Genomic DNA, 55,000 nt, shown 5'->3' with positions numbered 1-55,000 from the left:
ATCCGAGGCGATACCTAAATATCTTTCGCGGAGAACCAGCTATTTCCCAGTTTGATTGGCCTTTCACCCCTAACCACAAGTCATCGGAGCCTTTTTCAACAGGCACCCGTTCGGTCCTCCAGTGAGTGTTACCTCACCTTCAACCTGCTCATGGCTAGATCACTAGGTTTCGGGTCTAATACAACGAACTTGACGCCCTATTCAGACTCGCTTTCGCTACGCCTTCGCCTATCGGCTTAAGCTTGCTCGTTAAATTAAGTCGCTGGCCCATAATACAAAAGGTACGATGTCACCCAGAACGTATCTTGGGCTCCATCTGTTTGTAGGTGTCCGGTTTCAGGTCTATTTCACTCCCCTCGTCGGGGTGCTTTTCACCTTTCCCTCACGGTACTGGTTCACTATCGGTCGCTGAGGAGTACTTAGGCTTGGAGGGTGGTCCCCCCGCGTTCAGACAGGATTTCACGTGTCCCGCCTTACTCGTGGATACATCATCGCATTACTCGTACGGGGCTATCACCCTCTGAGGCCCAGCTTTCCTGACTGGTTCCGATTGTCTTTGATGTATCACTGGCCTGGTCCGCGTTCGCTCGCCACTACTAACGGAGTCTCTGTTGATGTCCTTTCCTCCAGGTACTTAGATGTTTCAGTTCCCTGGGTTTGCTTGAAACCTCCTATGTATTCAGAAGTCTCATACCTTCTCTTGATAACCGGAAATCCAAAACCTCTTCGATCGAAATCTAAAGGCCTGGCTTCTTCCATTATCTGGTCGAACCCCACACCGATGTCTTTCGACAAAGGTCTTGGAGTTCCGGCTATCGAAGGTGGGTTTCCCCATTCGGAAATCCATGGATCAAAGCTTCTTCGCAGCTCCCCACGGCTTATCGCAGCGTAGCACGTCCTTCATCGCCTCTCAGCGCCAAGGCATCCACCGAACACCCTTAAGGCACTTGATTGCTCTCATTATCAATGTCCACACACTCGGCAGAATGTTGTCTGCACAATTGCCAAGAGACCGAAATCTCTGCGGCACGCGCCCTCGATGAACGCTATGTGCAGCCGGACATTGATTAGAAAGACCAGCTTGCTTCGTAAGATCGTTCCGATAGCGAGGCGGTCAAGCTTCGCTAAAAGGATCATTTACAACTCGCCCGTCTTTCAGACGCAGCCTTGTGAGCCACACTGAAAGGCGCGCAAGCGCCGAAATGATCCGGAGATAATGAAGTATCGCGCAACAATTGCTGCACGATCCAACTCGGATCGATCTCCTCTTTACGATGTCAGAAATCACGCAACCTCACTGTCCATCCGGACTAGTGGGCGCGAAGTGATGTTTCGCGGACGATTATCGGTGCACGACGCGCCGGCCATTCAAACCATCTGGTGGAGCCAGACGGGATCGAACCGACGACCTCATGCTTGCAAAGCACGCGCTCTCCCAGCTGAGCTATGGCCCCGTAACCAGAAGACGAATGCTCGCTCGATGAAAGTGGTGGGCCTGGGAAGACTTGAACTTCCGACCTCACGCTTATCAAGCGCGCGCTCTAACCAACTGAGCTACAAGCCCCTAACGCATATCCTTCAAGGACAGGGTCTTGCTCGCGTGCGGCACAGGGCGACTAGCGCCGAATGCAATCGCACAGCGCAGCCCTGGCGCGTGTTCGTCCGCGAAGAAAGAGAAACGTAGACGGCGAAATCCCGCCAATGGAGCTCAACGATCTGGCGATCTGTTGGCCCCTGATGTTTCTAAAACGATCCGATAGTGAGCCGAAGCTCGCTGAAGGATCATCCTTAGAAAGGAGGTGATCCAGCCGCAGGTTCCCCTACGGCTACCTTGTTACGACTTCACCCCAGTCGCTGACCCTACCGTGGCCGGCTGCCTCCCTTGCGGGTTAGCGCACCGTCTTCAGGTAAAACCAACTCCCATGGTGTGACGGGCGGTGTGTACAAGGCCCGGGAACGTATTCACCGTGGCGTGCTGATCCACGATTACTAGCGATTCCAACTTCATGGGCTCGAGTTGCAGAGCCCAATCCGAACTGAGACGGCTTTTTGAGATTTGCGAAGGGTTGCCCCTTAGCGTCCCATTGTCACCGCCATTGTAGCACGTGTGTAGCCCAGCCCGTAAGGGCCATGAGGACTTGACGTCATCCCCACCTTCCTCGCGGCTTATCACCGGCAGTCTCCTTAGAGTGCTCAACTAAATGGTAGCAACTAAGGACGGGGGTTGCGCTCGTTGCGGGACTTAACCCAACATCTCACGACACGAGCTGACGACAGCCATGCAGCACCTGTGTTCCAGGCTCCGAAGAGAAGGTCACATCTCTGCGACCGGTCCTGGACATGTCAAGGGCTGGTAAGGTTCTGCGCGTTGCGTCGAATTAAACCACATGCTCCACCGCTTGTGCGGGCCCCCGTCAATTCCTTTGAGTTTTAATCTTGCGACCGTACTCCCCAGGCGGAATGCTTAAAGCGTTAGCTGCGCCACTAGTGAGTAAACCCACTAACGGCTGGCATTCATCGTTTACGGCGTGGACTACCAGGGTATCTAATCCTGTTTGCTCCCCACGCTTTCGTGCCTCAGCGTCAGTACCGGGCCAGTGAGCCGCCTTCGCCACTGGTGTTCTTGCGAATATCTACGAATTTCACCTCTACACTCGCAGTTCCACTCACCTCTCCCGGACTCAAGATCTTCAGTATCAAAGGCAGTTCTGGAGTTGAGCTCCAGGATTTCACCCCTGACTTAAAAACCCGCCTACGCACCCTTTACGCCCAGTGATTCCGAGCAACGCTAGCCCCCTTCGTATTACCGCGGCTGCTGGCACGAAGTTAGCCGGGGCTTATTCTTGCGGTACCGTCATTATCTTCCCGCACAAAAGAGCTTTACAACCCTAGGGCCTTCATCACTCACGCGGCATGGCTGGATCAGGCTTGCGCCCATTGTCCAATATTCCCCACTGCTGCCTCCCGTAGGAGTTTGGGCCGTGTCTCAGTCCCAATGTGGCTGATCATCCTCTCAGACCAGCTACTGATCGTCGCCTTGGTAGGCCATTACCCTACCAACTAGCTAATCAGACGCGGGCCGATCTTTCGGCGATAAATCTTTCCCCGTAAGGGCTTATCCGGTATTAGCACAAGTTTCCCTGTGTTGTTCCGAACCAAAAGGTACGTTCCCACGCGTTACTCACCCGTCTGCCGCTGACGTATTGCTACGCCCGCTCGACTTGCATGTGTTAAGCCTGCCGCCAGCGTTCGCTCTGAGCCAGGATCAAACTCTCAAGTTGAACTTGAAACTTCGAACCGGCTGATCACAACGTTTGACGAGGTCCCACCATTTTTCGTCGACCGAAGTCGACGAGCTGCCCGCGATTCACATCGCTGGCAACGATGGTGTAACCTTTGAAACGTGTACCGCCGAAGTCTTTCGTTCCCTCCCAGAACTCAAAAGCCGAAGCCTTCAAGTATTCCGAGAGGCGCAAGGACTCCGCCGTCCACGTTTCTCTTTCTTCATCTTCACTTGTCAAACAGCCCGGGACCAGGAGGCCCCAACCTTCCTTGGGAGGAAGGGCTCCGACACCCTTACCGACGATGAATGAACTCCAATCGACTTACGTCGATTGTTGTGTCACTCAACAAGGTGAGGAGCATCAGTGGCGCGTTCGCTCGCCTTGGTCAGTGACCCGGCGGCGCCGCGCTCAGTGGTCGGGTTATAGGCCCCCTCGCTCGGGATTGTCAACGGCCATTGTCAACAAATCGTCGCACGGTGGATCGTTGGAAATATTCGCATGTTTCCAGACGGTTAGCGATGTCGTGAGCGGGCGGGTCGATGCGGCACCGTGAAAAAACTCAAAAAAAGTTTGCGCTCCGGGGGGCTCCGGAGCCGGCCTGCGGTGCCCCTCTGAGGAGCCCCCGGCGCCGGGCCGTTCAGGAAACTTTTTCCGTATTAGGCGCCGTACTTGAGCCACATTCCCGCGGCGTTCTGGTACAGACAAGCTTGAATCGCAGGGATGCCAGTGGGGGCTGCCGGCGGTTTTCATGAGGTCCGAGGAAGGCGACCTTAGCGATGAAGCGGCCTTCTTCAGACATTCGAGAGACATCGAGAGACCTTCACCTGCCTAGCTGTTCGTCATTTCGGCCAGGCCCCGTCGGGGCTTTCTGAGCACGGACGCCTGCGCGGCTTGCGCTTTATCCCGCGATCCCCCGTTGAGAGGGCGACCAGGGCAAAGCGCGAAACGAGGTTTTTGGTCGTTGATTTGGGGGACTTCGGTTGAACCACAGGACGTCGCGCGGCGGTTATGGGCGTGAAACCGGGATCATCGATCTCGGCCACGAGCCGCCGCTGTCCGTCGATGGTTCTGAAGCCGCCGTGATCGATCGCCGCCGCGTCTCGGTGCAATGGTTCAGCGGGACAATTCTGACCGGACTGTGCGGCGCAGCCCTGATCGGCGGCGCCGTTTTCGCATCTCTCGACGGCGAGATGACCTTCGCCAAGGTGCCAGAGCGGGTCGAAGGCGCGCTGCGCGGCGCATTCGGCGCAGCTGACCGCGCCGCGACGCTGCACAAGAGCGACCGCCTGCCGCCGCCAAGCGAATCCACCGCCTCGCGCAACATCGTGCGCGTCTCCACCGTCGCCCGCGTCGGCAATCGCGACGTGATGCGGGTGCGCCCGTTCGTCCGGATCGCCGGCAATCTGTCGATGACGACGAGCGATCTGTCGGCCAAGATTCCGCCGTTCAACGCCCAGCGCCTGCTCACCGATGTCGGCTCCGATCCCAAGGCCGCGGCCGACGATCCCAACAATCCCGAAGCCGTCGAGCCCGACGCCGAGGTCTCCTTCGTCACCAAGGACCTGTCGCCGGTGCTGCCGAAGGCCAAGATTTCCGCAGTGGTGGCGCTCGACGACATCCTGATGCGGGTGCGCGATGCCGCCAACTGGCGCGGCAATGGCGGCGTCCGCTACGCCTCGCTCGCCAGCGCCGCCGCCGACGTCTCCGGCGCGATCGGGGCCTCCGACATCAGAAGCGCCTACGCCGCTGAAGTGTCGCCGTCCGACCCCTATGCCGGCTTCGAGACGCGCGTGGTGCCGGAAAACGTCACGCTGCTGCCCAAGACCAAGGAGCAGATCACCGGCGGCAATCCCAACGGCGAGCGTGTCCATGTCGTCAAGAAAGGCGACAGCGTCGCCGCCGTGCTGCGCGATCTCGGCGCCACGCCTGAGGAAATCAAGGCGATCGCGTCGACGCTCGGCCCGCGTGGCCGCGACGGCGGCCTGAAGGAAGGCGAAAAGCTCCGCATCCTGATGGCGCCTGCAAGCCCCGGCGCCCGGCTGCAGCCCTACCGCGTCGTCGTCGCCAACGAGACCATGGTCGAGGCGATCGCGGCGCTGTCCGATCTCGGCAAATACGTCGCAGTCGACGTCTCCAGCATGAACACCGTCGCTGATGCCGCGGCCAACGCCAACAGCGACGACGATGATGATGACGACGGCACCGGCGTGCGGCTGTACCAGAGCATCTACGAGACCGCGATGCGCAACAAGGTGCCGATGCCGGTCATCGACGACATGATCAAGATCTATTCGTACGACGTCGATTTCCAGCGCAAGGTGCAGCCGGGCGATTCCTTCGACGTGTTCTACGCCGGCGAGGACGAGGGCGTGACAGCGACGGAAAAGAACGACGTGTTGTTCGCCTCGCTGACAGTCGGCGGCGAAACCAAGAAGTACTACCGCTTCCAGAGTCCCGATGACGGGGTCGTCGACTACTATGACGAGAGCGGCAAGAGCGCGAAGAAATTCCTGGTCCGCAAACCCGTCAACAGCGCCATCATGCGCTCCGGTTTCGGCGGCCGCCGCCACCCGATCCTGGGCTATGTGAAGATGCACACCGGCGTCGACTGGGCGACGGCCTACGGCACGCCGATCTTCGCCGCCGGCAACGGCGTGATCGAGAAGGCCCAGCTCGAAGGCGGCTACGGCAAGTACATCCGCATAAAGCACAACAACGGGTATGAGACCGCTTACGGCCATTTGTCGGCCTTCGCCAAAGGCATGGAGGCCGGCAAGAAGGTGCGGCAGGGACAGGTCATCGGCTTTGTCGGCTCGACCGGCCAGTCGACAGGGCCACACGTCCACTATGAGATCCTGGTCAACGGCCGCTTCGTCGACCCGATGCGCGTGAAACTACCGCGCGGCCGTTCGCTGGAAGGCCCGATGCTGGCAGGCTTCGAGAAGGAGCGCGACCGGCTCGACGGCATGATGAGCGGCCGCGGCGGCGCCATCGCCCGCATGTCGGATGCGACCGGCGGGCCGCTGCAGGTGACGAACCGGTAGCCTGCCCCGCTTGCAGACGATCGGCCGCCGCGCGCCGCGGCGGGCTGCTCCCGCCCCCATTCGCATTCAATTCATTCAATTTTCCTGGAACCCTTGGGAACCCGGCGGGCAGCAGTCCGGTTGGTTTGCCATGAGGGGCAGGGCTGAATGGAGCATGCCATGGAGAATTGGACGAACGCAAAACTGTGCGACGTCGCAAACCTGGTCCTCGGCGCATTCCTGTTCTTTTCGCCGTGGATGTTCGGCTTCGACGCCGGAGCGGCTTCCCAAAACGCGTATATCGCGGGCATCGTGATCGCAATTTTGGCCATCGCGGCGCTTGCCGCCTTCGCAGTATGGGAAGAGTGGCTGAACCTGATCGTCGGCCTGTGGACGCTCATCGCGCCTTGGGTACTTGGGTTCCAGGGTTCCAAGACGGCGATGACAATCCACGTGGTGGTCGGCATCGCGGTTGCTGCGCTGGCCGCGATCGAGCTCTGGCTCATGTCCCAGAACCCGCCGCGGCTGACCACGGGCCGTTGAGATCTCGAGCCTGAAATCTCACCACAGTAGCGACCCCTCCGCCCGTTGCGGTGGGGTGCGCTATCGAGCCATGGAGAGTGCCATGACACGCCTGACGCGCGAGGACGTCAGCAAGGCGATCAGCGGGGCCGACGACGTCACCATCGCCCAGATCATCGGAACCGGAGCAACGGTCGACGAACTCGCCGAAGCCCAGGCATGGCTCGCCAATGACGAGCCCATGATCAACGAGCTGAGACCGTTGGCCCAGGGCCGCGTGCGTGAGCTGGTGGACATCCTCTCGGAGCTCGAAGAGGAGGACGAGGAGGACGAGGCGCCCGCTTCCGGCTCCGCGTCCGCAACCGGTTAGACAAGCCAGCCGACCTGACACAACAATTCGCCCCGGAGAAGAGACCTCTCCGGGGCGGTCTGTGGCTGGCGGCGCGCGCCAGCGATCAGTTCAGCTTGCGCTTGGACACTGGCGCCTCGAACTGGGCGATTTCCGCGGTCTGCGGCGCCTGGCCGTTGAAGGTCAGCACGTTGCCTTCGGACGAGATCGCAACCGTATCGCCGTCCCTGACATCGCCGGCCAGAATCATCTCGGCGAGCGGATCCTGGAGATAGCGCTGGATCACCCGCTTCAGCGGCCTGGCGCCGTAGGCGGGATCCCAGCCCTTGGCGGCGAGCCAGTCCCGCGCAGCCGTATCGAGCTTCAGCACGATCTTGCGATCGACGAGGAGCTTCTCGAGCCGCGCGAACTGGATCTCGACGATCCGTCCCATCTCGCTCTTCTGCAAACGGTGGAACAGGATGATCTCGTCGACGCGGTTCAGGAACTCGGGGCGGAAATGCGCCCGCACCATTCCCATCACGTGCTCGCGCACGGCTGAGGTGTCTTCGCCTTCCGGTTGATTCACCAGAAACTCCGAACCGAGGTTCGAGGTCATGATGATCAGCGTGTTGCGGAAATCGACGGTACGGCCTTGGCCATCGGTCAGGCGGCCGTCGTCGAGCACCTGCAACAGCACGTTGAACACATCCGGATGCGCCTTCTCGATCTCGTCGAACAACACGACCTGGTAAGGCCGGCGCCGCACCGCTTCGGTCAGCGCGCCGCCCTCGTCATAGCCGACATAGCCTGGAGGCGCGCCGATCAGACGCGAGACCGAGTGCTTCTCCATGTATTCAGACATGTCGAGGCGGACCATCGCGGTCTCGTCGTTGAAAAGATATTCCGCCAGGGCTTTGGTCAGTTCGGTCTTGCCGACGCCGGTCGGCCCCAGGAACATGAACGAACCGGTCGGCCGGTTCGGGTCCTGCAGCCCTGCGCGCGAGCGGCGCACGGCGGTCGCGACCGCCCGCACGGCCTCGGCCTGGCCGACCACGCGCCGTCCGAGCTGATCCTCCATCTTGAGCAGCTTTTCCTTCTCGCCCTCGAGCATCTTGTCGACGGGCACGCCGGTCCAGCGCGAGACCACCTGCGCGATGTGGCTGGCGGTGACCGCCTCCTCCATCATCTCGCCGGAATTCTCCTTGGCCTCGATATCGGCGAGCTGCTTCTCGAGCTCCGGGATCCGGCCATAGGCCAGCTCGCCGGCGCGCTGGAATTCGCCGCGCCGCTGCGCGTTGGCAAGCTCGACGCGCAAGCCATCGAGCTCGGCCTTCAGCTTCTGGGCGTTGGAGAGCTTGTTCTTCTCCGCGCTCCAGCGCGAGGTGAGCGCCGCAGACTTCTCCTCGAGCTCGACCAGCTCCTTCTCGAGCGCCTCGAGGCGGGTCTTCGAGCCGAGATCGGTTTCCTTCTTCAGGGCTTCCTGCTCGATCTTGAGCCGGATGATCTCGCGGTCCAGCGAATCCAGCTCTTCCGGCTTGGAATCGACCTGCATCTTCAGCCGCGCAGCCGCCTCGTCCATCAGGTCGATCGCCTTGTCGGGCAGGAAGCGGTCGGTGATGTAGCGGTTGGAGAGCGTCGCGGACGCAACAAGCGCGGAATCAGAGATCCGCACGCCGTGGTGCTGCTCGTACTTGTCCTTCAATCCGCGCAGGATCGAGATGGTGTCCTCGACCGAAGGTTCGCTGACGAAGATCGGCTGGAAGCGCCGCGCCAGCGCCGCATCTTTCTCGACATGCTTCTGGTACTCGTCGAGCGTGGTGGCGCCGATGCAGTGCAGCTCGCCGCGGGCCAGCGCCGGCTTGAGCAGGTTGGACGCATCCATCGCGCCGTCAGCCTTGCCGGCGCCGATCAGCGTGTGCATCTCGTCGATGAACAGGACGAAGCTGCCGGAGGCCGCCGTCACTTCCTGGAGTACGGCCTTTAGCCGCTCCTCGAACTCGCCGCGGTATTTTGCGCCGGCGATCAGCGCGCCGAGATCGAGCGAGAGCAGCTTCTTGTCCTTGAGGCTTTCTGGCACGTCGCCATTGACGATGCGCAGCGCCAGGCCTTCGGCGATGGCGGTCTTGCCAACGCCGGGCTCGCCGATCAGGACGGGGTTGTTCTTGGTGCGGCGCGACAGCACCTGGATGGTGCGGCGGATCTCCTCGTCGCGGCCGATAACCGGGTCGAGCTTGCCGTCGCGGGCGGCCTGAGTCAGGTCGCGGGCATATTTCTTCAGCGCATCATAGGCATTCTCGGCCGTCGCACTGTCCGCGGTGCGGCCCTTGCGCAGCGCCTCGATTGCGGCGTTGAGATTTTGCGGGGTGACGCCGCCCTTGGCCAGGATCGCACCGGCCTCGCTGGCTTTCTCCAGCGCCAGGCCGAGCAGCAGCCGCTCCACGGTGACAAAACTGTCGCCGGCCTTCTCGCCTGCCTTTTCAGCGGCATCGAAAGTGCGGGCAAGCTCGGGCGCCAGATAGATCTGTCCGGCACCGCCACCACTGACCTTCGGCACCTTGTTCAGGGCCTCCTCGGTCGCCTTCAGAATTGCACGGGAATTGCCGCCGGCACGGTCAATCAGACCGGCAGCCAGCCCCTCATTGTCGTCCAGCAGGACCTTTAGCAGGTGCAGAGTCGAAAACTGCTGGTGCCCCTCGCGCATCGCGAGCGACTGCGCGGACTGGATGAAGCCCCTGGAGCGTTCTGTATACTTCTCGATGTTCATATCTTTTCTGTCCCTCGGCCTGCCCCTGGAGCCCTCAAAGGCACTCCAGACGGCATCTTCATTGGGTTTCCGCTGGCCGCATTGAGCTTTCTCAAGCGGCAACGGTCGTTATCAGCCAGCGCTGGCGCCGGCCTGACCCAGATGTGGGAAGCGGGCCTTGGGATCGGAAGAGGCCACTTCACAATTTCGTGCGCGACAAATGCCGGGCTGAAATCGCCCGCTTGGCGCCGCCCGGCCGAATCCCTTAAGTAGCGCCATGACATCAAGTGCCATGACAAGCAGCATGACTGCCGAGATCACCGGCCTCTATCGTTACCCTATCAAGGGCCTGACGCCGGAGCCTCTGCCCCGCGCCCCGTTGCGGGTCGGCCAGACCCTGCCCGCGGACCGTCGCTACGCCATCGAGAACGGCCCGAGCGGGTTCGATCCCGAGGCGCCGGCGTGGATGCCCAAAACCCAGTTTTTGATGCTGATGCGCAATGAGCGGCTGGCTGCCCTCGACAGCCGCTTCGAGGACGCGACCAACCTGCTGACGATCCGCAAGGACGGCAAGATCGTCGCCAGCGGCGATCTGGAGACGGCGGCCGGGCGCGCCGCCATCGAGGCCTACTTCACCGAGAATTTTCAGCCCGAGCTTCGGGGCGCTCCGAAGCTCCTGTCCGGCCGCGACCACAGCTTTTCCGACGTCGCCCGCAAGGTCGTCTCGATCATCAATCTCGGCAGCGTCCGCGCCATCGAGACCATGCTCGGCGGGGTCGCCGTCCATCCCCTGCGCTTCCGCGCCAACCTTTATGTCCAGGGCTGGCCGGCCTGGTCAGAACTCGACCTCGTCGGCCAGACGCTCGCGATCGGGGCAGCCCGCCTCAAGGTGGTCAAGCGTATCGTTCGCTGCGCGGCCACCAATGTCGATCCGAACACCGCAAAACGCGATCTCGAAATCCCGCCCACGCTCTCGCGCGGCCTCGGCCACATGGACTGCGGCATCTATGCCGAGGTGATCGCCGACGGCGACATCGGCGTCGGCGACACAATCGCGGTGGAAGAGCCGAAGGTGGTGTGACGGGACGCGGGTTCAACACACTCCGTCATTGCGAGGAGCGAAGCGACGAAGCAATCCAGACTGCCACCGCGGGAAGATTCTGGATTGCTTCGCTTCGCTCGCAATGACGGACGTTAGTTCGGCGTCACATACGCATAGATCCGGCCGCGCGAGACCGGCGCCTCGCGGACGCGGTTGCCGTTGTTGCCGGAGATCATGATCGGATTGCCCTGCGCGTCGATGCCGGTGATGATGCCGACATGGCCGCCGCCGCGCCGTCCCATCACCGCGATGGCGCCGACCTGCGGACCGGAGACACGGGTGCCGTAACGCGCGAACGAATTCGCCATGTCAGAGCCGGTGCCGCGATGGCCGGTGTGCTCCAGCACCATGTTCATGAAGCGCGCGCACCACAGGCTGCCACGGCCGGTCGGATTGCCGCCGACATAGCGGCGCGCCTCGGACACCAGGCCCGATCCGCCACCGAAGCCGCCGCCGTTCATTGCCATTTCACCGCTGCCGCTCGTAACCATTCGACCGCTGCCGCTCATGGCCATTCGCCTGCTCCCGCTCGTGGCCATGCCACCGCCGCCGTTCATGGCCATGCCGCCGCTATCGGCGTTCGGATCATAGCTGGCCTGCGTGTTGGCGAACCCGTTCGCCTGCAATTGCGCCGCGCTGCGCTCGAAGCGCGAGCTGCGTGTATGATGCCGGTAATGATGGTGCCTGCTGGCGTGATGCACGTAAGCGTGCCGCTCTGCGCTATGACGATGAGGCCGCGCTGACGCCGGAGACGTGAATGCGGCGACCGCCGCGAAGAAGAGAGCCAGCGCGAGGACACAGCGCGACAGGCGAGACGCAAACAACTCGAACATTCTTCATCCTTGGTTGACACCCCCAATCCCCATCGGCCAGTGCGGTGGCCGACATCCACGGGCCGTAAAGACTGTCGATGTGGCGAGAAAAAGACCCAATGCGACAGCGACAAATTCACCTTCGGGGAAATGCTGCGATGATTTTGTGTCACTGCTGGTCTAATGCTGCCGCATTGCGGACAACAGCGTTAACTGCGATCTTCGGCAGACGGCTTTACGAGAGGGAAACAGTTAATGCCCCACGCCACGACCAGGGACGACGTCCGCATCTATTTCGAAGAAGCGGGTCAGGGAACGCCGATCATTTTTCTGCACGAGTTCGCCGCCGACTACAGCAATTGGGAGCCGCAGATGCGTTACTTCTCGCGCGGCCATCGCTGCATCACCTATTCCGCGCGGGGCTATACGCCGTCGGATGTGCCGGCAAGCGAGGTCTACACCTACGAACACTTCTACACGGACGCGCTCGCCGTGCTGGATCATCTCAAGATCGATCGCGCGCATCTCGTCGGGCTCTCGATGGGTGCGTACTCGTCATTGCAGATCGGGCTCAACGCTCCGCAGCGCGCGCTGTCGATGACGCTGGCCGGCGTCGGCTCCGGCTCGGAGATCGAGAACCTCGAGGCCTGGCGCAAGCAGTGCCGCGCCAATGCCGAGCAATTCGAGACGCTCGGCTCCGCTGAAGTGGCAAAGGTCACGCGCGAGGCGCCGAGCCGGATTCCCTTCCTGGTCAAGGATCCGCGCGGCCACGCGGATTTCTACGCCGCGCTGGCCAGGCACGATGCCAAGGGATCAGCCAACACCATGCGCGGCTTCCAGGGTGGCCGTCCCTCGATCTACACGATGACGGATGCGATCAAGCGCGTCGCGACGCCCGCGCTGATCATCTGCGGCGACGAGGATGACCCATGCGTCGGGCCGAGCCTGTTCCTGAAGAAGCATTTGCCCGCGGCCGGACTCGCGATGTTCCCGAAGTCCGGCCACGTGCTCAATCTCGAAGAGCCCGCGCTGTTCAACCAAGCGGTTGAGCGGTTCGTCACGCTGGTGGAAGCGGGGCGGTGGCCGGTGCGAGATCCGCGGTCGGTGGCGGCTGGTTAGCGGAAGCCGTCCGCGCCGTCAGCTCCTCATCCTGAGGAGCGCGCTCTTGCGCGCGTCTCGAAGGATGAAGGCCCCGTCGGTGGCCTCGCCCTTCGAGATGCCGCTACGCGGCACCTCAGGGTGAGGGTCTACTGGATTGCTTCGCGCGCCCCGGAATGACGAGATGCTACTTCCCGCCGCCGCGCGTGAGCAGAAACACGCCCTGCTCGCCGAACAGATTCCACACCCACCACGGCATCCGCAGCCGCAGCGGGCGGCCGTAGAGGTCGAGCGCTTCGGCGCGCTCCATCTTGACGTGGATCGCGTCGCAGAGCTCGACGAAATCCTTGATCGTGCAGAAGTGGATGTTGGCGGTGTCGTACCAGCTTGCCGGCAGATTCTCAGTGCGCGGCATGTGGCCGCCGACCAGGAGCTGGAGCCGCATCTTCCAGAAGCCGAAGTTCGGGAACGACACGATGGCGCGGCGGCCGATGCGCAAGAGGTTCTCCAGCACAACCTTGGGCTGCCGCGTCGCCTGCAGCGTCTGCGACAGGATCACGTAGTCGAAGGTATCGTCGGGATAATTGACGAGGTCGGTGTCGGCATCGCCCTGCACCACGGCAAGGCCCTTGGCGACGCAACGGTTGACACCCTCGCGCGACAGCTCGATGCCGCGACCGTCAATGCCTCGGGTCTCCAGAAGCTGAAGCAGATTGCCGTCGCCGCAGCCGACGTCGAGCACTTTCGAACCGGGCTTGACCATTCCGGCGACCAGCAGATGATCGGCGCGAAACTGGCCGGACCGTTCAGCCGCAAGGCCGCCCAGCGGCAGCACCTCCTGTACAGACATCGCTAGCCGTCCCTGGTCGTGAGCCCGCGCGCCTTGCCTGCCGATTGCAGGAAGGCGCGGGAGATGTCGAAGAATTCGGGCACGTCGAGCAGAAAGGCGTCATGACCGCGATCGGTTTCGATCTCGGCAAACGACACCCGCGCACTTGACGCATTCAGCGCATGCACCAGCGCGCGCGATTCCGAAGTCGGGAACAGCCAGTCGCTGGTGAAGGAGACCACGCAGAAGCGGGTCTGGATGCCGACGAACGCTTTCGCCAGCACGCCGCCATGGTCGGCAGCGATGTCGAAATAGTCCATCGCACGCGTCAGATAGAGATAGGAGTTGGCATCGAAGCGCTCGACGAAAGACGAGCCCTGGTAGCGCAAATAGCTCTCGACCTGGAAATCGGCATCGAACGAGAAGGTCGGCAGCTCGCGGTCCTGCATGCGCCGCCCGAACTTGCGATGCAGCGCGGCGTCCGAGAGATAAGTGATGTGCGCCGCCATCCGCGCTACAGCGAGCCCACGATGTGGATGGATTCCGTGATCGGCATAGCCGCCACTGTGCCAGTCGGGATCGGCCATCACGGCCTGGCGGCCAAGCTCGTGAAACGCGATGTTCTGCGCCGAGTGCCGCGTCGAGCAGGCGATCGCCAGCGCGGAGAATACGCGGGCCGGATACGCCGCGGTCCATTGCAGCACCTGCATGCCGCCCATCGAGCCACCAATCACCGCGAATAGGGTGTCGATGCCGAGGCGGTCGATCAGCATCGCCTGCGCCCGCACCATGTCGGGAATGGTGATGACCGGGAAATCCAGACCCCACACCTTTCCCGTTGCGGGATTGATCGAAGCGGGCCCGGTCGAACCCATGCAGCCACCGATCACGTTGGTGCAGATGATGAAGTACTGGCTGGGATCAATCGGACGGCCGGGGCCCACGAGGGTCTCCCACCATCCGGGCTTGCCCGTGACGGGATGCACATTGGCGACGTGCTGGTCGCCGGTCAGCGCATGGCAGATCAAAACGGCGTTTGAGCGCGCGGCGTTGAGCTCGCCATAGGTCTGGTAGGCGATCTGGAATGGGGTGAGATCGATGCCGCAATCGAGCCGCAGCGGCTGATCGGCGCCGAAATGCGCGACCGGCGAGCTCGGATGATCCACCTCGTGCGACCGTTCGTCGGCACTAATCGCGGGACTGGGAATCGCCTTGACGCCAACCATCTTAGACCATCGTCCTGGTTTGCGGTCAGACTCTTGACCGCCACTGACTTCAGGCCATGAAAAACCCGGCCTGAACGATAGGTTCGGCCGGGATCGAAAGCGTCCCCGGCCTGTTTAGCGAGTTTTTTAACGTGGCTGCAAGCCGGCCGGCTCAAATGACCACGGAACAAGGAAATCCTACCGGCTTGGGCTGTTTTCGTCAAGCGAAGGTCCGAATCAGCCTAATTCGTCCCAGCAATGTCAGCCGAGAACAGCGCCATTTCTCTTTGCTTTCGGCCTCCATCCTGCCTAATCAGGACGTCGATCGCAGCGGATCCGGCTTTGCCAATTTGCCTGGCCGATCTGCATTGAAACGCCTCTCAGCAGCACTTCACAGATATGCCCCAACGTCCGCCCGCACCACCATCGTTGCAGGAATTGCGCAAGGAGATCGATGCGATCGACGAGGGCATGCATCGCCTCCTGATGCAGCGTGGCGACATCATCGACCGCCTGATCCAGGTGAAGCAGACCCAGGAGGTCGGCTCGGCGTTCCGCCCGGCGCGCGAGGCCGCCATGATGCGTGACCTCGTGCAGCGTCATCGCGGTATCCTGCCGCTCGACACCGTCGAGAGCATCTGGCGCGTCATCATCTCGACGTTCACTTATGTGCAGGCGCCGTTCTCGGTGCATGCCGACATCGCGGTGAGCGAGCCTGCGATGCGCGATTCCGCCCGCTTCCATTTCGGCTTCACGGTGCCCTATGTCGCGCATTTCAGCGCGCAGGCCGCGGTCGAGGCGGTGGCCAAATCCAAGGGCGATCTGGCGCTGGTCTCGGCGACTTCGAGCCGTACGCCGTGGTGGCTGTCGCTGGAGGCGGCCGGCATGCCGAAGATCATCGCGCGGCTGCCCTTCGTCGAGCGTGCCGACCATCCGGCGGCGCTGCCGGTGTTCGTGGTCTCGCGCGTGGCCGACAGCGCCATGGTGACGGAGGTCGAGACCTTCAGCGTGCGCGTATCGGGGTGGAACGCCGACGTCGCGCGGGCGCTGTCGCCGCTCGCCGAGATCGTCGCCGTGCCCGATACCGCTTTCGACGGCGCGGCCCTGCTGATCTCGGTCACGGCTACGAGCAGCCTCGACAAAATCAAGGCTGCCCTGATCGAAGCGGGGGCCTCGGTGCGCTCCACAGCCCTCGTCGGCAGCCACGCAACACGCTATACGGTGCCCCCGACCGGGTCGAAATCGTAAGTCACGAGCCGCCTGCCATTTCCGGAGTTGAAGATGTCCCGCCCCGTGCCGAATCCCGGCATTCTCGATATTGCGCCCTACACGCCCGGCAAGAGCCCGGTGCCGGAGCCCGGCCGCAAGGTGTTCAAGCTCTCCGCCAACGAGACCCCGTTCGGGCCCTCGCCCAAGGCGATCGAGGCCTTCAAGCACGTGGCTGATCATCTGGAAGACTATCCCGAAGGCACCTCGCGCGTGCTGCGCGAAGCGATCGGCCGCAGCTTCGGGCTCGATCCCAACCGCATCATCTGCGGCGCCGGATCGGACGAGATCCTCAATCTACTCGCCCACACCTATCTCAGCCAGGGTGACGAGGCGATCTCCACCACCCACGGCTTCCTGGTCTACCCGATCGCGACCATGGCGGTCGGCGCCAAGAACGTCGTCGCAGCCGAGTCGAACCTCACCGCCGACGTCGACGCGATCCTGAAAGCCGCGACGCCGCGCACCAAGCTGGTGTGGCTCGCCAACCCCAACAACCCGACCGGCACCTATCTGCCGTTCGACGAGGTCAAGCGCCTGCGCGCCGGCCTCCCCTCGTACGTCCTGCTGGTGCTGGACGCCGCCTATTCCGATTATGTTTCTCGTAACGACTATGAAATGGGGATCGAGCTGGTCGCCACCACCGACAACACTGTGGTGACCCACACCTTCTCCAAGATCCACGGCCTCGCGGCGCTGCGCGTCGGCTGGATGTTCGGGCCCGAGCACGTCATCGACGCGGTCAACCGCATCCGCGGCCCCTTCAACGTGTCGACGCCGGCGATGTATGCCGCCGTCGCCGCGATCGAGGACACCGCGCACCAGGCGATGTCGAAGCAGTTCACCGAGATTTGGCGCAACTGGCTCAGCGAGGAGATCAGCAAGCTCGGGCTCAAGGTGACACCGGGTGTCGCCAATTTCATCTTGATCCACTTCCCGACCGACAAGGGCAAGACCGCTGACGACGCCGATGCCTTCCTGACCAAGCGAGGCCTGGTGCTGCGCGGCCTGAAGAACTACGGCCTGCCGCACGCCCTGCGCATGACCATCGGCACCGAGGAGGCCAACCGCCTCGTCGCCGCAGGCTTGCGCGACTTCATGGCCGGCAAATGAGCGCCGACCCGCACTTCCAGCGCGTCGCGCTGATCGGCTTTGGCCTGATCGGCGGCTCGATCGCACGCGCTGCGAAGCTCCAGGGCCTGGCTGGCGAGATCGTCACCACCGCGCGCTCGGAGCAGACTCGCGCGCGGGTGCTGGAGCTCGGCATCGTCGACCAGGTCGTGGGGACCAATGCGGAGGCTGTGAAGGATGCCGATCTCGTCATCCTCTGCATTCCTGTCGGTGCCTGCGGGCCGGTGGCGCAGGAGATATCAGCGCATCTCAAGCCTGGCGCGATCATCTCCGACGTCGGCTCGGTCAAGGGTGCGATCGTCAGGGACATGGCGCCGCACCTGCCGCAAGGGATTCATTTCGTGCCGGCGCATCCGGTGGCAGGCACCGAGCATTCGGGACCGGATTCCGGCTTCGCCGAACTCTTCATCAACCGCTGGTGCATTCTCACCCCGCCGGCAGGCACCGATACTGCCGCCGTCGAGCGGCTGCGCGCATTCTGGGCGGCGATGGGCGCCAAGGTCGAGATCATGACGCCGGATCACCATGATCTCGTGCTCGCGATCACCAGCCATCTGCCGCATCTGATCGCCTACACCATCGTCGGCACCGCCGACGAGCTGGCGCAGGTGACGGAGTCCGAGGTGATCAAGTTTTCCGCCGGCGGCTTTCGCGATTTCACCCGCATCGCGGCGTCCGACCCGACGATGTGGCGCGACGTCTTCCTCGCCAACAAGGAGGCCGTGCTGGAGATGCTTGGCACCTTCACCGAAGATCTGGCCAAGCTGACCCGCGCGATCCGCCGCGGCGACGGCGAGGCGCTGTTCGACCACTTCACCCGCACCCGCGCCATCCGCCGCGGCATCGTCGAGATCGGCCAGGATTCGGCCGCACCGGACTTCGGCCGGCCGCACGCGGCGTTGAAGAAGCCGTAGGCCGTTCGCCGGCCACCTGCATGCCAGTTCCTCATCCTGAGGAGCGCGCCCTTGCGCGCGTCTCGAAGGATGAAGGCCCGGCTGGTGGCCTCGCCCTTCGAGACGCCGCGCGAAGAGCGCGGCTCCTCAGGGTGAGGGTTAGACACGCTCGCGCGCCGCTCCTTCAAGCCGTTGAGCGGATGCGCCAATCAATACAGCGGCGGGATCTGTCCGACCTTCACCGGTCCAAGCAGCACGGCACCATCGACGAACTTCAAGGGGAAGCTCCTCGCCTTCTTGCCTTCCAGCGTGCTCTCGGTACCGATCGAATTGATGCCGGCGGCAACGCCGGCATTGGCGTTTTGCTTGATGACCTTGCCGAGGCCGGGAACGGCGCGATCGAGCGCGCCGAACAGGCTGTTCAGATCCTGCGACTTCACACCGGGAGCGACGCGATCGAGCGTCGATTGCGGCACGCCCTCCTCCAGCATCTTCTCGATGCCAAGCGCCGGAATCACGCGCTCGAGGCCCGTCACCGTCATCTGCAATTCGCCATCGAGCCGGCCCTCCGCCGAGAGGGCGAGCGTGCCGGCCGCGACCGCGATCATCTCGCCCTGCTGGATCCGCGACTGCACGATCTCGATATGGCCGCCCGCCGCCTGGATCTCGCGGAAGCGCTGCGGCCACGGCTTTGGCGTGAGGTCGGTGAGCCCGGTGATCTTCGCGCGCGTGTCGGCCTCGAACGGCTCGGCGAGCAGCGGATGCACGCCCTGGATGCTGCCCTGCGCGGTGTGGACCACAGTCTCGATGACCGGGTGATCGGACGACGATCCATCCGCGAGGCGCCCATGCAGCTCGATCTGTTTTGCGCGCGCGAGCGGCATCTGCATGCCGCCGTCGAGACGATTGAGGCTGGGATCGTCGAACACGATGGAGGCGCGCTCCGGCACGGCCGGCAGGCCGACCACGCTGCTGCGGCCCTTGCTCCAGTTCACCACGAAGGTGTTTTGCGTAACGCCATCGGTCAGGGTTGCCGGCGCCGAGAATTCGGCGATGACGCGCTTGGGGTCGTAGACCTGGGCGACGACGAGAATGTTGTCGAGCTTGGCCGTGAACGGCGTCTTGCTCGCGTTCTGCGACACCAGGGCGACGCTGGCGCCGGAGCACTGGACTTCGAAGCGGAATGGAAAGCCTGCGATCGAGCGCTTGGCGCAATCATAGATGCGGCCGGACTTTGCCTCCTGCGCGCGCCAGGCATCGGCGGCCACCTCCGCCTGCGCGGCGGCATAGAACCAGAAGCCGCTCCACGCGACTGCAAGGATCAGGAGGAGAACGGGTGCGATGAAGAGCCCCCAACGGGAGCGGCGGCCTGCGGCTGCGGTCATATCGGACATGCGGCGACCCTTTGACCCCAGATGATGGCAAATGTAAGCGAGGATAGGCTGCGACGAAAGGCGGAGAATTCACTTCGCTTGGGGACGCGGTTCTGGTAGCCGTGCCCGAAATGTCGGAAATCCCCCTCCCCTCCGTCACATCCGCCAAAGGCGACCTCTGGGTGTTCGGCTACGGCTCCCTGATGTGGCGGCCGGGCTTCCAATTCGAGGAGCGTGTGCCGGCACGGCTGGTCGGCGAGCACCGCGCGCTCTGCGTCTATTCCTTCGTGCACCGCGGCACGGCGGAGAAGCCGGGCCTGGTGCTGGGGCTCGACCGCGGCGGCGCCTGCCGCGGCATCGCCTTCCGCGTCGCCGAGAACAACCGCGCCGACGTGGTCGCCTACTTGCGGGCGCGCGAGCAGGTGACGTCGGTCTATCGCGAGGTGATGCGCTCGGTGTGGCTGGAGAACGACGCCCGCCAGCGCGTCTCCGCGCTCGCCTATGTCGTCGACCGCGGCCACGTGCAATATGCTGGGCGGCTGTCGCTGGCCGAACAGCACCGCCACGTGCTCCAGGGCCACGGCCAATCCGGCGCCAACCGCGATTACGTGACGGCAACGGTCAAGGCGATCGAGGCCGAAGGTTTTCGCGATGCGCAGCTGCATCAACTCGCAACGATGCTGCATGGCGACGCGCATTCGCTGCACGCGCCGGCTCCGCTCGAAGATCGCGAAAATCGTTAGCCGCTCGAGGCAGCGTAGCTCGGCGCGGAGCCGATCAACTGCTCCTGCTCCTTCCGTCCCGCCTCGACGATGCGGCCGGTCGCGTCCTCGATCACATCGCGCACGCGCGCGATGAATTCATCCTTGGGCAGGCCCGGCGGCAGCGGATCGAGAAACTCCACCACCAGCGTACCGGGATAACGCATGAAGGTGCGGCGCGGCCAGAACAGGCCGGAGTTGAGCGCGACCGGCAGACATCGCACGCCGCAGGCGGAATAGATCTGGGCAAAGCCGGTCTTGTAGTCCGGCGGCGCACCGGGCGGCCGGCGCGTGCCTTCGGGGAAGATCAGGAGCTGGCGGCCGCTGCGGACCGCGGCACGAGCCCGCCGCGTCATATCGAGCAGCGCCTTGACGCCGGCGCTGCGGTTGATCGCGATCATCTCGATCTTGCGCAGGAACTGGCCGAAGACCGGGATATGCATGAGCTGGCGCTTGAGGATGAAGATCGGACGATCGAAGAAGGGCATCAACGCAAAGGTCTCCCAGAACGACTGGTGCTTTGCGACCACCAGCAGCGGACCTTCCGGGATCTTCTCGGCGCCGCGGACCTCCACCTTGATGTTGCAGATCACGCGCATCAGGAAAATGCTCGCCTTCGCCCACCATCCCGCGACCGTCAGCAGCGCCCGGGCCGGCATCAGGAAGGTCGGCAGCGCCACGATCGCCAGGCCCACCAGCACGGCATAGAACAGAACGTTGAACACGAGCGAACGCAGGAAAATCAGCAACATCGGCAATCCGATCAATTGGCCTGTGCGGTGGCAGGCCGCTTCGGCTGCGGGCCCGCAGGCTGCTCCGATACTTCGGGCGAAAGGTCAATCCCGAAATCCTCCAGGCGCACCCTGAGCTCCGCGGCGAGGTACTTGACATATTCCGACAGCAGCAGCCGCAGCGTCGAAGCCGAGGTCCACCACGGCTCCTCGCGCCATTTGTCGCCGACCACCGCGAACGGGATCAGTGCCGTCTGCGGCATTGCATGCGAGAATTCCGCCAGCGCGCGCGGCATGTGATAGTTCGAGGTGACCACGATCAGCGATTTGAAGCCGCGCCCCTCGGCCCAGCGCCGCGCCTCCGCTGCGTTGCCGCGGGTCGAAACAGCGGTGCGGTCGAGATCGACGCAGCAATGCATGAAGGACTGGTTCTCCGGCAGGGTGCGGGAGATGTCGCTCGCCGTAGAGGTCGGGTGCACGCCCGAGATCAGGAGCCGCTTGCCGTAGCCGGAAGCCAGCAATTCCATCGCGTCGGACACCCGTGACGAACCGCCGGTCAGCACCACAATGCCGTCCGCCCTGCGATCCGGCGCGAGCTCGGCGCCGCGCAATTGCGACAGGAACGCGACGAATCCGGCGGCCGCGCCGACGAAGGCGAACGCGATCGTCGACACCACGGCTGCGCGCAGCCAGCCGCGCGGCAGGTTCGGCGATTGATCGTCGGTCGGCGCGGTCATGCGATGTCGGTGATCCCTTTCCCAGATGATTTTAGGACGTTTTGAGGCGAAGTGGAGTCCGGTTTGTCGTGCTAATCGACCTCATTCAACGTCGCGAACAGCGTCTGGCGCGAGGCGACGGCCGTGACGGCGCCGATCAGCACCGCCTGCACGGCAAGCACGATGTAGCCCGACGGCCGCAGCGAGAAGGTGCCCAGCAACGCCGCGAACTGGTCGCCGACGGGGGTGCCGGAAAACCACCCCGCGATCGACTCGGAGAAACCGAACACCAGCATGGCGACGCCGCCGCCGATCACGCCGCCTTCCAGGCCCAGGCGGAGGAAATGCCGCAGGAAGCGGTTGGCGATGTAGCGGTCGCCGGCGCCGACGAAATGCAGGACTTCGACGATCGGGCGGTTCGCCGCCATTGCGCCGCGGGTTGCGAACGACACCGAGATGATGGTCGCGACGATGACGAGGGCGAGGATGCCGAAGCCGGCGAGCACGGTGGCGTTGGTCATCGAGCGCATGCGCTCGATCCAGGCCCGGTGATCGTCGACGCTCGCGCTTGGAGCCACCTGGGTCATGCGGTTGCGCAGGGCGCCGAGGTCGAGCGGGGTGCCAGGCTGGACCCGCGCGATGATCAAGCGCGGCACCGGCAGGTCATCCATCGACAGGCCGGTGCCGAGCCAGGGCTCGAGCAGCTTGCCGCTCTCATCCTTGGTGAAGGGCTTGACCTCGACGATGCCGGCTTGCGCGCGCATCGCTTCTGTGACGGCAGCCGTGTCGCGCTCGAGGTCGCGTCCGGCCTGCGGGCGGACCTGGATCGTGATCTCGCTTGCAACATCGGACTGCCATTCCGCGGCCGAGGCGCTGACCAGCAGCACCGTGCCCGTGGTCATCGAGGCAAGGAAGGTCATGATGGCGACGACGGCGACCAGCGCGCGGCCGTGAATCGAGGCGCGCGGCACGATCGGCGACATGTTGCGCGCCCTGGCCGGAAGCTGCGGACGCTCCTGTCCGAGATCGACCAGCACGCCGCGTTCGTCGGTCCTACTCATAGATGTGCAGCCGTCCCTGGTGCAGCACGAAGCGGCGCGCCTCGTACTGGTCCATCAGGGCGATGTCGTGGGTCGCGATAATGACGGCAGTACCGGACTTGTTGAGCTCGATGAAGAGCCGCAGCAATCTCCGGCCGAGCGTCGGATCGACGCTGCCGGTCGGCTCGTCCGCGAGCAGGAGCTGCGGCCGCGAGATCACCGCGCGCGCGATCGCGGCGCGCTGCTTCTCGCCGCCGGACAGGATCGGCGGCAGCGCATCCATGCGCTCGCCGAGGCCGACCCAGCGCAAGAGATCGATGACCTCCTTGCGGTAGCTCGACTCGCTGCGTCCCATGACGCGGAACGGCAGCGCGACGTTCTCATAGGTCGTCATGTGGTCGAGCAGGCGAAAATCCTGGAGCACGATGCCGATACGCTTGCGCAGATCGGCAATCTCGTCCTTGCCGAGCTGCGAGATGTCGTGGCCGAACAGATTGACCAGACCGCGGGTCGGCCGATGCGATAGAAACAACAGGCGCAGCAATGACGTCTTGCCGGCCCCCGACGGGCCGGTGAGGAACTGGAAGGAATGCGGCGGGATCTGGAAATTGAGGTCGCGCAGAATCTCGGGTCCCAGACCGTAACGCAATCCGACATTTTCGAACCGAACCAAGCTCAGCTCCGTTCGAGAGGGGGCGAACCGCCGGCCGCGGCGCTCCGCCAAACGCGGTCCACGGTTTTTGCGACCGTTATGGTTTCCGGTTCGTTAACGGTCGCCTTGTAGCATCCCTGCTAGCGTCCCTGGCGCCCGGTTTCGCACGACCGGCATCGCCAGGATTGACCCAAGACTCGTCCATGCACCAAGGCTCGTCGTCCATGCACATCGTCTGCCCCCATTGTACGACATCCTACGCCATCAAGCTTGCGAGCCTCGGCGCAAACGGGCGTACCGTCCGCTGCTCCCGTTGCAAGGAGACCTGGATGGCACATCCGGACGATGCCATCGAGGAGGCATCCGTTCCGGCCATGGCCGCGGCCAGCCGGACCGACGACCAGGCCGACCTCGCCGAGCAATGGAACTCCTACGCCAAGGACGACGGTGCAGGCGACACTCCGGTGGTCGAGAGCCCCTCGATCGCCAGCGATTGGCCAACGGAGAACGAAACCGACGACGACTGGGCGGCAGCCGCCCGCGCTGTCGAGGAGCAAGATGGCGTCGGCGCACAGCACCAATCATGGTTCCGTGGCCTGTTTCCCCGCCGCGGAGCGCAGGTCAGCCGCAAGGCCGCGACCAGTGCCCCGCGAAAATCCCATTTCAGCCTGCCGACCGCCTGCGCCGCCATGGGCGCCCTGGTGCTGGCTCTGGTGATCTGGCGCGGCGACATGGTGCGGCTGCTGCCGCAGTCGGCGGCGTTCTACAAGATGGTCGGGTTTGACGTGAACCTGCGCGGGCTGGCCTTCAAGGACGTCAAGCTCTCGAGCGAGACCGTGGACGGTAAGCAGGTGCTGGTGATCGAAGGCGTGATCGTCGGCGAAGGCAAGAAAACACTCGATATCCCGCGCTTGCGATTTGCGGTGCGCGATGCGCAAGGCGCCGAAATCTATGCCTGGAATACGGTGCTGGAACAGACCGTGCTCCGGCCCGGCGAGCGCGCCTTCTTCAGGTCGCGCCTGGCCTCGCCGCCGCCGGAGGGCCGCAATATCGATGTTCGCTTCTTCAACCGGCGCGACATTGCCGGCGGCAGCGTATAATCAGCCCGCCGGGTCCCGCGTTGGAGGTTGGTCCCAAGGTTAGTCTCATGCCCAAAGTCTTGATCGCCGACGACGAGGAGTCCATGCGCACGCTGGTCGCGCGCGCCATTGCCATGGACGGTCATGAAACGGTCACCGCGCAGGACGGCGCCGAGGCGCTGGAGATCCTGACCCGCGAGGACGGCGCGTTCGACCTGCTGCTCACCGATATCCAGATGCCGGTGATGGACGGCATCGCGCTGGCGCTCTCCGCCGCGCGCGACTTCCCAGACCTGACCATCCTGCTGATGACCGGCTATGCCGACCAGCGCGAGCGCGCCTCGAACCTGAATGCGCTGGTGCATGACGTCGTGACCAAGCCGTTCTCGGTCGCCGACATCCGCACGGCGGTAGCGGATGCGCTGGCGGCGAAGAAGGGGTAGCGGCTCGACGTATTCCGCTGTCATGCCCCGGCTTGACCGGGGCATCCAGTACGCCGCGGCCTCACGATTCAATCACTGCCGTCTCCGGAATACTGGATCGCCCGATCAAGTCGGGCGATAGCCGAGATTGGGGTGAGAGGTTGCCTCAATCCCGTCAGCGCGAGGTTCACGCGATGTCTCCGCCCCTCAAAAATCCTTCAGCAGCCGCTCGATGTAGTCGAGCTCGATCTGCGGACGCGAGGTGTCGCCGAGGCGGCGGCGGAGCTCTTCGAGGATGCGGCGGACGCGCTGGGCGTCGATCTCGCCGGGGATCTTGACCGTGTAGTCGTCGCCGAACTCGCGGCCATGGAGGGGCCGGCCGAGCGGATCGGTCTGATTGCCGCCGCTCTGCTGGCGACCCGCGCGATTGCCGGGACCGTCGCCCTGACCATCGCCATCGCCCTGCTGCATCGCCTCGGCCATCTTCTGCGCGCCCTTGCGCAGCGCGTCGAGCGCCTTTCCTTGCGAGTCCACGGCGCCCTCGGCATTGCCCTCACCGAGCTTGGAGCCGGCATCGCCCATGGCGCCGTCGGCCGCATCGAGGCCACCATCGTCGTCGCCCTGGTCACCGTCCTGATCGCCGTTCTGGCCGGGCTGTCCCTGGTCGCCTTGCTGACCCTGCTGCCCTTTCTGACCCTTCTGCCCTTTCTGGGCGAGGCCGCGCTTGGCGAGCTCGTCCTGCAGCTTCTTCAAGCGGTCGCGCAGCGACTGCTGGTCCTGCTGGAGGTCGGACATCGACTGGTCGCCCTGCTGCTTGCCGCGCGAGCGGTCACGCCGGGAGTCCTGGCCCTGCTTGTAGGTCTTGTCGCGCAATTGCTGCTGCTTGCGGATCATGTCGCTGAGCTCGTTGAGCGCCTGCTCCATGTCGCTGTCGCCGGATTGCCCGGGCTGCGCCATCTGGAGATTTTCCATGATCTGCGCCAGTTGCTCGAGCATGCGCTGGGCCGCCTCGCGATTGCCCTCGCGCGCCAGCTTCTCGATCTGCTTCACCATCTCGTCCAGATCGCGCTGGGTGATGACGGAGCGATCGCGGTTGGACGACTGGCTTCTTTCCGTCGCCCGCTTGTATTCCTCGAGCTTCTGAATGGCGTCGGACTGATTGTTCAGGCTGCGCCCGGACTCCTTCTGCCGGAGGCTGTCGCCGGCATCCTGCATCGCCTTTTCCGCGCCATCGAGCAGTGCATCAGGATCCTGATCCTGCTGGGCGGCGACGGCCGGGAGGCCTCCCAACAGGAGAGCAAGGCAGGCGATCGACATCGCCTGCAAGACTGGCACGCGCGCTAGCTTCCGCATTTCCGGTCTCGCGTAAATTGATTGGGCCCGTCCTCCGGCGCCTTCGCCCGGTTGTTCGCCGACTTCCGATAGGCCTGAAGTTGCTGGCGCAAGGCGTCCTGCTGCTGCGCGAGCTCCTCGAGCTGCGCCGGCGTGGCATTCTGGGTCTTCTGTCGCAGCTCCACCGCCTTGTCGAGAATGAGCTGGACCTCCGCGGGGAAGGGCTGCCGGGGTCCAAGCGGATTTTGCTCGGCGCGCCGGGCGACGTCCCGCACCTTTCCAGCCATCGCCTCGCGCAGTTTTCGCGTCAGCGCCTTGATCTCGTCCTCGCTGGCACCGCGTTCGAGCGCCTGCTTGAGCGCATCCTGCGCCGAGCGCAGCGCGGCGTTGACGCTGCCGGCGACACCATCGTCCTCGATGGTGACCGCGAACGCCCACATGCTCCCCACGACATCGCGCAGCGCGTCATCGGTGCGGGCCGCTTCGAGCTGAAGCGCCAGGCTGCGCAGGCCGAGATAGCAGCCGGCATCCGGCGTGAACAACTCAGGCGCAATCATCAGCGCGTCGAGTGCCGCGTAGACGTCGGAATTCTTGTTGGCGTCGAGCGCAAGGATGCGGCGCTGCTCGATCAGAGCCCGTGCGAGCGAGTTGGTGAAGAGCCGCTCGGGCAGGCGCATGTTGAAGGGATCGCTCCTCGCCTCGTTGCCGGCCTCGTCCTTGGCAGTCAGCGTCAGCGTCACGTCGGCGCCGGCATAGGGGTCCTCGCTGAGGTCCTTCACCGTCTGGCCGAGGCCGTTGCGGGTGCGCGCGTTCGGCAGCACGAGCGGGAATTGCGGCGGCTGGAACAGCGGCCGCGCGGCGGCCTTGGTCTCTGCGTTCTTGCTGCCGTCCTTGGTGCCGGCCGGCTTGGTATCAGCAGGCTTGCCGTCGGCGGGGCGCAGGGCAATTTGCGCTTCGGCGCCGGTGACGCCGTAATCGTCCTCGATCTTGTAGGAGAGCTGGAGCGCGCCGCGGGCCTGGCGCTCCGGATCCTTGGCAAGCGCGATCGTCGGCGCGCGGTCCGGGGTTGCCGTGAAGGCCCATTGCGGCTGGCCCGAGGGCGCGCGGACGTGGGCGGTGCCGTCGCCGGTGATGGCAAAATGCTTCTCGTTGGTGCCCTTGGGCGCAGCCTCGGTGGGGGCGACCTCCTTGAGGCCGCCGGAGACGGTCACATCCAGGCTGCCGCCGGAGGAGCGCACGATCAGGGTCGAGCCGGTGGGAACGGCGAGCGGGCCGCTGGCGGGAAGCGCCGCGGCCTCCTTGTTGGCGGCCGACAGGATGACCGGCGGCTTGCCGGTGTAGAGCGGCGGCGTGACCCAGGCATCGACGCGAATGTTGGCCGGCGCCAGCACGCCGTTCCAGTCAAAGGCAGCGCCCAGGCGCATCGCGCGCTCGTCGCCAGCGGCGAAGAAGGTCGCAACCAGCATCACCATCACCGCCGCGCGCAGCGCCCAGGGATCGCTCAGCGCGAGCCGCGGGTGCGGCAGACCGGCGCGGATGCGCTTGAGCGAGGCCAGCGTGCGTTCACGCTGCGCCTGCCACAGCGCCTGCGCGATCGGGTCCTGCGAGGTCAACGTGTCCGCGAGCGTGGTGGCGGGGCGGTGACGGATGCCGGAGCCCCGGTCCAGCCGGGCGAGCGCCTGCTCTCGGCGCGGCCAGCGAAAACCAAGCAGCGGAAACGCGGCGGCGGCGGCGAATCCGGCGAAAACAACGAGACCGATGGCGCGGGCGATGAACGGCAGCGCCAGCCAAAGACCGGCCCAGGACACCACCAGGAACAGGCCGGCAACGGTCAGAAGCCGCGCCAAATGTGGCCAGGCACGCTCCCACGCGATGGCATAAGTGGCCCGATCGAGGGCCTGCGCCAGCTTCAGCCGCGACAAAGCGTTGCCGTCGCGGATCGGGTCTGACGGGTCGGGGGTGACGCCGTTCAATCAGCTCTCCAGGTTGCCCGGTAGAGTGAAGCCTATCACAACGGCAGCACTGAGGCATCCGTTCCTGTACGGGAGACACCCCTTTTCCCGCATAACACGAGGACGTGACTGCCCCGGCGCAACCCCGTAATTTCCGCGCCCCCATCCAAGGGAAACGCAAGGGAATAAGGGAAACGCCATGGACAAGAAGATGCACGACAAGGGCCTGGAAGTCCGCAAAGCGGTGCTGGGCGAGGCCTATGTCAACAACAGCCTGAAGAACGTCGACGACTTCAACCGTCCGTTCCAGGAGATGCTGAACGAATATTGCTGGGGCACGGTGTGGGGCCGCGAGGAACTGCCGCGCAAGACCCGCAGCATGCTCAACATCGCGATGATTGCGATCCTCAACCGCCAGCACGAATTCCGTGCGCATCTGAAGGGCGCGCTAACCAACGGCGTCAGCCGCGACGAAATCCGCGAGATCCTGATGCAGGTCGCGATCTATGGCGGGATGCCGGCCGCGGTCGACAGCTTTCGGATCGCGCGCGAGGTGTTCGCGGAGATCGACAAAGCCTAAGCTCAACAAATAGTTTTCAACGCATTGCTCCGTCATTGCGAGCGAAGCGAAGCAATCCAGAATCCCTCCGCGGAAACATTCCTGGATTGCTTCCTCGCTTCGCTCCTCGCAATGACGACGGGGAGGAAACACCATGGACATCGGATTCATCGGCCTCGGAAACATGGGTTTCCCGATGGCGCGGCGGTTGATCGAGGCTGGAAATCGCCTCGTCGTGTTCGACACGCGCAAGGAGGCCGTCGACAAGCTGGTCGCGCGCGGCGGGCTGGCTGCGACGTCGCCGAAGGACGTTGCCGACCGGGTCGAGACGGTGATGGCGAGCCTGCCGTCGCTGCCGGCTTCGCTCGAGGTCGCGACCGGCGCGAACGGCGTGATCGAGGGCAAATCCGTCAAGCGCTTCGTCGACCTTTCGACCGTCGGCTCGCAGATGGCATCGAAGATCCATGGTCTGTTGGCCAAGCGCGGCATCGTGCAGATCGACAGCCCGGTGTCCGGCGGCGTCGGCGGCGCGGAGAAGGGCACGCTGGCGGTGATGGTGTCCGGGCCCAAGGCGGAATTCGAGCGGCTGAAGCCGGCGCTGGACGTGATCGGAAAGGTGTTCTTCATCGGCGAGAAGCCGGGCGCGGCGCAGACCATGAAGCTCGCCAACAATTTTTTGTCGGCCACCGCGATCGTGGCAACGTCGGAAGCCGTCGTGATGGGCGTCAAGGCCGGGCTCGATCCCGCCGTGATGATCGACGTCATCAATGCCGGCTCCGGCATGAACACCGCGAGCCGCGACAAGTTTCCGCGCGCCGTGCTGCCGCGCAGCTTCGACTTCGGCTTCGCTACCGGATTGATGGTGAAGGACGTGCGGCTGGCGCTGGAGGAGATGAAACAGCTCGGCCTGTCGATGGAGGTAGCCGACGCGGTCGGGCGGTTGTGGGAGACCGTGATCAGCACGGAGGGCGCCGACTCCGATTTCACCGCGGCGATCAAGCCGATCGAGAAAAAGGCGGGAGTGGTGGTGGGTGCGCAAACCGCCCGCAGCTAGCGCCAACAGGATAACGCAGCGCCGGTGACCGGCGCTGCGTTGTCTTCGTCGGGTCGATCTACGGTGGTGAACGCACAACTGCTACGAGCGGCGTCTGCCGAGTTCTACGAGGTTGATCGGCTGACCTAATTGCAGGGAGGCGGCGCCGCCGCTGCACTTGATGTACTTCTCATCGCACCTGCGCATGCAACGCCTGTCACTCGAGCATTTCGCAGCGGTGTTGTTGCAGCTGACCCAGGTGATGTCGCACCGCGTGACCCGGGCCGAGGCGGCGCCGGAAAGTCCGACCAGAAAGACCACGCTGCAAGCCACGAAAAACATGCGAAGCGGGCCGGCGCCGGCGAGTGAATCGTTCATTCCAATCTCCTGTGTCGGCCGGGCACAATCTGCGCCTGCGGCCGGGTCCGAGTTCCTGCCGAGACGCAGTTCAAGCCTTGGCGAGATAAGGGATCGTGCCGGCCAAATCGGTATCGTCGATGAGCTGGAAACGGCTGTCGCTACCGCTCCGGCGCGCCGCCGCAAAGCGGCCATAGGCGGGGTCGGCAACGAAGGATTCCGCCGCCTTCGCCGAGGGAAACGACATGATCGCAATCAGCGAAGTGTCGAGCGGCGCGCCTTCCAGCGTCTTCACATTGCCGCTGCGCGAGAGGTACTTGCCACCGTGCTTGTGCACGAGGTCGTGAACGGAGGCCGCATAGTCCGGCACCCACTTTCCGTCGGTCACTTTGATGTCTGCGATCAGATAGGCTGTCATGCCGTGTCTCCTGTCTCGATGTCTGCCCCTGCCTCATTGGCGTGGGGGATGGCACCGATGTGCCAGAACACGGCGGCGGCGGACCAGTACGAGAACTGTAGCGCGGCGATACAGATATTGAATCGAGCCGGCGTCCGTCAGCTTGCCAGCTTGCGTTCCTTGGCGAACGGGCTGAGCCCCAGCCAGCTTTGAATGGCAGCGGCAAGCTGCCGGTCACCGGTGAGCAGCATCCGTTGGCTGGCAACGGCAGCGCGTACGGTTTCGAGCCCCATCCAGATGGCCGTCATCGTGCGCAGATCGACCGATACGTAGAGATCGACCTCGAAACCCGGATCGATGGAGCAAAGATCGACACTCTCGTTGGGGTCGACGATCAGCCACCACAGGCGCTGCGTGGCGGGCAACTCGGGATAGGCGAACTGCAGGACGCTGCGGCGGCTCGGCATAGGCGTCGTATTCAGATTTCGCCGCATGTCCCACATCAGCAGCTGGACGTCGAGATGCTGAAGCGACAGATGCGATTCGATACGGCGCTGGCCCCAGACGCCGAACGCCTCGACGATCGGGCCGAGTTCGCGCCCAGCCGCCGTCAGCTGATATTCGAGCACTCCACGCTCGGAAGCCGACGATCGACGCATGACGATGCCGGCTGCTTCGAGCTCTTTCAGCCGCTGCGAGAGCAACGCAGGTGACATACGCGGAACACCGCGGCGCAGCTCGTTGAAACGAGTCGAACCGGCAATGAGTTCGCGGAGCAGCACGATGGTCCACCGCGTACACAATATCTCGGCCGCCATCGCGACCGGACAGAACTGCCTGTAGCTGCCGATGGTCATGCGGGCCTCCGAGACAAGAGAGAGCCGGGACCTTAGGGCCGGCGCGCGCGGCTTCCTAGTTCAGTTTCTGTATCAGGCTCGATTCATTCTCTGAACTGGCCGCGGACCGCGGGCGGCGTCTATCCGAACCGGCATTGTAAGCAAGGCGGCCCGCCGCGGTACCGCCTGTCAAATGTAGGAGATTTGAATGAAGAAAGACGATGCAACCCCTTCCAGATTCCTCGCCTCGCTGAGCAACGCCATGAAATGCGCCATCGTTCTCGGCGCCGGCGTCGTTCCGGCTTCCGCAGCCAACCTGACGCACAGCATCGAGGTCAGCGGCGCCGCCGCTGAGGTGTGGTCCGTCATCGGCCCGTTCTGCGCGATCAAGGACTGGCTGCCGCCGGTCGGTCAGTGCATCGAGGACGGCAAATCGCCGCCGACCCGGACGCTCGTCACCAAGGACGGCAAGGCCTCCTTCGTCGAGTCGCAGATCGCGCGTGACGACAGGGGCTACAGCTATTCCTACGCGTTCCTGTCGAGCCCGCTGCCGGTGAGCCAGTACAAGTCGACCATCAAGGTTACGGCAAGGGGGGAAGGCGTGTCGGTGGTGACCTGGACCGGCACCTACACGCCTGACCCTGGCAAGGAAAAGGAAGCAGTCGATGCCCTCAACGCCGTCTACGATTCCGGCCTCGCCGCGATCAGGGACCGGTTCAAGAGGTAGGCGCGGTCGACAGCCCGGCTGGATGAGCGCGAGCAATGCCTGCGCTCATCGTCGCAGGGTGCCGCCGGTGCGATCGAGCCTCACAGCCACGGCGCCGGCGTGTCCATCGCGATCAGCTGCTCAACTTCGACGCGCGGACGTACCACTGCGTACCGATCGCCCTTCACCAGCACTTCCGGCACCAGCGCCCTCGTATTGTAGGTGCCGGCCTGCACCGCGCCATAGGCGCCGGCGGTCATGATGGCGAGGAGATCGCCGGGCTTGGGCGTCGGCAGCGTGCGGTCGAGCGCAAGGTAGTCGCCGGTCTCGCAGACCGGGCCGACGACGTCGGCCGTGATCGTGGCTGCGCCCCTCGCCGGCTGCGTCACCGGCAAAATATCGTGATGGGCCTCGTACAGCGTCGGGCGGATCAGATCGTTCATAGCGGCGTCGATGATGACGAAATTCTTGCCGTCGCCGTGCTTCACGTAGATCACCTTCGCAACCAGGATGCCGGCATTGCCGACGATCATCCGGCCCGGCTCGAACATCAGCGTGCAGCCGAGATTGTGGCTGACACGCTTGACCATCGCAGCATAAGCATCGGGCGCCGGCGGCGCCTCGCGGTCCATGTAATAGGGAATGCCGAGGCCGCCGCCGAAATCGACATGCGAGATGTTGTGGCCGTCGGCACGCAGCGTCTGCACGAACTCGGAGAGGATGCGGAACGCGGTCTCCATCTTGGAGAGGTCCGTGATCTGGCTGCCGATATGCACGTCGGTGCCGGTCACCGCGATGCCGGGGAGCTTTGCCGCGCGCGCATAGACCTCGCGGGCATAGGCGATCGGAATGCCGAACTTGTTCTCGGACTTGCCGGTGGAGATCTTTGCGTGCGTACCGGCATCGACGTCCGGATTGACGCGCACCGAGATGCGCGCGGTCTTGCCCATCTCGCTCGCAAGCCGCGACAGCAGCTCCAGCTCAGGCTCGGATTCGACGTTGAGACAGAGGATGTCGGCGGCCAGCGCCGCGCGCAGCTCTTCTTCCGTCTTGCCGACGCCGGAGAACAGTATCTTGCCTGCAGGGATGCCGGCGGCCAGCGCGCGCTTCAATTCGCCGCCGGAGACCACGTCGGCGCCGGCGCCGAGCTTGGCCAGCGTGCGCAGCACCGACTGGTTGGAGTTCGCCTTCATGGCGTAGCAGACCAGCACCTTCTCGCCGGCGAAGGCGTCGGTGAAGACGCGGTAATGGCGCTCCAGCGTCGCGGTCGAATAGCAATAGAACGGCGTGCCGACGGCCGCGGCGAGCTCGGACAGGTTCACCGCCTCGGCGTGCAGCACGCCGTTGCGGTAGTCGAAATGGTTCATGGCGTTGGCTCAGCTACCCCAGCCTACCGGCTGGGTCTTTCGTCCAGGAGCGGGTCGAGGATAAAGGATTTCTTTTTGCCCTTGGCCGCCGCCGGCGGGGCGTCCGCGCCATAGGTGGGATTGAACACGCTCGGCGTCCTCTGGGCTTCGATCTCGGTGTCGGTCGGCCCGGCCACATTGGCCGTGGACGCGCTGGAGGCGGTCGGCGGCAGATCGAGCGGGCCCTTGCGGCCGCAGCCGGCAAGCGCCAGCGCACTCAGGCTAAGGACAATGATGGCCCACCCCGAACCGGCCGGGCGAAACTTTGACGTCACGACGAAATCCCCATTACGCGGCCGCACCATACAGAGATTGGCGCACTCTGGCGAGAGCCGGATCACCATGAAACATAAGCGAAATTTTGCCCTCAGCCCAATTTTCGCTCTTTTTCCAGCCGCCTCAGCCAGGCCTTGGCCTGCGCCGCCACGTTCTTCGGCGCGGTGCCGCCGAAGCTGGTGCGGCTCTTCACCGACGATTCGACCGAGAGCACGCCGAGCACGTCCTTGGTGATGTCAGGCTCGATCGCCTGCATCTGCTCGAGCGGCAGGTCGTGCAGCGCCACGCCGCCCTCGGCGGCCTTGGCGACGATGCGGCCGGTGACGTGATGGGCCTCGCGGAACGGCATTTTCAGCGTCCGCACCAGCCAGTCGGCAAGATCAGTCGCGGTGGCGTAACCCTCGCCGGCGGCAAGCTTCATCTTGGCCTCGTCGGGCACGAGATCGCGGACCATGCCGGTCATGGCGCGGATCGCGAGCGACAGCGCGGCAAAGCCCTCCATGGCGCCCTGCTTGTCCTCCTGCATGTCCTTTTGATAGGCGAGCGGCAGGCCCTTCATCACGATCAGGAGACCGTTGAGCGCACCAATGACGCGGCCGGTCTTGGCGCGCACCAGCTCGGCGGCATCCGGGTTGCGCTTCTGCGGCATGATCGAGGAACCGGTCGTGAACTTGTCGCTGAGGCGGATCATGCCGACCAGCGGCGAGGTCCAGATCACGATCTCTTCGGCAAAACGCGACATGTGCACCGCGCAGATCGCGGCCCCCGACAAGGTCTCCAGCACGAAGTCGCGGTCGGAGACCGCATCGAGCGAGTTCGCCATCGGCCGGTCAAAGCCGAGCGCCTTGGCGGTGGCGTGGCGGTCGATCGGGAACGAGGTGCCGGCGAGCGCGGCGGCGCCGAGCGGGGATTCGTTCAGCCGCTTGCGCGCGTCCTGGAAACGGCCGCGGTCGCGCGCGGCCATCTCGACATAGGCGAGCAGATGATGGCCGAAGGTGACGGGCTGCGCGGTCTGCAGATGCGTGAAGCCGGGCATGACTGTTGCGGCATGCTCGAGCGCGCGTTGCACCAGCGCGTGCTGGAACGCGGCGAGCGCGGCGTCGGTCTCGTCGAGCACATCGCGGACGTAGAGACGGAAATCGGTCGCGACCTGGTCGTTGCGCGAGCGCGCCGTGTGCAGACGGCCGGCGGCCGGGCCGATCAGCTCGGACAGCCGGCTCTCGACATTCATGTGAATGTCCTCAAGCGCACGCTTGAATTCGAAGCCGCCCTTGCCGATCTCTGACAAAATCGTGTCTAGACCCTTGCCGATATTTTTCGCATCAGAGGCCGTGATGATGCCCTGCGCGGCAAGCATCGCGGCGTGGGCCTTGGACGCGGCAATGTCCTGGGCAAAGAGGTGACGATCGACGTCGATGGAGACATTGATTTCCTCCATGATCTCATCGGGACGTTCCGAGAACCGGCCGCCCCACATCTTGTTGCTCATGATCCCCTGCTCACGCCTTGCCTGTCGCTGGATGCGGCCCTGCTGTCGCTAGCTTGCGTCCCGTGCCGCACGTTTGCTGGCCGCCGCCAGCCGTATTAAGAGGCCTCTGATAGCCATATCTGCGACCGGATGACAAACGATATGCTCGACCCCAACGATATGCCCGGCCAACGGAAAGCACGGTCGGCCACGCGCCGGATCCCGGTCGTGATCGCCACCGTGGTGGTCGGAGGGCTCGCCTCCTTCGCCGCGCTGTACGGGCTGGGCCTGAGCCGGGCGCCCTCCGGCGATCCCCTCTGCCGGGCGGCGGTGACAACGGCCTCGAGGATCGCCCCGCTCGCCCATGGCGAGGTCGCGGCGCTGACCATGGCGACCGCGCCCCTGAAGCTGCCGGACCTCGCCTTCGAGGATGCCGACGGCAAGCCGAAAAAGCTGTCGGACTTCCGCGGCAAGACGCTTTTGGTGAACCTCTGGGCCACCTGGTGCGTGCCGTGTCGGAAAGAAATGCCGGCGCTGGACGAGCTCCAGGGCAAGCTTTCGGGGCCGAATTTCGAGGTGGTGGCGATCAATATCGACACCCGCGACCCGGAGAAGCCCAAAAACTTCCTGAAGGACGCCAATCTAACCCGGCTCGGCTATTTCAATGACCAAAAGGCCAAGGTTTTTCAGGACCTTAAGGCGATAGGCCGAGCCCTGGGCATGCCGACCTCGGTGTTGGTCGACCCGCACGGCTGCGAGATCGCGACCATCGCCGGACCGGCGGAATGGGCAAGCGAGGACGCGCTCAAGCTGATCCGGGCCGCGGTGAGCCCGGCGGCTGCGTCTTACTAAGCTGAGATATTGTTAAGCGGCGATATTGAGATTGCCGCCGACGCCGGGGGCGACATTGGCAAGCGAAGGCTGACCGGCGCCGAGCAGCGTCAGGACAGTGGATTTCTCCGCGTCCGCGTTCTGCTTCATCAGCGTCGCCGAGATATTCGACTGCAGCGCGCCTTGCTGAGCGGCCAGCATGGTGCTGACCATCGCCATCATGTCCATACGCAAAACCTTCTTACCGGCGGTACCCTAGGGCCGATCGGTTAACGAGAGGTAGAGAGGTCGGACGGCTTCGTGTCCTGGACACAATGGGATACGAAAGGCCGCAGCGGCCGGGGCACGAGCGCGTCTTACCGCGTCGGAAGCGGCTTGGCGCCGCGGTAGTCGTAGAAGCCGCGCTGGGTCTTGCGGCCGAGCCAGCCGGCCTCGACGTATTTCACCAGCAGCGGGCACGGGCGATATTTCGAATCCGCCAGCCCCTCATGCAGCACCTGCATGATGGAAAGACAGGTATCGAGGCCGATGAAATCGGCAAGCTCCAGCGGGCCCATCGGGTGGTGCGCGCCGAGTTTCATCGCCGCGTCGATGGCCTCGACGTTGCCGACGCCTTCATACAGCGTGTAGATCGCCTCGTTGATCATCGGCAGCAGGATGCGGTTGACGATGAAGGCCGGGAAATCCTCGGACACCGCGACCTGCTTGCCGAGCTTGGCCACGAACTCCTTGGAGGCCTCGAAGGTGTGGTCGTCGGTGGCGATGCCGCGGATCAGCTCGACCAGTTCCATCAGCGGCACCGGATTCATGAAATGAATGCCGATGAAGCGCTCGGGCCGGTCGGTGGCGGCGGCGAGCCGGGTGATCGAGATCGAGGAGGTATCGGAGGCCACGATCGCCTCCGGCTTCAACACCGCGCAGAGCTCGTGAAAGATCTTGCGCTTGACCTCTTCCTTTTCGACCGCAGTCTCGATCACAAGATCGCAGTCGGCGAGGTCGTCCAGCTTTTCGGCGAGCGCGATGCGCGCAACGGCCTTGGTCTTGGCCTCCTCGGTGACGGCCTTCTTGGAGACCTGACGCGCCAGATTGCCGTTGATGGTGGCCATGCCCGACTTGAGGCGATCGGCCGAGATGTCGTTGAGCACCACGTCGAAGCCGGCAAGCGCCGCGACATGCGCGATGCCAGTGCCCATCTGCCCCGCGCCGATCACGCCGACCTTCTTGATTATTGCAGCCATATTGCCATCCACCGGAACGGCGCGCACATCGCGCCCTGCCTATCCCCTTGAGCCGGGGGGCCGATTTTACCAGAAGCCTGATTTAATCAGAACCTTGGCTCGAAACCTAGATTGGATCGCTCCCCCGGCGTGCCCCACGCCAAAGAAACGCCGGCCGGAGTGTACACCTCCGGCCGGTGTTTTTACCCCGTTTTTACTTGCCGAGCTTGCCGAGCGCCTCGGTGAGCTCAGGAACCGCCTGATAGAGGTCGGCGACGAGGCCGTAATCGGCGACCTGGAAGATCGGCGCGTCCTCGTCCTTGTTGATCGCGACGATCACCTTGGAGTCCTTCATGCCGGCCAGATGCTGGATCGCGCCGGAAATGCCGACGGCGACATAGAGCTCGGGGGCCACCACCTTGCCGGTCTGGCCGACCTGCCAATCGTTCGGCGCATAGCCGGCGTCGACCGCCGCGCGCGAGGCACCGACACCGGCGCCGAGCTTGTCGGCGAGCGGCTCGATGTATTTGGCAAAGTTCTCGCGGCTCTGCATGGCTCGGCCACCAGAGACGATGATCTTGGCCGAGGTCAGCTCGGGACGGTCGCTCTTGGCGACTTCCTCGCCGACGAAGGTCGACAGGCCCGGATCGGCCGCCGCAGCGACGCTCTCGACCGGCGCACTGCCACCTTCACCCGCGGCGGCGAAGGTCGAGGTACGGACCGTGATGACCTTCTTGGCGTCCTTCGACTTCACCGTCTGGATCGCGTTGCCGGCATAGATCGGACGCTCATAAGTGTCGGGGGCGATCACCTTGGTGATCTCCGAGACCTGCATGACGTCGAGCAGCGCTGCGATGCGCGGCATCACGTTCTTGAAGCGCGAGGTCGCGGGCGCGACGATGGCGTCGTAGCCGGGCGCCAGCGAGACGATCAGCGCGGCCAGCGGCTCGGCGAGATCGTGCGCGTAAAGCGCGCCGTCGGCGAGCAGCACCTTCTTTACGCCTGCGAGCTTGGCGGCAGCATCCGCCGCGGCCTTAGCGTTCTCGCCGGCGACCAGCACCTCGACATCGGCGCCGAGCGCGGCGGCCGCGGTCAGGGCCTTGTTGGTCGCATCCTTCAGCGACGCATTGTCGTGTTCGGCAATCAGAAGCGTCGTCATCAGAGCACCCCGGCTTCGTTCTTGAGTTTCGACACCAGCTCGGCGACGTCCTTGACCTTGACGCCGGCCGTGCGGCCCGCCGGCTCCGTGGTCTTGAGAACTTCGAGGCGCGCGGTGAGATCGACGCCGTAGTCGGCGGCGGTCTTGTCCGCAATCGGCTTCTTCTTGGCCTTCATGATGTTGGGCAGCGACGCATAGCGCGGCTCGTTGAGACGCAGATCGGTGGTGACGATCGCCGGCCCCTTCAGCTTGACGGTCTGGAGGCCGCCGTCGACTTCGCGGGTGACCGTGAAATCGGAGCCTTCGACCTCGAGCTTGGAGGCGAATGTCGCCTGCGACCATCCGAGCAGCGCGGCCAGCATCTGGCCGGTTTGATTGCTGTCGTCGTCGATGGCCTGCTTGCCGAGAATGATCAGGCCCGGCTGTTCTTCGTCGGCGACCTTCTTCAGGATCTTGGCGACCGCGAGCGGTTCGACGATGCCCTCGGCCTTCACCAGGATGCCGCGGTCGGCACCCATGGCAAGACCGGTGCGGATCGTCTCCGAAGCCTGCGCCGGTCCGATGGATACCACGACGACCTCGGTGGCCTTGCCGGCTTCCTTCAGGCGCAGCGCTTCCTCGACCGCGATTTCGTCGAACGGGTTCATCGACATTTTGACGTTGGCGAGTTCAACGCCCGATCCATCGCCCTTGACGCGGACCTTGACGTTGTAATCGACCACCCGCTTTACCGGTACCAAGACCTTCATCGATCCTCTTTCACTCAATTTGGGAGGGGGCTATCAACTGGCGCGGAACCTAAAGGCCTGATCCGGCCCGGTCAACGCGCGAAGCGGCCTAATTTTAGTTCTCAGAAATGCGCCGGCTCAATGGGTCAGCGGTTCTGGCCCGGAACCCAGAGCACGTCGCCAGCACCATTGTGGTTGGCGGCCCGACTTGCCACGAACAGGAAATCCGACAGACGATTCATGTATTGGATGCCAGCCGCGCTGACCGGTTCGCCGGGCCGAGCCGCCAGTTCCACCATCACGCGTTCCGCCCTGCGGCATATCGTACGCGCGACATGTAGGTGGGCGGCAGCTGGCGTGCCGCCCGGCAGCACGAAGGATGTGAGCGGCGCGAGCTTGTCATTGAGCGCGTCGATGTCGCGCTCGAGCCGCTCGACCTGGCTCGCCACCACCCGCAACCGTTCAGCTTTACCTTCACGCTCGGGCACGGCGAGATCGGCGCCGAGATCGAACAGATCGTTCTGGATCCGGCCGAGCATCGCATCGAGTTCGGGCGCGTCATGGGTATGCAGACGCACCACGCCGATCGCGGCGTTGGTCTCGTCGACCGTGCCATAAGCCTCGATGCGCAAATCATACTTCGGACGCCGCTCGCCCGAACCGAGCGCCGTCGAGCCGTCGTCACCGGTTTTCGTATAGATGCGGTTGAGCACGACCATGATGGACTCCTTGATCTCAGGGCATGATCTTTTCGGAAAACCGCTGCGCACTTTGCGCCAACGCGGCCCTTCGGGTCCGGATCATGCCCTACCGTCCCATCGCCCAGACTGCGAGCATGGCGATGACGATCGCCACGAACTGAAGCAGCACGCGCCAGCGCATCAGCTTCTGCGAGGTGTTGGGCGAGCCGCCGCGCATCATGTTGATGAGGCCGAGCAGCAGCACCAACGCCACGGCGCCGGCCGCCACCGGCAGAATGAAAGTACTCAGGACAGATGCCATTGGGGGTAGATAACACCGTGTTTGCGGATGCGCCATCGTCTCAATCCCGGTCATTCCGGGGCGCGCCCACTGGCCCGCGGAGCGTGGCCCGGTGGCGCGAACCCGGAATCCATTCAGCCGCATCGCACGTGGTGAAATGGATTCCGGGCTCGCGCTACGCGCCCCCCGGAATGACGAGCATGGGGAACGGCCGCCGCGTTCCCGATCTGGCTTTTAAGCCAATAATATCAGATGGTAGCGAATGACCTCCGATTTGCGCCAATTGCCTTCCTTGTTGCCCTCTCCCCGCGCACGGGGAGAGCGAGCGACAGCAGCAGTGTAGGTGGCGCGTGAAAGCAATCCGCTACATCTATGTCGTCGTGATGGACGCGTTCTACACGTTCCTGGCTGACGACGGCTGGGCGATCTCGAGTCATATCGCGCTGTCGACGTTGATGGCGCTATTCCCGTTCCTGATCGTGCTGACCTCGCTTGCGGGCTTCTTCGGTTCCAAGGAGCTCGCCGACCAGGCCGCCAGTCTCATGCTCCAGGTCTGGCCCAAGCAGGTCGCCGATTCGATCTCGGGCGAGGTTCACGACGTGCTGACCACGACCCGCACCGGTCTGTTCACCATCGGCGCGGTGCTGTCGGTCTATTTCGCCTCCAACGGCGTCGAGGCGCTGCGGGTCGCGCTCAACCGCGCCTACGCGGTGGTGGAGATGCGGCCCTGGTACTGGCTGCGGCTGGAATCGATCGCCTACACGCTGATTGCGGCCTTCACCGCGCTCGCCATGGCATTCCTGATCGTGCTCGGACCGCTGCTCATCGAGGCGGCGCGTCGCCACATACCGCTGTTCGTCGAGTCCAACGAAAGCATCCTCACCTGGCTGCGCTACGGCATCACCGTCGGCGCGTTGGTGGTGGCGTTGATCATCCTGCATGCCTGGCTGCCGGCGGGACGGCGCAGCTTCCTCCAGATCCTGCCCGGTATCGTCTTCACCATCGTGGCGTCGCTGATCTCGGGTATCGTGTTCGGACAATATCTGGCGCGCTTCGCCAATAACTACGTGACGATGTATGCGGGGCTCGCATCGGTGATCATCGCGCTGGTGTTTTTGTATTTCATCGCCGCGATCTTCGTTTACGGCGGCGAGCTCAATGCCGCGATCATCAAGTCGCGGCTTCCTCACGGCGTTTCGCTTCAAGCAGCGCAGTCGCTAAGGCCCGCGGAGACACAGGTTTGATCAGGAAGGCATCGGCGCCGGCCTCGCGCGAGGCTGCCTCGTCCTCGCCGCGGCCGGAGACCCCGATGATCGGGATTTGAGCCAGTGGCGCCGGCATGGTGCGGATTCGTCTGATCGCCTCGACGCCGTCGATGCCGGGCAAGACCATGTCCATCAGCACCGCGTCGAAGGTGCCCTGCGCAAGCCGGTCCACGGCGTCTTCGCCGCGCCCGATGAACTCTGCATGATGGCCGAGCTCGGTCAAAATGGTGTTGAGCACGACGCGGCCGAACGGATTGTCCTCGACGCTGAGCACGCGCAGCCCCGACACCGCCTCCGCCTCGTCGTCGGCCGACTTGCGGGACCTCACCGGTCCCGCCGCATCGAGCGACACCGTCAGCGTGAAGGTGGCGCCGCCGCCGCGCCGCGGCGCGACGGTGATGTCGCCGCCCATCGCGCGCGCGAGTTGCTTCACCGAGGATAACCCCAAGCCGGCGCCGCCGAAGCGCGAAGCAATGGTGACATTAGCCTGGGTGAACGGGCGGAACAGCCGCTTGATCTCCGCCATGGTCAGGCCGATGCCGCTGTCGGACACCGCGAAGGCGACGCCGACCCTGCGCTTATCCTTCGCCTTGTCCTTTGCCTTGCCCCTGCTCTTGGCCAGACGGCAGGGTACGACTGCAAGCGCCACGCCCCCCTGGTCGGTGAATTTTACAGCATTGTCGATCAGGTTCTCCAGCGCAGCACGCAAGCGGACGGGATCACCCACCACCAGACCGGGAAGCTTTTCGGAGATCTCGACCTGGGCCTGGAGGCCCTTGGCCGCGGCGCGCCCGGCAAGCGAATCGCCGGCGCTGCGGGCGAGTGTCCGCAGGTCGAACAGGTCCTGCCGCAGCGTGCTGCCGCCGTTCTCGGTCCGGGCGGCGTCCACAAACAAAGTGGCAAGGCTCGCCAGATGCTCGGCCCCGGCCTTGATGGTGTCGGCCCAGCGTCGCTCCCGCTCCCCGAGGTCCGAGGTTGCGAGCAGGTCGCTGATCGCCAGAATGCCGGTCAGGGGGGTACGGACCTCGTGGGCAAAGGCGGCGAGCGCCGCCTGAACCACGTCCGGTTCAACCACCCTTGTGCTGCGCTTGCGCACCTTGACGGCCGCCCCGGATCGCTTCCGAGGCGATCGCCTGGACGTCCGCGTGGTGCGCGCTGCGCGCGTTTTCGCCGCCATAATTCCTCTTCGAAGTATCCGCTTCGAACCCCGCGCTCATCGGCGAGCATGGCACGGAGCGATGCCTTGAGTCACGGCGACCTTTTGCTAACCCCCAGAGAAACTTAATCTAATCCCACCAACCGGCGGATGCTGGCGGGCGTAGCTCCGGCGGCGCGCAGCTCCCGCAGGCCGGTCGAACGGCTCGACTTCGAGAGCTTCCGGCCTGCCACATCGCGAATCAGCTTGTGGTGGCGATAGGTGGGTGCAGGCCGGCCGAGCAGCTCCTGGAGCAGCCGATGGACAGAGGTGGCATGAAACAGATCCTGGCCCCTGACCACCTCGCTTACGCCCTGAAGCGCGTCGTCGACGACAACCGACAAATGGTAGCTCGTGGGCGTCTCCTTCCGCGCCAGGATCACGTCGCCCCAGGCCTCCGGGTGCGCCGGGACGGTGCCGCGCTCCTCGTCGGGGCCCTCTCCCAGCTCGTTCCAGGTCAGGCCACCCACACGGCCGCACGCGGCCGCCATGTCGAGCCGCAACGCATAAGGGGTGCCAGATGCGATCAGGCGCGTCCGCTCGCCGGCAGACAACGATTTCGCATTGCCGGGATAAAGCGGCGCGCCGTCGGGATCGCGCGGCCAGGGCCCACCAGCCTCGCGCACGGCCACCAGCCTTGCGATCTCGGCGCGACTTTCGAAGGCGGGATAGACGAGGCCCAGCGCCGAGAGCTTGTCCAGCGCGGCGCGATAGTCGGCGAGATGCTCGGACTGCCGCCGCACCGGCGCCTCCCAGGCGATGCCGATCCAGGCGAGATCCTCGTAGATCGCAGTTTCGAACTCCGGCCGGCAGCGTGTCGCATCGATGTCCTCGATGCGCAGCAGCAACCGTCCGTCAGCTTCGCGCGCGCGGTCGAAGTTCAGCAGCGCGGAATAGGCGTGGCCGAGATGCAGAAGGCCGTTCGGGCTGGGGGCAAATCGGAAAACGGGTGGCGCCATGCGACAGATCTCGTCATGGCCGGGCTCCCCCCGGCCATCCACGTTCTTCGGTGCCACATGCCGACCGTGTCAAGGGCGCGGACAAACACGACGACCACCGCTCATGCTAGAAATATGTCGCGGTTAGAAAGACGTGGATGGCCGGGACGAAGCCCGGCCATGACGCTGGAAAGAGCTTGCTGAGCCACCATGACCATCCACCTCGAAACCCAGTCCGATCTCGAAGAGGCCGTCCACGCGCTGATCAAGCGCGACCCGCGTCTCCAATCTGTGTTTGAGGTTGCGGGCATGCCGGCCCTGCGGCGGCGCGAGCCGGGCTTTGTGGGGCTCGCGCACATCGTTTGCGGGCAGCAACTCTCGACCGCGAGCGCGGCGGCGATCTGGGGGCGGCTGTCCGCCGCCTTCGATCCGTTCGATCATGACGCGGTGCGCCGCGCCCGCACCGACCGGCTGGGACGGCTCGGGCTTTCCGCCGCCAAGATCAAGACTTTGAAACATCTCGCGCGCGAAATCATGGCGGAGCGGCTGAACGTCGATGTGCTCGCCGAAGAGGATGCCGACGCCGCGCATCACACGCTGATCTCGCTGCCCGGCATCGGGCCGTGGACCGCGGACATCTATCTCTTGTTCTGCCTCGGCCATGGCGATGCCTGGCCGGCCGGCGATCTCGCCGTGCAGGAAGGCATCCGTATCGGGCTCGGCCTGAAGGCACGGCCGACGGAGAAACAGATGGTGCCGCTCGCCGAACCCTGGCGCCCCCTGCGCGGGGCCGCAGCGCATCTGTGGTGGAGCTATTATCGCGCGGTGAAGAAGCGCGAAGGCGTGATCGCCGGGCAAGCTTAGCCGCGCAAGCTCGCGCGATCGGTTCGGGCGCATTCTGCGACGAAGTCGACCACGGCACGCACCGCCGGCAGTTCGACGAGGTCGGGATGGGCGAGGAGCCACAGGTCCGCCACGCTGGCGAGCTTCTGCGGCGCGACGCGCACGAGATCCGGATAGCTTTCCGCGACGAAGCACGACAGCGCAGAGATTCCGATCCCGGCACGGACCGCTGCCAACATGTCGCCCTGGGACGAGCAACGCATCACGACCCTGCCCTGACGCGTGACGACGTCGCTCCAGCGCGCAAGCTGGACATTGGACGTCTGGTCGGCAAAACCGATGACGCTGTGGCCTTTCCACTCGCCACGCCGTTCCGGCAAGGACCGTCCGCCGGCATAGTCGCGTGAAGCATAAAATCCCGTGCCGAGACGGCCGATCTTGCGGCCGACCAGGTTTTCCTCACCGCTATCGAAGGGCCGCAGCACCACGTCCGCCTCGCGGCGCCGCACGCTCGCCGGAAACGGATGGGTGATGATCTCGAGCTGGATGTGACCGTGCGCGCGCAGGAAGGAAGGCAGGCGCGGCATCAGCCAGTGCGAGGCCAGCGTCGCGCCGATCGACAGCTTGACGGTGCCGCGCGCCTTGTGCCCTCCCGCCGCGACCGCCGTTTCCGCCCGCAGCGCTGCCGCCGCCATCGCCTCGGCATGCTCGCGCAACGTCCGGCCATCCGCGGTCAGCGCCAGGCCGTCGGCGGCGCGCACCAGCAATCTGGTGCCGAGCTGAGCTTCCAACGCCGCGATCTTGCGGCTGACGGTCGGATGGCTGGTGTGCAGCCGGCGTGCCGCCGCGGTGAAGCTGCCGGTCTCAGCCACCGCGACGAAGGTCTTGCAAAGGTCCCAATCCACCTTCAGCCCTTGGTTCAAGCCTGAATGGTCGTCTGTACATTATTGAACGATCGGAACCCGTTCTCCAACCCTTATAGTGGCGTCAAATCCGCGAATGCGGGCCGGCAAGCCGCCGGCGACAATCAACGGGGAAACGCCTCGCCATCCGCATGCCGGCGGGGCACGTTTCCAGGAGGACACCATGGCGTTGCCCGCTCTCTTGAAAGACACCCTCGAACTGCCGGTGGTCGGCTCGCCGCTCTTCATCGTCTCCGGACCGGAGCTGGTGATCGCCCAGTGCAAGGCGGGCGTCGTCGGCTCGTTTCCCGCGCTCAACGCCCGCCCGGTCGAGAAGCTCGACGAATGGCTGAGCCGCATCGAGGATGAGCTCGGCGAATACAAGTCGCGCAATCCCGGCAGGAAGGTCGCCCCCTACGCGGTCAACCAGATCTGCCACGCCTCCAACGACCGGCTGATGAAGGACATGGAGACCTGCGTGAAGCACAGGGCGCCCATCATCATCACCTCGCTGCGGCCGCCGGCCGAGATCGTCGAAGCCGCGCACTCCTATGGCGGCCTGGTGTTCCACGACGTCATCAACGTCAAGCACGCACGCAAGGCCGCGGAGCAAGGCGTCGACGGGCTGATCCTGGTGTGCGCCGGTGCCGGTGGCCATGCCGGCACGCTGTCGCCGTTTGCGCTGGTGCGCGAGGTCAAGCAATGGTTCAAGGGCACGATCCTGCTGTCGGGTGCGATCAGCGACGGCTTCGGCGTCGCCTCCGCCGTGACGCTCGGCGCCGATCTCGCCTATATGGGCACCCGTTTCATCGCGACGGCGGAGGCCAATGCCGCCGATGAGTACAAGAGCGCGCTGGTGCAGCATGCCGCCCACGACATCGTCTATACGAATTTGTTCACCGGCGTGCACGGCAACTATCTCGGACCCTCGATCGCCGCCGCCGGGCTTGATCCGGACAACCTGCCGGTCGCCGACAAGACGAAGATGAACTTCGGCTCCGGCGGCAACACGAAATCGAAGGCGTGGCGCGACATCTGGGGCTCAGGCCAGGGTATCGGCCAGATCACCGACGCGCCGCCGGTCGCCGAGCTCGTCGATCGGATGAAGCGGGAGTTCGACCAGGCACGGCAGGACTTGCTGATCCGCGCCAGCGCCTGACGGCTTGGTCCGGCAAGAAAATTGGACTGACAAGAACAACGGGAGGACATCATGAAGCTGGCTGCCGCACTGATCGGCATGTCGTTGCTGACGCTCGCCGCTGGCACCGCCCACGCCGAAGGCACCGACGAGATCCGGATCGGGCAGACCTTGCCCTACAGTGGTCCGGCCTCGGGCTTCGGCGCGATCGGGCGGACGCAAGAGGCGTTCTTCGAAAAGCTCAATGCCGAAGGCGGTATCAACGGCCGCAAGGTCAGGTTCATCACGCTGGACGATGCCTATTCGCCGCCGAAGACGGTCGAGCAGACCCGCAAGCTGGTCGAGCAGGAGGAGGTGCTGATGATGTTCGGCTCGCTCGGCACCGCCACCAACAGCGCCGTGCAGCGCTATCTCAACGCCAAGAAGGTGCCGCAGCTGTTCGTGCTCTCGGGCGCCACCAAATGGGCCGATCCGCAGAAGAGCCCGTGGACCATGCCGGGCATGGCGGCCTACGAATCCGAGGGCGTGGTCTATGCCAAGTACATCCTGCAGACCAAGCCCGACGCCAAGATCGCAATCCTGTCGCAGAACGACGATTTCGGCCGCGACTATGTCGCGGGCTTCAAGCGTGCGCTCGGGGCCAAGGCGGCCGGCATGATCATCGCCGAAGCAAGCTACGAGACCAGCGCGCCGACGATCAGTTCGCAGCTCTCGACCTTGAAGGCCTCAGGCGCCAACGTGCTGTTCGGCGTCGTGCTCGGCAAGTTCACGTCGCAGATGGTGAAGGGGGTGGCCGAGATCGGCTGGAAGCCCGAGCTGTTCTTCGTGCCCACCTCGGCTTCCTCGATCTCGTTCCTGGAGCCGGCGGGGCTGGACAATGCTGTCGGCCTGATCTCGTCGAGCAACCAGAAGGACACGATGGACCCGCAATGGGCTGAGGATCCCGGCGTGAAGGATTATTTCGCGTTCATGAAGCAATACATGCCGACCGCGGATCTCTCAAATTCGAACTACGCTGCCGGCTATCACTATGCCACGCTGCTGATGACGGTGCTCAAGGCGTGCAAGGACGACATCAGCCGCGACAACATCATGCGCCAGGCGGCTTCGCTCAAGGACGTCAAGCTGCCGCTGCTGCTGCCGGGCATGTCGGTCTCGACCGGCCCCGACGACTATCTGCCGTTCCAGCAGCTGCAGCTGCGGCGCTTCAACGGCAAGAGCTGGGTGAGCTTTGGCGACGTGCTGGACGATCGCTAGTGCGAACGTGGCCGGCAACACACCCATCAGCGTGGCAAGCATCAAGGACGCGACATGATCATCAGCGGTGAACGCCGGATCGATTATCCCGACCTCCATGCGCGGATCAGACGCGCCGCGGCCGGGTTCAGCGCGCTCGGCGGGCGCCAGGGCACGCCGGTTGCCATGATGCTGCGCAATGATTTTGCGCTATTCGAGGTGGTCGCAGCTTCGGCCGCGCTCGGCAGACCGGTGGTGCCGATCAACTGGCACCTGAAGGCCGCCGAGGTCCGCTATATCCTGGCCGACAGCGGCGCCGACATCCTGATCTGCCACGCCGACCTGTTGCCGCAGATCAGCGGCGGCCTGCCGGACGGCCTGACGCTGATGGTCGTGCCGACGCCGCCGGAGATCGCCACCGCGTTCGACATCCGGGCCGCGCTCACAGGGGTTCCGGACGGATTGACCGACTGGAACAAGTGGCGGGACAGCCAGGCGGAGCTCAGTCGACCGCCGCTGCGCAGCGCGCCGATGTTCTACACGTCGGGCACCACGGGCATGCCGAAGGGCGTGCGGCGGATGCCGATGCGCCCCGATCAGGTCGCGGCCTCCGAGCGCGTCGGCGCGATCGCCTATGGCGTCAAGCCGAACGAGGATCAGGTCGTGCTGATCAACGGCCCGATGTACCATTCCGCCCCGCACTCCTATGGCATGCTGGCCTATCGCAGCGGCTGCACCATCGTGCTGGAAGCCCGGTTCGATCCCGAAGAGCTGCTGCAACTGGTCGAGCGCCATCGCGTCACAAACATGCATATGGTGCCGACGATGTTCGTGCGCCTGCTGCGCCTGCCCGACGTGGTGAAGCGGCGCCATGATCTGTCCTCACTGCGCTTCGTCGTCCATGGCGCAGCGCCCTGCCCGCCCGACGTGAAGAAGGCGATGATCGATTGGTGGGGGCCGGTCATCAACGAATATTTCGGCTCGACCGAGACCGGAATTCCGGTGTGGCATTCCGCCGAGGAGGCGCTGAAGAAGCCCGGCACCGTCGGCCGCGCCATCGAGGGCGGCACCGTCAAAATCTTTCGCGCCGACGGCAGCCCGTGCGGCGTCAACGAACCCGGTGAAATCTACATGCGGCAGGTCTCGGTGCCGGACTTCGACTATCACGGCAAGGCCGAGGCCCGGGCCGAGGCCGGCCGCGACGGACTCGTCAGCGTCGGCGACGTCGGCTATCTCGACGAAGATGGCTATCTGTTCCTGTGCGACCGCAAGCGCGACATGGTGATCTCCGGCGGAGTCAACATCTACCCCGCCGAAATCGAGAACGCGCTGATTGGAATGCCGGGCGTGCGCGACTGCGCCGTGTTCGGCATACCCGACGCCGAATTTGGCGAGCGGCTGTGCGCCTATATCGAACCCGAACCGGGGGCCGAGCTTTCGGCCGGCGCGGTCCAGTCGTTCCTGCGCGAGCGACTTGCCAATTTCAAAGTGCCGAAGGACGTCGAATTCCGCGACGCGCTGCCGCGCGAGGCGACGGGGAAGATCTTCAAGCGAAAGCTGCGGGAGCCCTATTGGGCGGGCCATGCAGGCGCCGGCGCGTGACGAACGGCTGCAAACAGCGTTTAAAACTATGTTGCTGTTGCAAAAACTTTGCCGATGAATGATGAGATGCCGGCACGGACGGGCCGGGATCAAGTCATGACATCGATCAACTTCATCGTTGCGAAAGATGACCTCGACCAGTGTAAGACGATCACGACCAGGCTTCCCGACGCGGATGCGCTGCCGCAAGATGTCCTGCTCGTAAGAGTCGACCGCTTCGCCTTCACCGCCAACAACATTACCTATGCGGTGCTCGGCGACGAGCTCAAATACTGGCAACTGTTTCTAGAGCCAAGCGGCTTCGGCAACATTCCGGTATGGGGTTTTGGCGACGTGATCGCATCGAAGCATCCGCACGTCGCCGTGGGCGAGCGCCTGTTCGGCTATTTCCCGATGGCGACTCATCTTGTCATTGAAGCTACCGACGTCAGCAAACGCGGCCTGCGCGACGGCGCCGCGCATCGCCAGGGCGTGGCGCCGGTCTACAACGCCTATGCCCGCGTCAGCGGCGATCCTGCTTACGCGGGGCGGCACGGCGATTATCAGGCGCTGCTGCGGCCGCTGTTCATGCTGTCGTTCCTGGTCGACGACTTCCTCGCCGAGCACGACGATTTCGGCGCGGGCGCAGTGCTGCTGTCGAGCGCATCGAGCAAGACCGCGTTCGGGCTCGCGCATCTCCTGCATAGGCGCGGGCGCAAGGTGATCGGACTGACGTCAGCCGGCAATACCGGCTTCGTCACCTCGCTCGGCTGCTATGACGAGGTCGTCAGCTATGACCGCGTGACCTCGCTGCCATCCGATGCGCCTGTCGCCTTCGTCGACATGGCCGGCAACAGCGCGTTGCGTGCCGAGTTGCACCGGCATTTCGGTAGCCAGATGAAATGCTCCTTGCGCGTCGGATTGACGCATCGCGCCACCGCGGCCGACGAGGGCGAACTGCCCGGTGCAAAGCCGCGCTGGTTCTTCGCTCCCGACCAGATCCGCAGGCGCGCCAAGGAATGGGGGCCGGGCGGCATCGAGCAGCGCCTTGGCGCGGCATGGTCGGGTTTTGCGCCGCTGCTGGAGAGATGCCTGACTGTGGTCGAGAGCCGTGGACCTGAGGCCGTGAGGCAGATCTATCTCGATACGCTGAAGGGCCGTATTCCGCCCGAGCAGGGCCACATGCTTTCACTGCTCGGGTAAAGCGCTTTCGAGAGCGATCGAACCGGTATAGCGTCGTGCTTTGCTATTTAGGCATGATCTATTCAGAAAGCCGCTGCACACTTTTCCGGAAACCGTTGTCATTCCGGGGCGCGACAAGTTCGCGAACCCAGAATCCATTGCGCCGCATGTTGTGTGGATCGATGGATTCCGGGTTCGCGCTAACGCGCGCCCCGGAATGACGAGTTCAAAGGAGGTTACCAATGCCAGCCATTCTCGGCACCGGCGAGCACCGCTACCGCGTCGTCGACAATTTCGTGAAACTGCCGGAGGGCTGGCAGCTGACCGACGTCGCCTCGGTCGCGGTCGACAGCAAGGACCGCATCTCTCCGACGGCTATGGCAATGCCCGCGTGCACAAGTTCACGCCCGACGGCAAGCTGATGAAGAGCTGGGGCGAACCCGGCACCGATCCCGGCCAGTTCAACATCGTGCACAACATCGCCACCGATGCCGACGGCTGGGTCTACGTCGCCGATCGCGAGAACCACCGGGTGCAGGTGTTCAACGGCGACGGCAAGTACGAGACGCAGTGGAACAATCTGCACCGGCCCTGCGCACTGTGCTGCGGCGGCGGCAAGAATCCGACCTTCATCATTGGCGAGCTCGGGCCCGGCCTCGCAATCAACCGCAAGGTGCCCAACATTGGCCCGCGGCTGTCGATCGTGGACGCGAAGGGAAAACGCATTGCGCGGCTTGGTGGCGAGGAAGGCCCGGGCGTCATGAGCGGAAAGTTTCTGGCGCCGCATGGCATCGCGCTGGATTCCAGGGGCGACATCTATGTCGGCGAGGTCGGCGTCGCCGACTGGAAGACGAGCTTCCCGGACGAGGAGATACCGGCCGTGGTGCGGGCGACGCGATGTTTGCAGAAGCTGGAGCGGGTACGGGAGTAGGTGCCACGGCAAAGCCACGACGCGCTATTGAAGGTGGTTCCAGGCCGGCCGTGCCGACCATTCTTAGGAAGGCGGCTTTTTGAGCGTTTTGCCACCCCGCCGCCGCATTGCTTGCGCCTGAATAAGTCGCTCAACGGGCTTCACAATCCCGTCACGCTGCATGTAGTATGTCAATACATGCTGCTTCGCAGCGTACGTGGAGGCCGGGAGCGTTAATTGAACGCACATGTCTCGCAAGGCAGTTGGCCGGTGTTGGTGCTGAATGCGGACTTCCGGCCGCTGAGTTACTACCCGCTGTCTCTCTGGTCGTGGCAGGACGCGATCAAGGCGGTGTTCCTCGACCGCGTCAACATCGTCGCCCATTACGATCAGGCGGTTCGAAGTCCCACGCTCGAGATGCAATTGCCGAGCGTGGTTTCGCTCAAATCCTTCGTCAAGCCGACCACCCATCCTGCCTTCACCCGATTCAACGTCTTCCTGCGCGACCGCTTCAACTGCCAATATTGCGGCTCGCCCGAAGACCTCACGTTCGATCACATCATCCCGCGCAGCAAAGGCGGCCAGACCACCTGGGAGAACGTGGTCGCGGCCTGCTCGCCCTGTAACCTGCGCAAGGGCAATCTTACGCCGGTGCAGGCCAGGATGTTTCCGCGCCAGCACGCCTTCGCCCCGACCGTGCACCAGCTCCACCGCAACGGGCGCCTGTTCCCGCCGAACTATCTGCACGACAGCTGGCTGGATTATCTCTACTGGGATACCGAGCTGGATCCGTAGCGCGCGCCGGGCCCCTTACGCCGATCGCATTCCGTACCATCACCTTGCGGTTTTTCGTTACCGTCCTTTAAGCCTGTGCGGGCAATCTCGGCCGTGATTGGCGGACTGCTGTCCGGCCCATCACCCTCCCGGTCAGAGGCCGCCGCTGATGTTCGCCGAGACGTTGGAATCGATTCAGTCCTCGCCATCGAAGCGGACACACTATGTGCGCTACCTTCTCGCGACGCTTGCGGCCGTCTTGGGCCTCAAGACCTTCTGGTTCTTCCGGTGGGGCTTCTGGCACGATCACGAGGTCCCCGATTTCGCCGCCTTTCACCTCGTCGCGCAGCGGGTCTGGCTCGGCGATCTCGACCTGACCTATCTTGCGGCGTTCATGAAGATGCAGGCGGGGCTCTCAGGTAGCTCCACCGGCTTCATGCCGTGGACATACCCGCCACAGTTCGACCTGCTGCTGGCGCCTTTCGCATTCCTGCCGACCTGGGCAGCCTACTTCCTGTTCACCGCCACCACGCTCGCCGTCTATCTGACGACGCTGCGCATGATTGCAGGACAGCACTTCGCACAGGTCCTCGTCATCCTGTTTCCCGCCATGGCGCTCACGATCGGCTGCGGACAGAACGGCTTTCTCACGGGCGCGCTGATCGGGCTCGTCTGCATCGGCGTACAAAGCCGCAAGATGTTCGCGGGCCTCGCGCTCGGCGCCATGGTCATCAAGCCGCACCTTGCCGTTGCAGCCGGGGGTATCTGCTGGCGACCCGCCGCTGGGCAACGATCGCCACCGCCGCGACGGTCGCGCTCGTGAGCTCGCTGGTCTGCACCCTCGCTTTCGGGCCGCAGATCTGGATTGCGTGGCTGGGCGCGATCAGGGAGTCCGCAGGCTTTCTCGAACAGGGCTCCTATCCCCTGTTTCGCATGATCTCAGCCTACGCGGCGCTGTACAACGCCGGCGTTCCTGCCAGCGGCGCATTCTGGGGGCAGGTCGCCATCGCGGTTCTTGCGCTCGTTGCCATCGCACTTGGCATCGCGCGCGGGATGCCTGACCGTTTCACGCTCGGCATCGCAGCGATGGTCTCGGTGATGATCAGCCCCTATGCCTATGACTACGATCTGCCGATCGTCGGAATCGGTCTGGCGCTGCTGCTTCCCGATCTTCCCAAGGTGACGAGCCCGCGCGAACGCAGCGTCATGTACGGGCTCATCATGCTGGCCGGCGCTTACGGCCTGCTGCAATCGACGAACCTTGCGGCAGATTTTGACAAGCAATTCAAGCCCGCGGCCGCCGGCGTCGCGATCATCGTGCTGCTGGCGATGCTGCTGCGAATGCTGTGGCGCAATGCGCCGCCGGCGACCGCGACGGCCGCGCCCGGCGTCGAACTCGGCCCTCCGGCGCGTGCCCTGGACTAACCAAGTATAGCCGCTAGAGGCCAGCGCCACGCCGCGAGCGTGAGCGCCATCGCAGATTGCTGGCGCATGCGGGTCATGGCGGATGACGGAACTGGAGAGGCTGGTGCCCGTTCAGATGGAGGTCACGCGGCAGCAGGTGCCGCAGCGCAACCAACCAAGGGAGGCTCACGATGCCTACAGCCGAGAAGGATCACGTCTACAAGATCCTGGAACTGGTCGGATCGTCCGAGACATCGATCGAGGATGCGATCAAGAACGCGATCAGCCGCGCCGCCAAGACCGTTCGCGAGTTGAAATGGTTCGAGGTCGTGCAGACGCGCGGCCATATCGAGAACAACGCCGTGCGCCACTACCAGGTGACGCTGCGCGTCGGGTTTACACTGGATGAGTGAGGCAGCGACGCCAGGCGAAGCGCGCGCGCGAGGTCGGCGTGGATAACCTCCGGCAAGGATAATACGTCAAGATATCGACGACCCCCCGGCCGAATACGGAGTTCGCACAAATCAGCGCGGAACGACTAAACCTGCATCGCAGGGATCGGCCCTTGCGTCCCGGGTTTGTCGGCCGCGTTCCGGCGGGATATGACTACGCGGTCGGCTACTGCGGCCGGACCAAGAGTGTTGCCGTGACTGACGAGATCAAGCTTGTCCTCTTCGACATGGACAATGTCCTCTGCAACTACGACAGGGGAAAGCGCGTCGCGTTTCTGGCGGAGCTTGCGGGGTCCACCGGCGAATTCGTCCACAAAGCGATCTGGGGGGCCGGATTCGAGTTTCTCGGCGACTCCGGAGCGCTCGATGCCGTGGACTATCTGCGCGGTTTTGGCCAACGCATCGGCTATCTCCTGTCGCTCGACGAGTGGGCGGAGGCGCGGCGCCGTTCGATGAAGGCCGATCGCGCGATGCTGGAGGTTGCAGGCCGTCTGCGCGAAACCGTCGATATTGCCGTCCTGACGAACAACACCACGCTAGTCGCCGATCATATCGAGACGCTGCTGCCGGAATTGCGACCGCTGTTCGGCACAAGAATCTACACTTCCGCCCGGTTCAAGGCGGCCAAGCCGGACCCGTGCTGTTATCGCCTCTGCCTGTCGGAGTTGCAGACGGCGCCACAAACCGTCCTGTTCGCCGACGACCTCGCGGCAAATGTCACCGGTGCACGGGAGGCCGGCCTCCATGCGCATCACTACACTTCAATAGAGACTTTCAGGCAGGCGCTTTCGGAGCGCGGCCTGCTCCAGGCCGAATGAGGGTTCCGCTCTTGCGGCCTCAGGACCGCGCCTTCTTCTTCAAGCTCGGCATCGACGAGCGCTTCGCAAAATATTCGCCGGGCGTGCAGCTCAGGCTCGAGCTCACCCGCC

51 protein-coding genes, 2 tRNA genes, 2 rRNA genes, 2 pseudogenes and 1 riboswitch (1 of these 58 cut by a window edge) are annotated in these 55,000 nt (G+C 64.3%); of the genes and pseudogenes, 27 read left to right on the top strand and 30 right to left on the bottom strand.

All coding sequences use genetic code 11. From position 1 onward, the window contains the following. The 4 genes from GWG65_RS34450 to GWG65_RS34435 form a co-directional block, all read right to left on the bottom strand. Nucleotides 1–953 (bottom strand): 23S ribosomal RNA (locus GWG65_RS34450) (it extends 1,920 nt beyond the left edge of the window). Nucleotides 954–1,378: 425 nt separating this feature from the next. Then, nucleotides 1,379–1,454 (bottom strand) — tRNA-Ala (locus GWG65_RS34445). A gap of 33 nt (nt 1,455–1,487) precedes the next feature. Beyond that, a tRNA-Ile gene (locus GWG65_RS34440) sits at nt 1,488–1,564 on the bottom strand. A gap of 228 nt (nt 1,565–1,792) precedes the next feature. Next, nucleotides 1,793–3,281, bottom strand: a 16S ribosomal RNA gene (locus GWG65_RS34435). Together the 16S and 23S rRNA genes with 2 tRNA genes alongside form the textbook arrangement of a ribosomal RNA operon. A gap of 983 nt (nt 3,282–4,264) precedes the next feature. Here GWG65_RS34435 and GWG65_RS34430 point away from each other — a divergent pair. From GWG65_RS34430 to GWG65_RS34420, 3 genes are all read left to right on the top strand, one after another. After that, entirely contained in the window at nt 4,265–6,328 is a 2,064-nt protein-coding gene (locus GWG65_RS34430; RefSeq protein WP_275199880.1) for a M23 family metallopeptidase, read from the top strand. Between the two features lie 159 nt (nt 6,329–6,487). Beyond that, a complete protein-coding gene (locus GWG65_RS34425; RefSeq protein WP_275199879.1) occupies nt 6,488–6,850 on the top strand; it encodes an SPW repeat protein in 363 nt (120 codons plus the stop codon). Between the two features lie 82 nt (nt 6,851–6,932). After that, the gene (locus GWG65_RS34420) at nt 6,933–7,199 is read left to right on the top strand and encodes a hypothetical protein (RefSeq protein WP_275199878.1); all 267 of its coding nucleotides are present in this window, start codon (nt 6,933–6,935) and stop codon (nt 7,197–7,199) included. 85 nt (nt 7,200–7,284) lie between these two features. On the opposite strand, the gene clpB is transcribed toward GWG65_RS34420, so the two are convergent. Continuing rightward, nucleotides 7,285–9,924 carry an ATP-dependent chaperone ClpB gene (gene clpB, locus GWG65_RS34415; protein WP_275199877.1) on the bottom strand — a complete coding sequence of 880 codons (2,640 nt, stop codon included), beginning with the start codon at nt 9,922–9,924 and terminating at the stop codon, nt 7,285–7,287. A gap of 271 nt (nt 9,925–10,195) precedes the next feature. Between clpB and GWG65_RS34410 the strand changes: the two genes are divergently transcribed. Then, complete coding sequence (locus tag GWG65_RS34410; RefSeq protein ID WP_275199876.1) at nt 10,196–10,984, top strand: MOSC domain-containing protein; 789 nt, start codon at nt 10,196–10,198, stop codon at nt 10,982–10,984. A gap of 113 nt (nt 10,985–11,097) precedes the next feature. Here GWG65_RS34410 and GWG65_RS34405 read toward each other — a convergent pair whose 3' ends face one another. Beyond that, nucleotides 11,098–11,838 (bottom strand): TIGR02594 family protein, encoded by a 741-nt coding sequence (locus tag GWG65_RS34405; RefSeq protein ID WP_275199875.1) that lies wholly within the window; start codon nt 11,836–11,838, stop codon nt 11,098–11,100. Between the two features lie 234 nt (nt 11,839–12,072). Here GWG65_RS34405 and GWG65_RS34400 point away from each other — a divergent pair, with 234 nt between their 5' ends. Then, the gene (locus GWG65_RS34400; protein WP_275199874.1) at nt 12,073–12,936 is read left to right on the top strand and encodes an alpha/beta hydrolase; all 864 of its coding nucleotides are present in this window, start codon (nt 12,073–12,075) and stop codon (nt 12,934–12,936) included. A 166-nt stretch (nt 12,937–13,102) separates the two neighbouring features. Here the strand turns inward: GWG65_RS34400 and metW are convergent, their stop codons facing one another. Together metW and GWG65_RS34390 are read right to left on the bottom strand one after the other, a co-directional pair. Then, complete coding sequence (gene metW, locus GWG65_RS34395; protein WP_275199873.1) at nt 13,103–13,765, bottom strand: methionine biosynthesis protein MetW; 663 nt, start codon at nt 13,763–13,765, stop codon at nt 13,103–13,105. 2 nt (nt 13,766–13,767) lie between these two features. Further along, nucleotides 13,768–14,970, bottom strand: a complete 1,203-nt coding sequence (locus GWG65_RS34390) for a homoserine O-acetyltransferase (RefSeq protein ID WP_275199872.1) — start codon at nt 14,968–14,970, stop codon at nt 13,768–13,770. A 93-nt stretch (nt 14,971–15,063) separates the two neighbouring features. Next, nucleotides 15,064–15,143: riboswitch (SAM riboswitch) on the bottom strand. A gap of 205 nt (nt 15,144–15,348) precedes the next feature. Here GWG65_RS34390 and GWG65_RS34385 point away from each other — a divergent pair. The 3 genes from GWG65_RS34385 to GWG65_RS34375 are packed head-to-tail and all read left to right on the top strand — an operon-like array spanning nt 15,349 to nt 18,260. Next, nucleotides 15,349–16,197: a chorismate mutase gene (locus GWG65_RS34385; RefSeq protein ID WP_275199871.1), complete on the top strand. Its 849-nt coding sequence runs from the start codon at nt 15,349–15,351 to the stop codon at nt 16,195–16,197. Nucleotides 16,198–16,230: 33 nt separating this feature from the next. Next, the gene (locus GWG65_RS34380; protein ID WP_275199870.1) at nt 16,231–17,328 is read left to right on the top strand and encodes a histidinol-phosphate transaminase; all 1,098 of its coding nucleotides are present in this window, start codon (nt 16,231–16,233) and stop codon (nt 17,326–17,328) included. After that, a complete protein-coding gene (locus GWG65_RS34375) occupies nt 17,325–18,260 on the top strand; it encodes a prephenate/arogenate dehydrogenase family protein (RefSeq protein ID WP_275199869.1) in 936 nt (311 codons plus the stop codon). Before GWG65_RS34380 ends, GWG65_RS34375 begins: the two co-directional genes overlap by 4 nt. A gap of 188 nt (nt 18,261–18,448) precedes the next feature. Here the strand turns inward: GWG65_RS34375 and GWG65_RS34370 are convergent, their stop codons facing one another. Further along, a complete protein-coding gene (locus GWG65_RS34370) occupies nt 18,449–19,633 on the bottom strand; it encodes a DUF2125 domain-containing protein (protein ID WP_275199868.1) in 1,185 nt (394 codons plus the stop codon). A gap of 110 nt (nt 19,634–19,743) precedes the next feature. On the opposite strand from GWG65_RS34370, the gene GWG65_RS34365 reads away from it, so the two are divergent. Continuing rightward, entirely contained in the window at nt 19,744–20,355 is a 612-nt protein-coding gene (locus GWG65_RS34365) for a gamma-glutamylcyclotransferase (RefSeq protein WP_275199867.1), read from the top strand. Here GWG65_RS34365 and GWG65_RS34360 read toward each other — a convergent pair. The 4 genes from GWG65_RS34360 to ftsE all read right to left on the bottom strand — a co-directional run bounded on the left by GWG65_RS34360 (nt 20,352) and on the right by ftsE (nt 23,533). Further along, complete coding sequence (locus GWG65_RS34360; protein WP_275199866.1) at nt 20,352–21,125, bottom strand: lysophospholipid acyltransferase family protein; 774 nt, start codon at nt 21,123–21,125, stop codon at nt 20,352–20,354. The two genes, GWG65_RS34365 and GWG65_RS34360, sit on opposite strands and share 4 nt — an antisense overlap. 11 nt (nt 21,126–21,136) lie before the next feature. Next, nucleotides 21,137–21,841: a YdcF family protein gene (locus GWG65_RS34355; protein ID WP_275199865.1), complete on the bottom strand. Its 705-nt coding sequence runs from the start codon at nt 21,839–21,841 to the stop codon at nt 21,137–21,139. 71 nt (nt 21,842–21,912) lie between these two features. Beyond that, entirely contained in the window at nt 21,913–22,881 is a 969-nt protein-coding gene (locus GWG65_RS34350; RefSeq protein ID WP_275199864.1) for an ABC transporter permease, read from the bottom strand. Continuing rightward, entirely contained in the window at nt 22,874–23,533 is a 660-nt protein-coding gene (ftsE, locus tag GWG65_RS34345) for a cell division ATP-binding protein FtsE (protein WP_148742562.1), read from the bottom strand. Before ftsE ends, GWG65_RS34350 begins: the two co-directional genes overlap by 8 nt. Nucleotides 23,534–23,736: 203 nt before the next feature. Between ftsE and GWG65_RS34340 the strand changes: the two genes are divergently transcribed. Next, entirely contained in the window at nt 23,737–24,612 is an 876-nt protein-coding gene (locus GWG65_RS34340; RefSeq protein WP_275199863.1) for an MJ0042-type zinc finger domain-containing protein, read from the top strand. 47 nt (nt 24,613–24,659) lie between these two features. Further along, nucleotides 24,660–25,034 (top strand): response regulator, encoded by a 375-nt coding sequence (locus GWG65_RS34335; protein WP_275199862.1) that lies wholly within the window; start codon nt 24,660–24,662, stop codon nt 25,032–25,034. Nucleotides 25,035–25,220: 186 nt separating this feature from the next. Here GWG65_RS34335 and GWG65_RS34330 read toward each other — a convergent pair whose 3' ends face one another. Together GWG65_RS34330 and GWG65_RS34325 are read right to left on the bottom strand one after the other, a co-directional pair. Next, the gene (locus GWG65_RS34330; RefSeq protein WP_275199861.1) at nt 25,221–26,366 is read right to left on the bottom strand and encodes a DUF4175 family protein; all 1,146 of its coding nucleotides are present in this window, start codon (nt 26,364–26,366) and stop codon (nt 25,221–25,223) included. Continuing rightward, nucleotides 26,354–28,318: a TIGR02302 family protein gene (locus tag GWG65_RS34325; RefSeq protein WP_275199860.1), complete on the bottom strand. Its 1,965-nt coding sequence runs from the start codon at nt 28,316–28,318 to the stop codon at nt 26,354–26,356. Before GWG65_RS34325 ends, GWG65_RS34330 begins: the two co-directional genes overlap by 13 nt. Nucleotides 28,319–28,496: 178 nt before the next feature. Here GWG65_RS34325 and GWG65_RS34320 point away from each other — a divergent pair, with 178 nt between their 5' ends. Both GWG65_RS34320 and GWG65_RS34315 read left to right on the top strand, forming a co-directional pair. Next, nucleotides 28,497–28,877: a carboxymuconolactone decarboxylase family protein gene (locus GWG65_RS34320; RefSeq protein WP_275199859.1), complete on the top strand. Its 381-nt coding sequence runs from the start codon at nt 28,497–28,499 to the stop codon at nt 28,875–28,877. Nucleotides 28,878–29,010: 133 nt separating this feature from the next. Next, nucleotides 29,011–29,910, top strand: coding sequence for an NAD(P)-dependent oxidoreductase (locus GWG65_RS34315; protein WP_275199858.1), 900 nt, complete (start codon nt 29,011–29,013; stop codon nt 29,908–29,910). A gap of 81 nt (nt 29,911–29,991) precedes the next feature. Here the strand turns inward: GWG65_RS34315 and GWG65_RS34310 are convergent, their stop codons facing one another. The 3 genes from GWG65_RS34310 to GWG65_RS34300 all read right to left on the bottom strand — a co-directional run bounded on the left by GWG65_RS34310 (nt 29,992) and on the right by GWG65_RS34300 (nt 31,500). After that, nucleotides 29,992–30,267, bottom strand: coding sequence for a hypothetical protein (locus GWG65_RS34310; RefSeq protein ID WP_275199857.1), 276 nt, complete (start codon nt 30,265–30,267; stop codon nt 29,992–29,994). A 70-nt stretch (nt 30,268–30,337) separates the two neighbouring features. Beyond that, entirely contained in the window at nt 30,338–30,664 is a 327-nt protein-coding gene (locus GWG65_RS34305) for a DUF1330 domain-containing protein (RefSeq protein ID WP_247382674.1), read from the bottom strand. 137 nt (nt 30,665–30,801) lie between these two features. Next, the gene (locus GWG65_RS34300) at nt 30,802–31,500 is read right to left on the bottom strand and encodes a helix-turn-helix domain-containing protein (protein ID WP_275199856.1); all 699 of its coding nucleotides are present in this window, start codon (nt 31,498–31,500) and stop codon (nt 30,802–30,804) included. Between the two features lie 187 nt (nt 31,501–31,687). Here GWG65_RS34300 and GWG65_RS34295 point away from each other — a divergent pair, with 187 nt between their 5' ends. Then, nucleotides 31,688–32,206: an SRPBCC family protein gene (locus tag GWG65_RS34295; RefSeq protein WP_275199855.1), complete on the top strand. Its 519-nt coding sequence runs from the start codon at nt 31,688–31,690 to the stop codon at nt 32,204–32,206. A gap of 80 nt (nt 32,207–32,286) precedes the next feature. Here GWG65_RS34295 and lysA read toward each other — a convergent pair whose 3' ends face one another. The 3 genes from lysA to argH all read right to left on the bottom strand — a co-directional run bounded on the left by lysA (nt 32,287) and on the right by argH (nt 35,356). Further along, on the bottom strand, nt 32,287–33,552 hold the full coding sequence (gene lysA / locus GWG65_RS34290) for a diaminopimelate decarboxylase (protein ID WP_275199854.1): 1,266 nt from the start codon (nt 33,550–33,552) through the stop codon (nt 32,287–32,289). A gap of 23 nt (nt 33,553–33,575) precedes the next feature. Next, nucleotides 33,576–33,866, bottom strand: a complete 291-nt coding sequence (locus GWG65_RS34285; RefSeq protein ID WP_148738130.1) for a lipoprotein — start codon at nt 33,864–33,866, stop codon at nt 33,576–33,578. A 92-nt stretch (nt 33,867–33,958) separates the two neighbouring features. Further along, on the bottom strand, nt 33,959–35,356 hold the full coding sequence (gene argH / locus GWG65_RS34280; RefSeq protein ID WP_275199853.1) for an argininosuccinate lyase: 1,398 nt from the start codon (nt 35,354–35,356) through the stop codon (nt 33,959–33,961). Nucleotides 35,357–35,485: 129 nt separating this feature from the next. Here argH and GWG65_RS34275 point away from each other — a divergent pair, with 129 nt between their 5' ends. Beyond that, nucleotides 35,486–36,187: a TlpA disulfide reductase family protein gene (locus tag GWG65_RS34275; protein ID WP_275199852.1), complete on the top strand. Its 702-nt coding sequence runs from the start codon at nt 35,486–35,488 to the stop codon at nt 36,185–36,187. 12 nt (nt 36,188–36,199) lie between these two features. Here the strand turns inward: GWG65_RS34275 and GWG65_RS34270 are convergent, their stop codons facing one another. The 6 genes from GWG65_RS34270 to GWG65_RS34245 form a co-directional block, all read right to left on the bottom strand. Beyond that, nucleotides 36,200–36,394 (bottom strand): hypothetical protein, encoded by a 195-nt coding sequence (locus tag GWG65_RS34270; protein ID WP_275199851.1) that lies wholly within the window; start codon nt 36,392–36,394, stop codon nt 36,200–36,202. Between the two features lie 128 nt (nt 36,395–36,522). After that, nucleotides 36,523–37,404, bottom strand: a complete 882-nt coding sequence (locus tag GWG65_RS34265) for a 3-hydroxybutyryl-CoA dehydrogenase (RefSeq protein WP_275199850.1) — start codon at nt 37,402–37,404, stop codon at nt 36,523–36,525. A gap of 193 nt (nt 37,405–37,597) precedes the next feature. Continuing rightward, the gene (locus tag GWG65_RS34260) at nt 37,598–38,542 is read right to left on the bottom strand and encodes an FAD-binding protein (protein ID WP_275199849.1); all 945 of its coding nucleotides are present in this window, start codon (nt 38,540–38,542) and stop codon (nt 37,598–37,600) included. After that, nucleotides 38,542–39,291 carry an electron transfer flavoprotein subunit beta/FixA family protein gene (locus GWG65_RS34255; RefSeq protein ID WP_275199848.1) on the bottom strand — a complete coding sequence of 250 codons (750 nt, stop codon included), beginning with the start codon at nt 39,289–39,291 and terminating at the stop codon, nt 38,542–38,544. Before GWG65_RS34255 ends, GWG65_RS34260 begins: the two co-directional genes overlap by 1 nt. 125 nt (nt 39,292–39,416) lie before the next feature. Beyond that, entirely contained in the window at nt 39,417–39,989 is a 573-nt protein-coding gene (locus GWG65_RS34250; protein WP_275199847.1) for a cob(I)yrinic acid a,c-diamide adenosyltransferase, read from the bottom strand. A gap of 88 nt (nt 39,990–40,077) precedes the next feature. After that, on the bottom strand, nt 40,078–40,272 hold the full coding sequence (locus GWG65_RS34245) for a twin transmembrane helix small protein (protein ID WP_275199846.1): 195 nt from the start codon (nt 40,270–40,272) through the stop codon (nt 40,078–40,080). Between the two features lie 329 nt (nt 40,273–40,601). Here GWG65_RS34245 and GWG65_RS34240 point away from each other — a divergent pair, with 329 nt between their 5' ends. Then, on the top strand, nt 40,602–41,495 hold the full coding sequence (locus tag GWG65_RS34240) for a YihY/virulence factor BrkB family protein (protein WP_275199845.1): 894 nt from the start codon (nt 40,602–40,604) through the stop codon (nt 41,493–41,495). Here GWG65_RS34240 and GWG65_RS34235 read toward each other — a convergent pair. Next, complete coding sequence (locus GWG65_RS34235; protein ID WP_275199844.1) at nt 41,422–42,693, bottom strand: ATP-binding protein; 1,272 nt, start codon at nt 42,691–42,693, stop codon at nt 41,422–41,424. The two genes, GWG65_RS34240 and GWG65_RS34235, sit on opposite strands and share 74 nt — an antisense overlap. Nucleotides 42,694–42,797: 104 nt before the next feature. Next, complete coding sequence (gluQRS, locus tag GWG65_RS34230) at nt 42,798–43,670, bottom strand: tRNA glutamyl-Q(34) synthetase GluQRS (protein ID WP_275199843.1); 873 nt, start codon at nt 43,668–43,670, stop codon at nt 42,798–42,800. A gap of 189 nt (nt 43,671–43,859) precedes the next feature. Here gluQRS and GWG65_RS34225 point away from each other — a divergent pair, with 189 nt between their 5' ends. Beyond that, on the top strand, nt 43,860–44,513 hold the full coding sequence (locus GWG65_RS34225) for a DNA-3-methyladenine glycosylase 2 family protein (protein ID WP_275199842.1): 654 nt from the start codon (nt 43,860–43,862) through the stop codon (nt 44,511–44,513). Here GWG65_RS34225 and GWG65_RS34220 read toward each other — a convergent pair. Continuing rightward, complete coding sequence (locus tag GWG65_RS34220) at nt 44,510–45,397, bottom strand: LysR family transcriptional regulator (protein WP_275199888.1); 888 nt, start codon at nt 45,395–45,397, stop codon at nt 44,510–44,512. The genes GWG65_RS34225 and GWG65_RS34220 overlap by 4 nt on opposite strands. Before the next feature lie 181 nt (nt 45,398–45,578). Between GWG65_RS34220 and GWG65_RS34215 the strand changes: the two genes are divergently transcribed. The 10 genes and pseudogenes from GWG65_RS34215 to GWG65_RS34170 all read left to right on the top strand — a co-directional run bounded on the left by GWG65_RS34215 (nt 45,579) and on the right by GWG65_RS34170 (nt 54,889). Beyond that, on the top strand, nt 45,579–46,553 hold the full coding sequence (locus GWG65_RS34215; protein ID WP_275199841.1) for a nitronate monooxygenase family protein: 975 nt from the start codon (nt 45,579–45,581) through the stop codon (nt 46,551–46,553). Nucleotides 46,554–46,604: 51 nt separating this feature from the next. Beyond that, nucleotides 46,605–47,789, top strand: coding sequence for an ABC transporter substrate-binding protein (locus GWG65_RS34210; RefSeq protein ID WP_275199840.1), 1,185 nt, complete (start codon nt 46,605–46,607; stop codon nt 47,787–47,789). Nucleotides 47,790–47,828: 39 nt separating this feature from the next. Continuing rightward, nucleotides 47,829–49,370, top strand: a pseudogene (locus GWG65_RS34205) (acyl-CoA synthetase); the annotation flags it as partial. A gap of 96 nt (nt 49,371–49,466) precedes the next feature. Beyond that, nucleotides 49,467–50,552, top strand: coding sequence for a DUF2855 family protein (locus GWG65_RS34200; protein ID WP_275199839.1), 1,086 nt, complete (start codon nt 49,467–49,469; stop codon nt 50,550–50,552). A 221-nt stretch (nt 50,553–50,773) separates the two neighbouring features. Continuing rightward, nucleotides 50,774–51,462 (top strand): annotated as a pseudogene (locus GWG65_RS34195) (hypothetical protein). A gap of 216 nt (nt 51,463–51,678) precedes the next feature. Next, nucleotides 51,679–52,236, top strand: a complete 558-nt coding sequence (locus GWG65_RS34190; protein WP_247382693.1) for an HNH endonuclease — start codon at nt 51,679–51,681, stop codon at nt 52,234–52,236. A 205-nt stretch (nt 52,237–52,441) separates the two neighbouring features. After that, nucleotides 52,442–53,038, top strand: coding sequence for a glycosyltransferase family 87 protein (locus tag GWG65_RS34185; protein WP_275199838.1), 597 nt, complete (start codon nt 52,442–52,444; stop codon nt 53,036–53,038). Beyond that, nucleotides 53,035–53,640, top strand: coding sequence for a hypothetical protein (locus GWG65_RS34180; RefSeq protein ID WP_275199837.1), 606 nt, complete (start codon nt 53,035–53,037; stop codon nt 53,638–53,640). Before GWG65_RS34185 ends, GWG65_RS34180 begins: the two co-directional genes overlap by 4 nt. A gap of 170 nt (nt 53,641–53,810) precedes the next feature. After that, complete coding sequence (locus tag GWG65_RS34175; protein ID WP_275199836.1) at nt 53,811–54,032, top strand: dodecin; 222 nt, start codon at nt 53,811–53,813, stop codon at nt 54,030–54,032. Nucleotides 54,033–54,184: 152 nt separating this feature from the next. After that, nucleotides 54,185–54,889: an HAD family phosphatase gene (locus tag GWG65_RS34170; RefSeq protein WP_342760698.1), complete on the top strand. Its 705-nt coding sequence runs from the start codon at nt 54,185–54,187 to the stop codon at nt 54,887–54,889. Nucleotides 54,890–55,000: the final 111 nt, after the last annotated feature.

It is taken from the genome of Bradyrhizobium sp. CSA207 (assembly GCF_029051685.1).
In the GTDB taxonomy this organism is placed as follows: Bacteria; Pseudomonadota; Alphaproteobacteria; order Rhizobiales; family Xanthobacteraceae; genus Bradyrhizobium.
Note: the sequence above shows the minus strand (reverse complement) of the source record. Positions and strands in the feature narration are given on the sequence as shown.

Bases quoted from the DNA above. Each gene is read 5' to 3' on its own strand.
- GWG65_RS34425 (WP_275199879.1), top strand. From the start codon at position 6,488: ATGGAGAATTGGACGAACGCAAAACTGTGCGACGTCGCAAACCTGGTC.
- GWG65_RS34420 (WP_275199878.1), top strand. From the start codon at position 6,933: ATGACACGCCTGACGCGCGAGGACGTCAGCAAGGCGATCAGCGGGGCC.
- clpB (WP_275199877.1), bottom strand. From the start codon at position 9,924: ATGAACATCGAGAAGTATACAGAACGCTCCAGGGGCTTCATCCAGTCC.
- GWG65_RS34410 (WP_275199876.1), top strand. From the start codon at position 10,196: ATGACAAGCAGCATGACTGCCGAGATCACCGGCCTCTATCGTTACCCT.
- GWG65_RS34405 (WP_275199875.1), bottom strand. From the start codon at position 11,838: ATGTTCGAGTTGTTTGCGTCTCGCCTGTCGCGCTGTGTCCTCGCGCTG.
- GWG65_RS34400 (WP_275199874.1), top strand. From the start codon at position 12,073: ATGCCCCACGCCACGACCAGGGACGACGTCCGCATCTATTTCGAAGAA.
- metW (WP_275199873.1), bottom strand. From the start codon at position 13,765: ATGTCTGTACAGGAGGTGCTGCCGCTGGGCGGCCTTGCGGCTGAACGG.
- GWG65_RS34390 (WP_275199872.1), bottom strand. From the start codon at position 14,970: ATGGTTGGCGTCAAGGCGATTCCCAGTCCCGCGATTAGTGCCGACGAA.
- GWG65_RS34385 (WP_275199871.1), top strand. From the start codon at position 15,349: ATGCCCCAACGTCCGCCCGCACCACCATCGTTGCAGGAATTGCGCAAG.
- GWG65_RS34380 (WP_275199870.1), top strand. From the start codon at position 16,231: ATGTCCCGCCCCGTGCCGAATCCCGGCATTCTCGATATTGCGCCCTAC.
- GWG65_RS34375 (WP_275199869.1), top strand. From the start codon at position 17,325: ATGAGCGCCGACCCGCACTTCCAGCGCGTCGCGCTGATCGGCTTTGGC.
- GWG65_RS34370 (WP_275199868.1), bottom strand. From the start codon at position 19,633: ATGTCCGATATGACCGCAGCCGCAGGCCGCCGCTCCCGTTGGGGGCTC.
- GWG65_RS34365 (WP_275199867.1), top strand. From the start codon at position 19,744: ATGTCGGAAATCCCCCTCCCCTCCGTCACATCCGCCAAAGGCGACCTC.
- GWG65_RS34360 (WP_275199866.1), bottom strand. From the start codon at position 21,125: ATGTTGCTGATTTTCCTGCGTTCGCTCGTGTTCAACGTTCTGTTCTAT.
- GWG65_RS34355 (WP_275199865.1), bottom strand. From the start codon at position 21,841: ATGACCGCGCCGACCGACGATCAATCGCCGAACCTGCCGCGCGGCTGG.
- GWG65_RS34350 (WP_275199864.1), bottom strand. From the start codon at position 22,881: ATGAGTAGGACCGACGAACGCGGCGTGCTGGTCGATCTCGGACAGGAG.
- GWG65_RS34340 (WP_275199863.1), top strand. From the start codon at position 23,737: ATGCACATCGTCTGCCCCCATTGTACGACATCCTACGCCATCAAGCTT.
- GWG65_RS34335 (WP_275199862.1), top strand. From the start codon at position 24,660: ATGCCCAAAGTCTTGATCGCCGACGACGAGGAGTCCATGCGCACGCTG.
- GWG65_RS34330 (WP_275199861.1), bottom strand. From the start codon at position 26,366: ATGCGGAAGCTAGCGCGCGTGCCAGTCTTGCAGGCGATGTCGATCGCC.
- GWG65_RS34320 (WP_275199859.1), top strand. From the start codon at position 28,497: ATGGACAAGAAGATGCACGACAAGGGCCTGGAAGTCCGCAAAGCGGTG.
- GWG65_RS34315 (WP_275199858.1), top strand. From the start codon at position 29,011: ATGGACATCGGATTCATCGGCCTCGGAAACATGGGTTTCCCGATGGCG.
- GWG65_RS34310 (WP_275199857.1), bottom strand. From the start codon at position 30,267: ATGAACGATTCACTCGCCGGCGCCGGCCCGCTTCGCATGTTTTTCGTG.
- GWG65_RS34305 (WP_247382674.1), bottom strand. From the start codon at position 30,664: ATGACAGCCTATCTGATCGCAGACATCAAAGTGACCGACGGAAAGTGG.
- GWG65_RS34300 (WP_275199856.1), bottom strand. From the start codon at position 31,500: ATGACCATCGGCAGCTACAGGCAGTTCTGTCCGGTCGCGATGGCGGCC.
- GWG65_RS34295 (WP_275199855.1), top strand. From the start codon at position 31,688: ATGAAGAAAGACGATGCAACCCCTTCCAGATTCCTCGCCTCGCTGAGC.
- lysA (WP_275199854.1), bottom strand. From the start codon at position 33,552: ATGAACCATTTCGACTACCGCAACGGCGTGCTGCACGCCGAGGCGGTG.
- argH (WP_275199853.1), bottom strand. From the start codon at position 35,356: ATGAGCAACAAGATGTGGGGCGGCCGGTTCTCGGAACGTCCCGATGAG.
- GWG65_RS34275 (WP_275199852.1), top strand. From the start codon at position 35,486: ATGACAAACGATATGCTCGACCCCAACGATATGCCCGGCCAACGGAAA.
- GWG65_RS34270 (WP_275199851.1), bottom strand. From the start codon at position 36,394: ATGGACATGATGGCGATGGTCAGCACCATGCTGGCCGCTCAGCAAGGC.
- GWG65_RS34265 (WP_275199850.1), bottom strand. From the start codon at position 37,404: ATGGCTGCAATAATCAAGAAGGTCGGCGTGATCGGCGCGGGGCAGATG.
- GWG65_RS34260 (WP_275199849.1), bottom strand. From the start codon at position 38,542: ATGACGACGCTTCTGATTGCCGAACACGACAATGCGTCGCTGAAGGAT.
- GWG65_RS34255 (WP_275199848.1), bottom strand. From the start codon at position 39,291: ATGAAGGTCTTGGTACCGGTAAAGCGGGTGGTCGATTACAACGTCAAG.
- GWG65_RS34250 (WP_275199847.1), bottom strand. From the start codon at position 39,989: ATGGTCGTGCTCAACCGCATCTATACGAAAACCGGTGACGACGGCTCG.
- GWG65_RS34245 (WP_275199846.1), bottom strand. From the start codon at position 40,272: ATGGCATCTGTCCTGAGTACTTTCATTCTGCCGGTGGCGGCCGGCGCC.
- GWG65_RS34235 (WP_275199844.1), bottom strand. From the start codon at position 42,693: ATGGCGGCGAAAACGCGCGCAGCGCGCACCACGCGGACGTCCAGGCGA.
- gluQRS (WP_275199843.1), bottom strand. From the start codon at position 43,670: ATGGCGCCACCCGTTTTCCGATTTGCCCCCAGCCCGAACGGCCTTCTG.
- GWG65_RS34225 (WP_275199842.1), top strand. From the start codon at position 43,860: ATGACCATCCACCTCGAAACCCAGTCCGATCTCGAAGAGGCCGTCCAC.
- GWG65_RS34215 (WP_275199841.1), top strand. From the start codon at position 45,579: ATGGCGTTGCCCGCTCTCTTGAAAGACACCCTCGAACTGCCGGTGGTC.
- GWG65_RS34210 (WP_275199840.1), top strand. From the start codon at position 46,605: ATGAAGCTGGCTGCCGCACTGATCGGCATGTCGTTGCTGACGCTCGCC.
- GWG65_RS34200 (WP_275199839.1), top strand. From the start codon at position 49,467: ATGACATCGATCAACTTCATCGTTGCGAAAGATGACCTCGACCAGTGT.
- GWG65_RS34175 (WP_275199836.1), top strand. From the start codon at position 53,811: ATGCCTACAGCCGAGAAGGATCACGTCTACAAGATCCTGGAACTGGTC.